Annotated in this window: 57 protein-coding genes and 3 pseudogenes (1 of these 60 running past the window's edge); 16 read left to right on the forward strand and 44 right to left on the reverse strand. The window is 54.7% G+C overall.

Features of this window, described 5'->3' with window-relative positions:
• The 5 genes and pseudogenes from M979_RS21690 to M979_RS21700 all read left to right on the forward strand — a co-directional run.
• Positions 1 to 1110: pseudogene (locus M979_RS21690) on the forward strand (IS3 family transposase); the annotation flags it as partial.
• 44 nt (positions 1111 to 1154) lie between these two features.
• A pseudogene (locus tag M979_RS23855) lies at positions 1155 to 1256 on the forward strand (DUF5431 family protein); the annotation flags it as partial.
• Positions 1213 to 1371, forward strand: coding sequence for a type I toxin-antitoxin system Hok/Gef family toxin (locus tag M979_RS23560; RefSeq protein ID WP_209439646.1), 159 nt, complete (start codon positions 1213 to 1215; stop codon positions 1369 to 1371). The pseudogene M979_RS23855 and the gene M979_RS23560, both read left to right, overlap by 44 nt.
• Positions 1372 to 1875: 504 nt before the next feature.
• Positions 1876 to 2382: an antirestriction protein gene (locus M979_RS21695; RefSeq protein ID WP_064556353.1), complete on the forward strand. Its 507-nt coding sequence runs from the start codon at positions 1876 to 1878 to the stop codon at positions 2380 to 2382.
• 124 nt (positions 2383 to 2506) lie between these two features.
• Complete coding sequence (locus M979_RS21700) at positions 2507 to 2767, forward strand: hypothetical protein (protein ID WP_157093289.1); 261 nt, start codon at positions 2507 to 2509, stop codon at positions 2765 to 2767.
• A 44-nt stretch (positions 2768 to 2811) separates the two neighbouring features.
• Here the strand turns inward: M979_RS21700 and M979_RS21705 are convergent, their stop codons facing one another.
• Complete coding sequence (locus M979_RS21705) at positions 2812 to 3081, reverse strand: helix-turn-helix domain-containing protein (RefSeq protein ID WP_064556355.1); 270 nt, start codon at positions 3079 to 3081, stop codon at positions 2812 to 2814.
• Positions 3082 to 3810: 729 nt separating this feature from the next.
• Between M979_RS21705 and M979_RS21710 the strand changes: the two genes are divergently transcribed.
• The 4 genes from M979_RS21710 to M979_RS21725 all read left to right on the forward strand — a co-directional run bounded on the left by M979_RS21710 (position 3811) and on the right by M979_RS21725 (position 6606).
• The gene (locus M979_RS21710) at positions 3811 to 4239 is read left to right on the forward strand and encodes a hypothetical protein (RefSeq protein WP_064556356.1); all 429 of its coding nucleotides are present in this window, start codon (positions 3811 to 3813) and stop codon (positions 4237 to 4239) included.
• Positions 4240 to 4323: 84 nt separating this feature from the next.
• Positions 4324 to 4656: a hypothetical protein gene (locus M979_RS23180; RefSeq protein WP_083963956.1), complete on the forward strand. Its 333-nt coding sequence runs from the start codon at positions 4324 to 4326 to the stop codon at positions 4654 to 4656.
• Between the two features lie 107 nt (positions 4657 to 4763).
• Entirely contained in the window at positions 4764 to 5327 is a 564-nt protein-coding gene (locus tag M979_RS23655; protein WP_209439647.1) for a DUF5983 family protein, read from the forward strand.
• A gap of 445 nt (positions 5328 to 5772) precedes the next feature.
• Entirely contained in the window at positions 5773 to 6606 is an 834-nt protein-coding gene (locus tag M979_RS21725) for a DUF932 domain-containing protein (RefSeq protein WP_064556357.1), read from the forward strand.
• 90 nt (positions 6607 to 6696) lie between these two features.
• Here the strand turns inward: M979_RS21725 and M979_RS21730 are convergent, their stop codons facing one another.
• Entirely contained in the window at positions 6697 to 7035 is a 339-nt protein-coding gene (locus M979_RS21730; RefSeq protein WP_245164804.1) for a molybdopterin-guanine dinucleotide biosynthesis protein MobC, read from the reverse strand.
• Between the two features lie 280 nt (positions 7036 to 7315).
• On the opposite strand from M979_RS21730, the gene mobA reads away from it, so the two are divergent.
• Both mobA and traI read left to right on the forward strand, forming a co-directional pair.
• Positions 7316 to 7660 (forward strand): plasmid mobilization protein MobA, encoded by a 345-nt coding sequence (gene mobA, locus M979_RS21735; protein ID WP_064556358.1) that lies wholly within the window; start codon positions 7316 to 7318, stop codon positions 7658 to 7660.
• A gap of 1 nt (position 7661) precedes the next feature.
• Positions 7662 to 9578 (forward strand): TraI/MobA(P) family conjugative relaxase, encoded by a 1917-nt coding sequence (gene traI, locus M979_RS21740; protein WP_064556359.1) that lies wholly within the window; start codon positions 7662 to 7664, stop codon positions 9576 to 9578.
• 133 nt (positions 9579 to 9711) lie between these two features.
• On the opposite strand, the gene M979_RS21745 is transcribed toward traI, so the two are convergent.
• The 35 genes from M979_RS21745 to M979_RS21915 form a co-directional block, all read right to left on the reverse strand.
• Complete coding sequence (locus tag M979_RS21745; protein ID WP_064556360.1) at positions 9712 to 9906, reverse strand: hypothetical protein; 195 nt, start codon at positions 9904 to 9906, stop codon at positions 9712 to 9714.
• Between the two features lie 209 nt (positions 9907 to 10115).
• On the reverse strand, positions 10116 to 10643 hold the full coding sequence (locus M979_RS21750; RefSeq protein ID WP_064556361.1) for a phospholipase D family nuclease: 528 nt from the start codon (positions 10641 to 10643) through the stop codon (positions 10116 to 10118).
• Positions 10576 to 12912 (reverse strand): F-type conjugative transfer protein TrbC, encoded by a 2337-nt coding sequence (gene trbC, locus M979_RS21755; RefSeq protein WP_064556362.1) that lies wholly within the window; start codon positions 12910 to 12912, stop codon positions 10576 to 10578. The genes M979_RS21750 and trbC overlap by 68 nt, the downstream gene beginning before the upstream one ends.
• Positions 12913 to 12924: 12 nt before the next feature.
• Entirely contained in the window at positions 12925 to 13923 is a 999-nt protein-coding gene (locus M979_RS21760) for a thioredoxin domain-containing protein (protein WP_064556363.1), read from the reverse strand.
• Between the two features lie 2 nt (positions 13924 to 13925).
• Entirely contained in the window at positions 13926 to 15182 is a 1257-nt protein-coding gene (locus tag M979_RS21765; RefSeq protein WP_064556364.1) for a secretion/conjugation apparatus DotM-related subunit, read from the reverse strand.
• A gap of 94 nt (positions 15183 to 15276) precedes the next feature.
• Positions 15277 to 15948 carry a hypothetical protein gene (locus tag M979_RS21770; protein WP_064556365.1) on the reverse strand — a complete coding sequence of 224 codons (672 nt, stop codon included), beginning with the start codon at positions 15946 to 15948 and terminating at the stop codon, positions 15277 to 15279.
• A 65-nt stretch (positions 15949 to 16013) separates the two neighbouring features.
• A complete protein-coding gene (locus M979_RS21775) occupies positions 16014 to 18158 on the reverse strand; it encodes a DotA/TraY family protein (protein ID WP_064556366.1) in 2145 nt (714 codons plus the stop codon).
• A 59-nt stretch (positions 18159 to 18217) separates the two neighbouring features.
• Complete coding sequence (gene traX / locus M979_RS21780; protein ID WP_064556367.1) at positions 18218 to 18724, reverse strand: conjugal transfer protein TraX; 507 nt, start codon at positions 18722 to 18724, stop codon at positions 18218 to 18220.
• Positions 18721 to 19917 (reverse strand): conjugal transfer protein TraW, encoded by a 1197-nt coding sequence (gene traW / locus M979_RS21785; RefSeq protein WP_064556368.1) that lies wholly within the window; start codon positions 19915 to 19917, stop codon positions 18721 to 18723. Before traW ends, traX begins: the two co-directional genes overlap by 4 nt.
• Positions 19918 to 19930: 13 nt before the next feature.
• Positions 19931 to 23008 (reverse strand): hypothetical protein, encoded by a 3078-nt coding sequence (locus tag M979_RS21790; RefSeq protein WP_064556369.1) that lies wholly within the window; start codon positions 23006 to 23008, stop codon positions 19931 to 19933.
• A gap of 13 nt (positions 23009 to 23021) precedes the next feature.
• Positions 23022 to 23969 (reverse strand): hypothetical protein, encoded by a 948-nt coding sequence (locus M979_RS21795; protein ID WP_064556370.1) that lies wholly within the window; start codon positions 23967 to 23969, stop codon positions 23022 to 23024.
• Positions 23969 to 24169: a hypothetical protein gene (locus M979_RS21800; RefSeq protein WP_064556371.1), complete on the reverse strand. Its 201-nt coding sequence runs from the start codon at positions 24167 to 24169 to the stop codon at positions 23969 to 23971. Before M979_RS21800 ends, M979_RS21795 begins: the two co-directional genes overlap by 1 nt.
• Positions 24170 to 24229: 60 nt before the next feature.
• Positions 24230 to 24622, reverse strand: coding sequence for a DUF6750 family protein (locus M979_RS21805; RefSeq protein WP_064556372.1), 393 nt, complete (start codon positions 24620 to 24622; stop codon positions 24230 to 24232).
• Between the two features lie 24 nt (positions 24623 to 24646).
• Positions 24647 to 25174 carry a conjugal transfer protein TraQ gene (gene traQ / locus M979_RS21810; RefSeq protein ID WP_064556373.1) on the reverse strand — a complete coding sequence of 176 codons (528 nt, stop codon included), beginning with the start codon at positions 25172 to 25174 and terminating at the stop codon, positions 24647 to 24649.
• The gene (locus tag M979_RS21815; protein WP_157093290.1) at positions 25174 to 25770 is read right to left on the reverse strand and encodes a hypothetical protein; all 597 of its coding nucleotides are present in this window, start codon (positions 25768 to 25770) and stop codon (positions 25174 to 25176) included. Before M979_RS21815 ends, traQ begins: the two co-directional genes overlap by 1 nt.
• Before the next feature lie 162 nt (positions 25771 to 25932).
• Positions 25933 to 27138, reverse strand: a complete 1206-nt coding sequence (gene traO / locus M979_RS21820; RefSeq protein WP_064556375.1) for a conjugal transfer protein TraO — start codon at positions 27136 to 27138, stop codon at positions 25933 to 25935.
• A gap of 2 nt (positions 27139 to 27140) precedes the next feature.
• Positions 27141 to 28154 (reverse strand): DotH/IcmK family type IV secretion protein, encoded by a 1014-nt coding sequence (locus M979_RS21825; protein WP_064556376.1) that lies wholly within the window; start codon positions 28152 to 28154, stop codon positions 27141 to 27143.
• 23 nt (positions 28155 to 28177) lie between these two features.
• Positions 28178 to 28870, reverse strand: a complete 693-nt coding sequence (locus M979_RS21830; RefSeq protein WP_064556377.1) for a DotI/IcmL/TraM family protein — start codon at positions 28868 to 28870, stop codon at positions 28178 to 28180.
• Positions 28871 to 28880: 10 nt separating this feature from the next.
• Positions 28881 to 29312: a hypothetical protein gene (locus tag M979_RS21835; protein ID WP_157093291.1), complete on the reverse strand. Its 432-nt coding sequence runs from the start codon at positions 29310 to 29312 to the stop codon at positions 28881 to 28883.
• 19 nt (positions 29313 to 29331) lie between these two features.
• Entirely contained in the window at positions 29332 to 32418 is a 3087-nt protein-coding gene (locus M979_RS21840) for an LPD7 domain-containing protein (RefSeq protein ID WP_064556379.1), read from the reverse strand.
• A gap of 11 nt (positions 32419 to 32429) precedes the next feature.
• A complete protein-coding gene (gene icmT, locus M979_RS21845; RefSeq protein WP_064556380.1) occupies positions 32430 to 32690 on the reverse strand; it encodes an IcmT/TraK family protein in 261 nt (86 codons plus the stop codon).
• Positions 32687 to 33847 carry a plasmid transfer ATPase TraJ gene (gene traJ, locus M979_RS21850; RefSeq protein ID WP_064556381.1) on the reverse strand — a complete coding sequence of 387 codons (1161 nt, stop codon included), beginning with the start codon at positions 33845 to 33847 and terminating at the stop codon, positions 32687 to 32689. The genes icmT and traJ overlap by 4 nt, the downstream gene beginning before the upstream one ends.
• Positions 33844 to 34626, reverse strand: coding sequence for a type IV secretory system conjugative DNA transfer family protein (locus tag M979_RS21855; protein ID WP_064556382.1), 783 nt, complete (start codon positions 34624 to 34626; stop codon positions 33844 to 33846). The genes traJ and M979_RS21855 overlap by 4 nt, the downstream gene beginning before the upstream one ends.
• Entirely contained in the window at positions 34623 to 35075 is a 453-nt protein-coding gene (locus M979_RS21860; protein WP_064556383.1) for a DotD/TraH family lipoprotein, read from the reverse strand. The genes M979_RS21855 and M979_RS21860 overlap by 4 nt, the downstream gene beginning before the upstream one ends.
• Positions 35076 to 35170: 95 nt before the next feature.
• Positions 35171 to 36565, reverse strand: a complete 1395-nt coding sequence (pilV, locus tag M979_RS21865; protein WP_064556384.1) for a shufflon system plasmid conjugative transfer pilus tip adhesin PilV — start codon at positions 36563 to 36565, stop codon at positions 35171 to 35173.
• Positions 36562 to 37200, reverse strand: coding sequence for a prepilin peptidase (locus tag M979_RS21870; RefSeq protein WP_064556385.1), 639 nt, complete (start codon positions 37198 to 37200; stop codon positions 36562 to 36564). The genes pilV and M979_RS21870 overlap by 4 nt, the downstream gene beginning before the upstream one ends.
• Before the next feature lie 2 nt (positions 37201 to 37202).
• Entirely contained in the window at positions 37203 to 37682 is a 480-nt protein-coding gene (locus tag M979_RS21875; protein ID WP_064556386.1) for a lytic transglycosylase domain-containing protein, read from the reverse strand.
• A gap of 48 nt (positions 37683 to 37730) precedes the next feature.
• Positions 37731 to 38312, reverse strand: coding sequence for a type 4 pilus major pilin (locus M979_RS21880; RefSeq protein ID WP_064556387.1), 582 nt, complete (start codon positions 38310 to 38312; stop codon positions 37731 to 37733).
• A gap of 92 nt (positions 38313 to 38404) precedes the next feature.
• Positions 38405 to 39520: a type II secretion system F family protein gene (locus M979_RS21885; protein WP_064556388.1), complete on the reverse strand. Its 1116-nt coding sequence runs from the start codon at positions 39518 to 39520 to the stop codon at positions 38405 to 38407.
• Positions 39513 to 41024 carry a GspE/PulE family protein gene (locus M979_RS21890; protein WP_064556389.1) on the reverse strand — a complete coding sequence of 504 codons (1512 nt, stop codon included), beginning with the start codon at positions 41022 to 41024 and terminating at the stop codon, positions 39513 to 39515. The genes M979_RS21885 and M979_RS21890 overlap by 8 nt, the downstream gene beginning before the upstream one ends.
• Before the next feature lie 5 nt (positions 41025 to 41029).
• On the reverse strand, positions 41030 to 41542 hold the full coding sequence (gene pilP, locus M979_RS21895) for a type IV pilus biogenesis protein PilP (protein ID WP_064556390.1): 513 nt from the start codon (positions 41540 to 41542) through the stop codon (positions 41030 to 41032).
• A complete protein-coding gene (gene pilO2, locus M979_RS21900) occupies positions 41532 to 42806 on the reverse strand; it encodes a type 4b pilus protein PilO2 (RefSeq protein WP_064556391.1) in 1275 nt (424 codons plus the stop codon). The genes pilP and pilO2 overlap by 11 nt, the downstream gene beginning before the upstream one ends.
• Positions 42807 to 42809: 3 nt before the next feature.
• Entirely contained in the window at positions 42810 to 44426 is a 1617-nt protein-coding gene (pilN, locus tag M979_RS21905; protein ID WP_064556392.1) for a PilN family type IVB pilus formation outer membrane protein, read from the reverse strand.
• Between the two features lie 29 nt (positions 44427 to 44455).
• Entirely contained in the window at positions 44456 to 44887 is a 432-nt protein-coding gene (gene pilM / locus M979_RS21910) for a type IV pilus biogenesis protein PilM (RefSeq protein ID WP_064556393.1), read from the reverse strand.
• A gap of 8 nt (positions 44888 to 44895) precedes the next feature.
• A complete protein-coding gene (locus tag M979_RS21915) occupies positions 44896 to 45624 on the reverse strand; it encodes a TcpQ domain-containing protein (protein ID WP_167350294.1) in 729 nt (242 codons plus the stop codon).
• A gap of 31 nt (positions 45625 to 45655) precedes the next feature.
• Here M979_RS21915 and M979_RS23565 point away from each other — a divergent pair, with 31 nt between their 5' ends.
• Positions 45656 to 45829 carry a hypothetical protein gene (locus M979_RS23565; protein WP_167350295.1) on the forward strand — a complete coding sequence of 58 codons (174 nt, stop codon included), beginning with the start codon at positions 45656 to 45658 and terminating at the stop codon, positions 45827 to 45829.
• Between the two features lie 76 nt (positions 45830 to 45905).
• Here M979_RS23565 and M979_RS21920 read toward each other — a convergent pair whose 3' ends face one another.
• The 3 genes and pseudogenes from M979_RS21920 to M979_RS23970 all read right to left on the reverse strand — a co-directional run bounded on the left by M979_RS21920 (position 45906) and on the right by M979_RS23970 (position 47867).
• Positions 45906 to 46130: a hypothetical protein gene (locus tag M979_RS21920; RefSeq protein WP_064556395.1), complete on the reverse strand. Its 225-nt coding sequence runs from the start codon at positions 46128 to 46130 to the stop codon at positions 45906 to 45908.
• 160 nt (positions 46131 to 46290) lie between these two features.
• A complete protein-coding gene (locus M979_RS21925; protein ID WP_064556396.1) occupies positions 46291 to 46848 on the reverse strand; it encodes a transcription termination/antitermination NusG family protein in 558 nt (185 codons plus the stop codon).
• Positions 46849 to 47740: 892 nt separating this feature from the next.
• Positions 47741 to 47867: pseudogene (locus tag M979_RS23970) on the reverse strand (replication protein RepA).
• A gap of 64 nt (positions 47868 to 47931) precedes the next feature.
• On the opposite strand from M979_RS23970, the gene tap reads away from it, so the two are divergent.
• The 4 genes from tap to M979_RS21940 all read left to right on the forward strand — a co-directional run bounded on the left by tap (position 47932) and on the right by M979_RS21940 (position 51553).
• The gene (gene tap, locus M979_RS23945) at positions 47932 to 48003 is read left to right on the forward strand and encodes a RepA leader peptide Tap (protein ID WP_074388703.1); all 72 of its coding nucleotides are present in this window, start codon (positions 47932 to 47934) and stop codon (positions 48001 to 48003) included.
• The gene (gene repA, locus M979_RS21930; RefSeq protein ID WP_064556397.1) at positions 47996 to 49015 is read left to right on the forward strand and encodes a plasmid replication initiator RepA; all 1020 of its coding nucleotides are present in this window, start codon (positions 47996 to 47998) and stop codon (positions 49013 to 49015) included. Before tap ends, repA begins: the two co-directional genes overlap by 8 nt.
• A 1297-nt stretch (positions 49016 to 50312) precedes the next feature.
• A complete protein-coding gene (locus M979_RS22910; RefSeq protein WP_425338137.1) occupies positions 50313 to 50462 on the forward strand; it encodes an MbeD/MobD family mobilization/exclusion family protein in 150 nt (49 codons plus the stop codon).
• A 185-nt stretch (positions 50463 to 50647) separates the two neighbouring features.
• Positions 50648 to 51553: an LptM family lipoprotein gene (locus M979_RS21940; protein ID WP_064556399.1), complete on the forward strand. Its 906-nt coding sequence runs from the start codon at positions 50648 to 50650 to the stop codon at positions 51551 to 51553.
• Between the two features lie 179 nt (positions 51554 to 51732).
• On the opposite strand, the gene M979_RS21945 is transcribed toward M979_RS21940, so the two are convergent.
• The 4 genes from M979_RS21945 to M979_RS21960 all read right to left on the reverse strand — a co-directional run.
• Entirely contained in the window at positions 51733 to 52041 is a 309-nt protein-coding gene (locus M979_RS21945; protein ID WP_245164806.1) for a transposase, read from the reverse strand.
• A 377-nt stretch (positions 52042 to 52418) separates the two neighbouring features.
• Positions 52419 to 53714: a J domain-containing protein gene (locus M979_RS21950; RefSeq protein WP_064556400.1), complete on the reverse strand. Its 1296-nt coding sequence runs from the start codon at positions 53712 to 53714 to the stop codon at positions 52419 to 52421.
• Positions 53714 to 55417 (reverse strand): Hsp70 family protein, encoded by a 1704-nt coding sequence (locus M979_RS21955; RefSeq protein WP_064556401.1) that lies wholly within the window; start codon positions 55415 to 55417, stop codon positions 53714 to 53716. The genes M979_RS21950 and M979_RS21955 overlap by 1 nt, the downstream gene beginning before the upstream one ends.
• A 538-nt stretch (positions 55418 to 55955) precedes the next feature.
• On the reverse strand, positions 55956 to 56849 hold the 3' portion of the coding sequence (locus M979_RS21960; RefSeq protein ID WP_064556402.1) for a hypothetical protein. Its footprint extends 27 nt past the window's final position; the window shows 894 of its 921 coding nt (coding positions 28–921); the start codon falls outside the window, past its right edge; its stop codon occupies positions 55956 to 55958.

Raw genomic sequence — 56849 nt, forward strand, 5'->3', positions numbered from 1 at the left:
TTCAGTGGTTCAGTGGTTCAGTGGTTCAGTGGCTAAATGGCTGAAAGTGTATGAAGAGCACGGAGAAGAAGGGTTACGCTCTCTCAAGATCGGTACAAAAAGAAATATAGCGATGAAGGATGATCCAGAAAAAGCAGCAATTGCACTGGAACGCTCGAAAGATCGACGCATTGAAGATCTTGAAAGACAAGTCCGGTTCCTTGAAATGCGGCTTACCTATCTAAAAAAGCTGAAAGCCTTAGCTCACCCCGTGAAAAAGTGAAAGTGATCAATGAGCTAAGGCAATTCTATCCTCTCGATGAGCTTCTCAAGGCAGCTCAGATGCCGCGTAGTACGTTTTATTACCATCTCAAAATGCTGAGTAAACCTGATAAGTATGCGGACGTTAAAAAGCGCATTGGTGAGATCTATCACGAGAATAGAGGTAGGTATGGGTATCGCAGGGTAACGCTGTCTCTCAGAAGATACGGAGAGAAAATCAACCATAAAGCAGTGCAGCGACTGATGGGTACCCTTTCGTTGAAAGCGGCAATAAAAATCAAACGCTACAGCTCCTACAGAGGAGAAACAGGGCAGACCGCTCCTAACGTTTTACAGAGGGACTTCAGGGCAACCCGGCCAAACGAAAAATGGGTTACTGATGTGACTGAATTTGCTGTGAAGGGGCGTAAGCTGTATCTGTCTCCTGTAATCGATCTCTTCAATAACGAAGTTATCTCTTACAGCATATCTGAAAGGCCAGTAATGAACATGGTCGAGAATATGCTTGTTCAGGCATTTGAAAAACTTAAGCCAAACGAACACCCAGTTCTGCACTCTGATCAGGGATGGCAGTATCGTATGAGAAGATATCACAATATACTTAAGGAACATGGAGTTATACAGAGCATGTCCAGAAAGGGTAATTGCCTGGATAATGCAGTTGTTGAATGTTTTTTCGGAACACTTAAGTCGGAATGTTTTTATCTTGATGAGTTCAGTAATATAAACGAACTAAAAGATGCTGTGACCGAATATATTGAATACTACAACAGCAGAAGAATTAGCCTGAAATTAAAAGGTCTGAGTCCAATTGAATATCGAACTCAGACCTATGAGCCTTGTGTTTAACTGTCCAACTAAATGGGGTCAGTACAACCCGAGGCTCAATCTGAATGCCTAGACACCATCAGATTAGCCGCTTATCCGCCGAAAGGCAAGGAGAAGTCAGCTATGAAACTGCCGCGAAACGCCCTGATCTGGTGCGTATTAATCGTGTGTTTAACGCTGTTAATATTCACATTCCTGACCCGGAAATCGCTGTGCGAAATCCGTTATAAGGACGGAACGCGGGAGGTGGCGGCTTTTATGGCTTACGAATCCGATAAGTAGCAACCTGTAGCGGGGGGAAACCCCCGCTTTTCAGGAGGCTGATAGTGTTGAAGGTCTGCCAGCAAGCGCCTTTATGAAGGGCTGTCCGGGTCACCGGGCGGCCCTTTTTCCGTTCTGATATCCCTTCTGCTCCGGCCCCGGAGTTGCGTGCGCTTGCAGCTGCCTGACGGCAGCGCCGCTTCCACTGGCCGCCGCTGGCGACCGCTAAGGAAAGCCGGTCAACCGGCTTTTTCCGGCGTCTCCTTTGCACTCTGTTCTGCGGTGTTCACTTTTGCTGTGACTGACGCTGCCCCGTTCCGGTTCATCAACAAGGGTGAAGGCTGACGCCCGCCGCCCTCACCCGTTCGCACTCTCTCCCTGTGGTCGTTCGCTTGCGCTGCGGCTTCCGGCTGCGCCCTTGTTTCTTCCCCTGATGGAACGGGGCGGCTGGGTGTCACAGCAACGTGCTCCCCGCCTCCTGAAAAATGGAAAAGGGGACACCAGAAAGAAGCCGAAGGAGAAAAAATGACTACCCCAGCTCAAACCACTCAGACTGACACCGCCCAGGTGACCCGTATTGAAATTACCGATCCCCGTCGCCGTCTGGCCTTTGTGCCCCGGTTGTTTGCGACAGCACTGGGGGAAAGCATGGCCGCGACCTTCCTGCGTAAACACAGCGATTACGACGGCGGGATGTGGCATTTCTATGAAGTCCCGCGCGGTATCAGTGGGCACGTTGCGGCGTGGACCGATATGGCCACCACCTGCCCAACCGGCTACATCGCCCCGCCAGACGGCACGTATCAGATGACGATCCCGGGAAACTATTTTGATGCAGAGGTTTCAGCCGATGCGGCCGGGATTATCGCGACGCTGTCTGTGCTTAACCAGCTGTGCTGGAAAGTGTTCGAGATGGGGAGCCAGTATGCGCAGACCTGTCAGGGGCTTATCGATCGTCAGGATGCGCTGAAGGATTATGTCAGCATCATTAATCACCCGGAAAGCAGTCTGATTTTCCGCGCAATCGACTGACCCGCCGCCGGACGCCACGCGCCCGGCTAAAAGAAAACCATGATAATGGCCACGCTGTGGCCATTTAACACAGGATGAGAACGTGATGACCCCTGAAAACACAATGGCTGGCATGGATGAACTGGTGAGAATTGCAAGTGAGGGAGGCTATCAGCCGGGGCGCGAACCGGACAATGCGGATCGTGCCGCCATTGCCGCGCAGGTACTCTGTCAGTTTGCGCACGCTAGCGGGCTGGATACGAGCGGCGAATCCGCCGAGACAATGTTAGTTGATTTACTGGCCAATCTGATGCATCTGAGTGACCGTCTGGAGACGCAGGGTGTTGCCTGTCTGCTGAATGTGGCCGCGATGCATCACGATGATGAGGTTCGGGATCCGGGTTGATTTGGCCGCCCTGCTGAAGACCCCGCGCATCGAGCGCGGGATCTTCAGTGCCCGGCCTGTGACCCCGGCGAACGACTGCCGTTGTGCATCGTCCGCAGGAGGTTGAGCAGCGGCTCCTGATGCTTCTTTTGCACCATGGTGGACAGTAAATTTTCACTACTCAGCGCGAGGGCGGCCAGCGCCACCATGCGTTTGACCTGATCACAGTTTTCATAATCTTTGTAGGTTCGCAGGCTCACGCCCAGCTCTTCCGCCGCTTTATCCCGGCTCCAGCCGAAACTTTTTCGCCATAATCGCAGATCATAACCGGTCATTTTGATATCCAGAAAAGTGCAGTAATTGCACTTAATTTAAAGGGTATATGCAAAGGATTCAATATAAAAAAGGGCAATAATTGCACTTAATTAGATGTGCTAACTGAGTGCTGAATATGATGAAAAAGGGCAGAAACTGCACTTTATTTTTACGGTGTTAATTCGCAAAACCTGGCTGAACGGACAGCAGTAAGGGCCTGAAAAAATGCATGCCACCCCGTGGCCCCTTCGGCTCCCCGTCCGGAGGCCGGGTCGTCGCCTGCACTCCAGTGGGCGGCGCGCAGCCCCGCCAACTTCCGCAGAGCCACCGGGGTGTCTCTGTCCTTGCGGATAGCAAGCGATGCCTGAACTGCCCGCTTGCAGCTGCCACAGGCAGCAGCCGCTCTCACTGGCCGCACGGCGGCCGCTCAGGATAACGGGCCTGTAGCCCGCTTCTGTCGTCCCTTTTGATTCCTGTGTTGCGGTGTACCTGTGGCCGTGACAGACGCTGCCCCGGCCCGTGCCATTCACAAGGGTAAAGGCTGACGCCCGTTTCCTCCCCCGTTCGCGCGCCTTCCCGATGGTCAGTCGCTTGCGCTGCGGCCTCGGACACGCCCTTGTGCCTGTCACTGATGGGACGGGGCGGTCTTGAGTCACGGCCCCAGGCTCCCCCGCTTCCGAAAAAGGAAAGAAAAGGGAAACGCCAGAAAGAAGCCGGGGAAAATTCAACACTCTGTCGGAGATAACGTTATGAGCGAACTGGTTTTTTATCCTGTAGACGGTTTTCACTATGAAGACGCGTACCTCGATGGCGACGTCTACAAAAACGGCTGGGGTCAGACGCTGGAGACACTGAACTCCTTTGGCGGGAATTACGTTCTGATCTCCCTGACTGAAGCACGTGAACGCATCCGTGCCGCTGCCGGCAAACCGGTTCGCGAAATTACCGAAGCAGAATTTACCGAAAAGCTCTACATGCTCCCGCCGATGAACTGGCGCGCCGGTGTCAGCTCGCAGTCATTCAAATTCATGGAAATGATTTGCCAGGACGTCACCGATATTTTTGCTGAAGTGGACGGGCGTTTTTTCACGCTGGCGGATAAAAGCAGCCTGAGCCATGAGCAGATCATCAACCGGATCACTGAGGAGGTGCTGAAAACCGAAGAGAAAGGGCAATAAAAAAGCAGAGCGAGCGCTCTGCTTATTCACTCCGGCCTGTTCGAGCAGGTCGGATAATTCAGATGTCAGTTATGAGGACAAATCATGAAAGACAAATTCATCGTCGCATGTCAGGAATATTTTGTAAAGCAGCAGGGAGAGAGAAGGACACAACAGCGGCAGGAAGAAATCAGGAAAGACAAATTCATCGCTGCATGCCAGGAATATTTTGTAAATCAGAAGGGAGTGAGAAGGGCGCAACAGCGGCAGATCCGCGAAACCCTGCCAGAGGATGCCATCACGCGACGTCTGCGCATACTGGCCAAAATTATTGCCCGCTGTGAGCGCCGTCATCAGCCGGTGCGTATACCGGCACTGAATGGGGCTGAATGGGGTCAGGTACTCCGGACGCTGGAACTGAAACGGGCGTATGCCTGACAGGTTGCCGCCCCCGCAGGGGGGCGGTTTTTTAAGTGCTGCTGTTTTCGACCGGCATTGAGCCGGACGGAAACAGAAAGTCGACGCTGACAGACCGGAGAACGATGATGAAATACACCTTAAATGCCCCTTATGGCGTCACCGCCATTCAACTGGACAACGGTGATGAAGCCCTGTATCTGCACGGCGAGTGCCTTGTCCTTGCCGATTTTCATCTGCGTGATGATTCCGTGATTGCCACAGGTGAACGCATGGCTGAGGTGCTGGGCGTGCCGTTCACGTTTCTTACGCTGCCTGAGCCGGAGAATGAAGAGTGGTGCTGGAATGAGGTGGTGGAGGCGCTGGGCTGGGGTAAATCCATGAAGCTGGGCCGTATGGTGATGCGTCCGGTTCTGGAGTGCTGTATCTCGCATATCACCGCTGATGACAACACGCTGCTGACGGAGCTGTGCCGCGAAAAATTTGAAGGGGAGTGGATCATGGATACCGGCGTCGGGTATCTCATTCGCCTGGATGCACGGATGCACCCGCTGATGCATCTGAAGCGCTTTGGTTTATCCCGCGACGCACGCTGGCTGATTGCCTGGTGTATGAAACACGCGGATATCAGCATGATCCACTTCTCACAGACAGGGGACGAGCTGGAGCCATTTACGACCTTTGACTGGTAATTCTGTCCCGGCACCTGCCGGGCGGTTTTGTTGTCCGATCACCGATCCGGTATTCGCCATCATCTCCGCCCGGGCTTGCAGCAGGCCACAGGCCTGCGCCGCCCCGGCACTGCCGCTACCACGTCAGTGTAAGGCCGGGGTGATGCCACCTCGATGATTTCCTTCCGGCGTGTTCCTTTTCATCTGTCGCTGTACTCACCTGCCTGCTTCGTGACAGAACGTATCCCGGACCGGTTATGCCACAAGGGTAAAAGGCTTGCGCCCGCTGTCTCCCCCGTTCGCACTTTCTCCCTCCGGTCGTGCGCTTGCGCTGCGGCCTCGTCATCGCCCCTGCGTCATTCCCTGAAGGCCCGGGATGTTCTTGTGTCACGGCAGGCGGCCACCGCGACAGATAATCTGAAGCAGCCCACGCCAGAAGAAACCCGACACCCCAAAGGAGAAAAAAATGACCCGTTTAGCATCCCGTTTCCGTGCCATGAATGTGATCCGCAAAGAACGCGCCCTGACCAATGAAGAGCTGATGAGACACGTTCCAAGTGTATTTTCAGAAGAAAAACATGAATCACGTAGCGACCGTTACACCTACATTCCGACGATCACCCTGCTGGATAATCTGCGCGCGGAAGGGTTCCAGCCGTTCTTTGCCTGCCAGACCCGCGTGCGTGACAGCGGAAAGCGTGAGCATACCAAACACATGCTGCGCCTGCGCCGTGAAGGTCAGATCATGGGAAAAGAAGTGCCGGAAATTATTTTGCTGAACAGTCATGACGGGAGCAGCAGCTATCAGATGATCCCTGGCATGTTCCGTTTCGTCTGTGCGAACGGCATGGTCTGTGGTCAGAGCTTCGGGGAAATTCGGGTGCCGCACAAAGGGGATGTAGTCGGGAAAGTCATTGAGGGCGCGTATGAGGTGCTGGGGATTTTTGACCGTGTCACTGAGTCGCGTGAAAAAATGCAGTCCATTACGCTCAAACCGGAAGAGCAGCGCATTTTTGCGGAGCTGGCGCTTGACTGGAAATATGACGGAAAAGGGGACGGTAAGCACATCCCAGTGACACCGGATGCGGTACTGAATGTGCGTCGTCATGAAGACAAATCAGATGATTTGTGGACCACCTATCAGCGTGTGCAGGAAAACATGATCAAAGGTGGTGTGACGGGACGTAGTGCGCAAGGGAAGCGTCAGAGAACACGCCCGGTGACCGGTATCGACGGGGATGTGAAACTGAACCGGGTGCTGTGGGAAATGGCGGAACGAATGAAACAACTGAAATCATGATGGGAAAGCGGCAGGGATAATCCCTGCCTTTTTTGATTGTGCAGGTGTGTGGCATACAGGTATTGAACCTGCATGTCACACATTAGCGTTTCAGTTAGTCTGCTGACCATTTACCGCCGGTTGGTCTGCCGGAGTGGTGACCGTTCTGGTCTGACGCACTTTCTTACCGGTTTTCTTTTTGCTGTTCAGGATGTCGCGAACGGCTTTAATACCGACAGTGATCTCCACCGATTCCAGTGCCGATTTGATATCTTCCGCGCTATATCCCTTCGATTCTGAAAGCAAAATAATTTGCGGCATGAGCTGTTCGAGCACGCTCGACTTTGTCAGTCGTTTTTCTGTCAGATCGGGTAAATCATCCAGCGCCGACTTTGCCAGTTCCACATCATCAGCGGTAAACCATTTCTTGTCTGTTTTTGTGTCCATCATTTTCCGTTTCCTGCTACTCAGAGGGTCATCATTTCAGCAGGATTATAAACCTAACTGGGGATGCAAGCCAAACCCCCGCTTTTCTGGCGTAAGCCGGTGACGGCGAAGAAAAAATCACATATACTTCTGAGCAAGAATCGAAATCATGTGTAAAACGTGGGACAGGGTATGTTTTGTTGAACCGCCTGCACGCAGACGGTCCCCCAAAACGGCCTGGTCAGGACTCCGTCCCGACACCCTATGAATCGTGCCCACCTCAGAAGTGGTGGTGGAGTGGATTATGAGTAAGAGTGAAAAACGCCAGCGTGGGGTGTTATTTCTGGGAATACGCTGGTATCCCGAAGAGAAAGAACAGGTAGTGGAAAGTGCGCGCTCAGCAGGTCTGAGTGCAGGAGAATATCTCCGGCGTTGTGCCCTCGGTCGTCGCATTGTGGCCAAAGGGGATTCACGCCAGATGAAAGAAATTATGAAACTCGGTGGCCTGCAAAAGCATCTGTATCTGGAGATGCAAAAGCAGGGGATGATGACCACCGAGCTGAGCAAGCAGTTTGCAGAAACACTGACCGCCCTGCAGATTGCCCTGATGAAGTTTGATGCGAAAAGCCTGAATAATACTGAGGACTGATATGCTTGCAGTGGTTCCACCTAAACGTCGTGACGGTAACTCCAGCTTTGTGAAGCTGGTGTCGTATACCGTTTGTCGTGAGGATGTGAACCTGAGCGAAACGCTGTCTCCGGATAACCCGACTTTCCGTCTCCCACGCTCTGAAGAAGCTATCTTTAACAACCTTGTCAGTTATGCCACCCGTAACGCATTGCCTGATTCTGATGATGTGATCGCGATGTTCCCTGATGGTCGCCAGCAAGTGAAATTCGACAAGGTCGTGTGTGAAACCAATTGTTTTTCTCTGGCGTCCGCCGCCTCAGAAATGAACATGGTCGCGATGCAGAACGCTCGCTGTAAGGACCCGGTTTACCACACTATTCTGTCGTGGCCAGAAGGTGAGCGTCCGACGCATGACCAGATTTTTGAGTCTGCCCGTCATTGTCTGAAAGGGCTAGGTATGGCTGACCATCAATATGTTTTTGCCATCCACGATGACACCGATAACCTGCATGTTCATCTGTCGGTTAACCGTGTGAACCCGGTGACCTATAAAGCGGCCTCGTTATATAACGACCACTTTGTGCTGGACCGTTGTTGTCGTGAAATGGAGCTGAAACACCAGTGGAAACATGACAACGGACCGTATCGTGTCAATGACCAGGATATGGTTGTTCGCAATAAAAACTTCTATAAACCGGCACCGGCTGCGGCCCGTCGTCTGGAGTTTTTCAGCGATAAAGAAAGCCTGCATACCTACGCTGTTGACCATTGTCGTGACAAAATTGAAACGCTGCTTATGTCTGATCAGCAGTATCAATGGGATGATATTCATGATGTGTTTCATGCGGCGGGGCTGGAGTTACGGCAGAAAGGGACAGGGCTTGCCATCTATGACATCAATGATGATTCACAGATCCCATTGCGTGCCAGTCGCCTGCATCCTGAGCTGACACTTGCCGATCAGCAGGAACACATTGGCGCTTTTGAGCTGGCACCGAAAAGGGATGATGCCCCCGGTCGACTGGTTCAGAACTGCGTCCCTGTTGAATCCCTGTATGACAGTCTTCTTCATTGTCGTGACCGTGGCGCGCGTGCAGAACGTCGCATTGCACGTGCTGAAGCGCGGGAAGATTTGATTGGCCGTTACAAGTCTTATAAGAATGGGTTTGTCCGTCCGGATCTCTCAAAAGATGACATGCGCACGCGTTTCCGTGAGGTTGCAGCAGAGTACCGTGTCAGGAAAAATCACGTTCGCCTGGTGCAGCGTGATCCGTTGCTGCGCAAGCTGATGTATCGTGCGCTGGAAGTCGATAAGATGAAGGCCATGTCCGCGCTGAAAATCCAAATCCGGACAGAGCGCGATGCCATCAAGGCTTCGCCTGATGCCCGACCATTATCGTACCGGGCATGGGTGGAAGTGCAGGCGAGCCAGCTGGATGCCGCAGCTGTTTCCCAGTTACGTGGCTGGGCTTACAGACAACAACGTCAGAACAGAACCGCGCCGATTTCAGGTAATGTTTTCCTTAATGCTGTCGCAGATGATGTGAAGCCTGCCACTATTCGTGGCTATGAAACGACGGTGAAACGTGACGGTGCAGTGGTCTATTCGTCCGGGGGGAAACCTGTACTGATGGACAGAGGTGTGCTGATTGAAGTGGCTGATGCTCCCGAAGAGCGTGGAAAAAATCTCGCCATGGCGATGCATATTACTGCGCAGAAGAGTGGTGAGCGGTCGGAAATTCGTGGGGACACTGCCTTTGTCCGGGATGCCATTGGGCGTATACCGCACTTTAATTCCTCGTCGGGTAAGACCGTGCCGTTGACCCATCCCGTACAACGTCAGTGGGCGGGCTATGATGCGCCTAAACCGGCTGAAGAGAAACAGGTCGTGCCGCAAAACGCTGCGCCGCGCTACACACCACCAAAACCGCAATGACGGGGTGGTGATAACAGGATCAGGGAGTACGGGGGCTTGCATACCTTCCGGATGCCAGGGCAGTGTGGCTTGATACTGACCCTGGCATTTCCCTGATACCCAGCAGGACTCGTTACATCATGAATCTTCCACCTTAGTGGATGTCATCATCTCCGCTAAACCTGCCTTCTTCAGCGGCCGCCATATCGGCCATAAAATCCAGAAGCAGCGTGACCGCCTGGGGTCGAGTGATAGCACCGGCTTTATAACGGTCGAGGATAGCGGCCAGATAGTCCGTCATATTAAACATCGGACTTTCCATTGGGATGAGTTCATCAGGATCTTTCATAAGATTTTATGCTTTCAGAGGGCGGATTAGCGGGATATTGCATCAAGCATATGCGAGTTAAAATTCCCTGCAAATATTTCTGTTACAAATTCCGCGTTACATCATGAAATTCGGGAAAATTCCTAATACTTTCCAGAAGAATATTCCGCCCACCTTTCTGGTTATCCACGTTATTGTCACACATGGTGATCATTACCGGAAACTTCTGGCTATTTCATGGGGTTATCTGGCTCAAATGATTCTCCCCAGAGGCGTTCAAATTCCTGCTGATAGGCTGTGGCGGTGGCCCGATGATCCCACACAACCAGGGTGTTTTCTGCATTTCTCCGGCTGGCGCTGGAGGTGTAATTAAACGAGCCGGTTTGCGTTGTCACACCATCCGCCACCATGAATTTGTTGTGCTGAATAGCATATTTCCCGTTAAGCCGGACGGGGACTCCCTGCCTCTGAAGCCAGGTCACGGCGGAATACTTTCCACCGTTGTCTTTCGCATCTGCCAGTACCCGGACTTTTACGCCCCGCCGTTGTGCCGCCAGCAGGGCTTCGGCAACCTGTCGGCTGGTAAAGCCATACGCTGCGACATCGAGCGAACTGCGCGCGCTATTTGCCACATTCAGGACGTTCAGTGTCGCGCTGTTGCCGGGTGAAAATCCGACGGTAATGCGTGTTTCAGTAGCGGTTGAAGTCAGGGGAGTGATTAAAATCGTCAGTAAAAGCGTGTTGCGCCAGATTTTCATAATAGCTGTCCTGAATTTGGTCATCGCCAGCCTGTGCCGGTGTGAACGAATGGGAAGAAGCAGGCGAGGGTTCGACGGTGTGGGGTAAGGTTTCCGCATTGCCTGCTGTGGTCTTTATGCTGTTGTTGTTCTTGTGTGCCTGTTCCACGCGTTTTTTCGAGATGCGCACGCGTGCCACTTCGCTGACACACCCATAACGACCCTGTGTTTTTTCCAGCACCTGAGTGGCTGTTTCAAAGAGCAGGGCCGCTCTTTCTTCCGGGGGGCAGGTAAAGTCATTACGGTTATCCAGATCGGTGGCCAGTGTGACCAGCGCGCTGAGGGTTTTATCTTTGATCCGTGCGCCTTGTTTACTGTTCCATGCCTCCGGTGACGTCATGAGGCAGACATCGAGGATGGCGCGGATATTTTGCTGGGATACCGGGCGACGTCGTTCAGCGGCCGGGACTTCCTTGCACAAATCATTAAAGTCAGGGCGGCGGAGCGGCACATAGCGGTTAATTCTGACCTTCAGCTTTGAGATTTTGTCTTCATCCGGAATGTGGATGGAGTTGCTACGCACCTGGCGGTCTTCAAAAACGATAATGCCTTCCCCTGCGGCCAGTGCCTTCAGCTCAGACAGCTGGATGTTGTCCCGTTCGCGAAACTCGACGGTACTTGCATCTTCATAACCGCCCATATTGTTCTTATCCATACGGACCTGTTCGGCGTAGTGACCGGTGCCGCCTACCGCACGGATCATCTTCAGGGTGTCTTCCGTATCTTCCGTCTTCATGAACTGTTTGGTGCCGAGGTTGGCATTGACGGAATAGACTTCCTTGCCGTGACGCAGCATCGCCTGAATATCCTGGGCGAGAATAACCAGCATGTATTTCAGGCTTCGCATCTGGGCCGCCAGTTTGGCGAGTCCGGGGGCAAAGTAGTACCCGACTTCATCACAGAGCACCATAAACGGGAACTTGCTGGCGAACTTCTTCACCGTCAGCGTGTGTTCCGGCGAGCCCTCGATATGGTTCCCCAGGTCTTTGGCGATGTTCATCTGGATATCTGAGATAAAGAGTTTACCGAGCGTGGACGCCTCGTTATCGGACAACTCCAGTGCGGGTATCAGAACCACCAGGGTACGGTCATTATGCAGAATATCCTGCATATCGATGTCGCCGCCGGTTTTGGGGAAGATATGGCCATAGGTGTCGTTAAACATGCCGAGCATTCGGGTGAACTGCTGGATAAGAAATCCGTGCTGATCCAGCGCACCCTGTGACCATTCTGCCGGGCGGTTGACCAGACGCATGTCAAAACCTGCCAGGTTCGACAGGTAGTTTTCCATCGGCTTGTAGCCTTCCTCATGCCAGTTCTGCTCCAGCGCCTCCCGGTACAGGCCCACGAACTTTACCAGGGGGAAGTAGGACTGAATGACGTCCTGAGTCAGAGAAATATTGTCCCGGGCTCGTTTGTAACACAGAGCATAAATCAGGGCGTTTCGCATGGCGCGGGCCTTATCCTTCCAGCCCTCGTCACTGCCGTTGCTGCTTGGCATCAGGGATTCCATCAGCTGCGTGATGAACGTCGGGCTGCCGTGGGCGAACGGGTTGGTGGAGTTGGTCTGCGGGCGGGATTTGTCCCCGGCCAGCAGTTTCCGGAATTTGTCATCGTTACCGGTGATGAAGTTGAGCACATGCCAGTCATCTTCCTGTCCGAACCGTCTGGCCATCGACCAGGTGGCAACCGCCAGGTCAATCTGCGCCTTGCCGTCCGATATGCAGCAACCCCGTGCCCAGCACAGGGAGTTCAGGTACAGCGAGTACAGGGTTTCCGTTTTACCGCCGCCGGTCGTGGCCATGATTTGCATATGACGCAGTGCATCATCTGACTCCAGCCACAATTCGCGGCCACGGTCGCGTCCGCGCCCGGTGCCGAGGCATAACACCCCGGACGCTTTCCGGCGTATCAGCTTTGGCAGGTTCAGGTTCAGCCACGGAATATTGCGGCTCAGTTCGCGCTCAGTGGATAAATCCAGACCGCCGACATCCATCGGTATGCGCAGGGGAAGGCGGAAGAGCTGATCGCTGAAGCCGACCAGGAGCACAATACACACCGGCAGGGATATCAGCAGCGTAGCGGGCCACAGCACACCCAGCGTTAAGGCAAAAACGAGGAAGAACTGGACGGTGAACGGGGCCAGCATAAGCTGTTCAACCATTTCTGTTCTCACCTGTCGGCTGATCAGGCTGTCTTTTACCTGCGTTTTACGTTTACGAGTTTCCATCTGGTGTCATCCTTATGGCTGGCTGTCGAGAAACGCCTTAATGGCTTCATCACTGGTCATGACCTGTAGTGGGATCATCCGGCCATCGTCACTGATAACCGTTGGTGTGCCGGGAAGCTGGAACATATCCAGTGCCATGTCATTGCGCGCCAGCGCATCGAAGCCCGCATCGCAGCTCACCGGGGCCACGTTCTGTGCCGGATTGAGCATCCCTGCACCGATATCAAACAGGTCGCGCCACAGGCCTGCGCGTTTTTCTGCCGGCGCGCACAAGACGGGCGCCACACGCTCAGCCGTTGTGGCTTTACCCACCATCGTGACCGGGAAAATGACCACGTTGTATTGCCCGGCTATGGCCTGGACAGTCGGTTCGAAAATACGGCAGTTTCCACACTCCGGATCGGAGAACAGATACAGTGTCCGGGGATGGCCGGTAGACAGTGAAACGGTGTAGCTGCCGTTCGCGGCTGCGGTGCTCAGACGCTGTGCCAGTAACTGACGGGCTTCTGCCATTTCCTGCTCAGACAGGCGGCCAGGCTCGTTTATGGACGACTCCGGTGCGGACGGTGCTGCTGGCGCCTGTGCGATAACCGGTGGTGTCGGCGTTTGTTGCATCAGTCGCCCGGTAGAAATGTTAGTCGGCATCAGCAGCTCAGCCGGGGAACTACGGGTGACGTGCCCGGCAATAAAGCCGGCCAGCAGGGTGAGGCTCAGTACCGCGGCGGGCACCAGTTTGCGGCGCAGCTGGCTGGGGGTATCCATCTTGCCAAAGGCATCAGCCGTGCTGGTCAGCGCCTGGCGGGCTTCAATTTCACTGGTGGCCAAAAAGAGACGGGTGTGGGCATATTCTTCCATCAACCACAGCCCGTATTTGCCTTCCTGCTCTTTAATGACCAGATGGTAAGGCGCTTTACGCCGGCGGGAGACAGTGAACAGTTCGTCAGTATTTTTCAGTACACGCACCTGGCGGCCAGATGAGTGGGTGGTCCAGGTATCAATTAAATTGGTCATGGTTATCTCATTTTTGGTTTGAAAGTGTGTACGTGGCGGTGAACGTGAGGCTCCTGCTCAGCAGCTGCGGAGGTGTCATCCTCGTCGTCATCATCCTCTTCACCGTCGTCTTGTGGGGTTGCCGGTGATGCCTTCATTTCTTCTGCGACGGCACCGAGATTGCGCAGATCGGCTTCCAGTCCTTCAATGGCCAGTCGCATGATGGGACGGTCCAGGTGGATGCCGTACTGTGCGGACACGGTTTCCCAGTGGGCCTGACTGACCACCGCAGTTCCTTCAATAAAGGGCCACGGGCGACCCGTCGACGCCAGGGCGTACCAGAGTGTCCGGTCGAGGCCCTTCAGCCAGCGATAACGCCGGATGGGCAGGTGCAGGTCGTTGTCGTGCAGCGCCTGTATTGCGGTTCTGGCATAGCGATAGCGCCGGATCCACTCGATAGCGTCTGGCGTGGAGATGACGCGCCGGAAGGCGGCATCTGCCAGAGAAAGGTTGGGGTATCCCGTTTTGTTACGGTATTTACGGTCGGTTTTCAGCGTGGAACGGTTGAGCGTATCGACGAGGGCTTCTGCCTCTTTGCGCTTGTCCAGGAAATGCTGCAGGCCAAAGATGGCGAACATGGCTCGTTCGTGATCGGAGAACTGTTCAAACCGTTGTGCCGGCGTGCTACCTGATGTAAAGGCCTTCCCCAGCTGGGCAAAAAAACAGGCTTCTGCCAGGTCGTGGCGCAGCTGGCGGTTCACAACCAGTCTGTTTTCTTTTGCAAACTCCTCCGGTGAGGCCGCGCTGCGGTGCTCTTCCGGATCTACATTGAGCAACTGGGTCTTTTTGTCGCCGTAATTCAGTGCAGGAATAATGGCGGGTGAAAAGACAGACATAATGCGCGGGAGTGTCCGGATGGAGATATCGCGCCGCGTTCTGCTGGCCTGGTGGCCACGCACGGCGAGTACACCAAACACGACTACCGGCACCAGGAACAACAAAAGAATACCGGCGGTCAGGTCCATCACGGAGAAGAACTCAGACCAGGAAACGTTCTGCGCATTATTGTGCGTGTTGACCAGAAGGTTGATACGCCAGGCGGCAAGGTGGTGAGTCTGCGGGATGTCAGCCAGACTCCAGAAAAAGTACAGAAACAAGGAGGTGTACTCGACCACGGTTTCCCGGAAGAAGATGGCGAGAACAATCAGTACAACAATCAGGCCGACAGCGGCCAGCGACCAGTCGTTAGAAGACTGGTCGTCACGGTTAGGAGGTGCCATAAGAGGTTCCAGTGATGTATTTAAGGCAAAAGAAAGGGCACCTGCGAAGAGGTGCCCTGTACTCAGGAGATTGTCGGTAAGGAGACGTCAGTCGTTAGTTGAAGCGTGACATGACCAGATTCAGGTTGTTTTCGTCCGCGATACGACGCGCATGGTGTTCAACGAAACCGGGAACACTATTTTCATAACGATAGTTTCGATTACGCATGGCTGATAATCGCTCAAACAATGCTGGAGCATGTTTATGTTCAACTATGACAAACGGAATATCGGGCTTTCCAGTGTAAATGGTTAAACGCCTACCTTGAAGCTCTGCAGATGTGAAGCTGTTCATATCGAACCCCATCACTAAGTAATCTTTGGGGACGAATAAAGTTCTCATACTTGTATTTGTGTGAGCTATGACCAACAAAATACCATTTTTAATATCAATGCCTGCATAATGCGAGCCGGTAATGGTTTTACATTCATCACATTTTAGCGGTTCAAAAAAACCAACCTTTTTGAAGTGGTTCAAAAAAAGGTTTCGCTGTTTTCTCTGTTTGATACAAATGATTAATATCGATAAAAGTATCGCAGTTAAAGCTGTGCAAGATATTAACAGGTAGTTGTAATCACCTGTGGACGAGTTTACATAGTGAAAATATGAAGCCCAGCAGTAAAATATCAAAACGGGTATACCACAAAACACACCCATCATGATGGTTGTGAATAGAAGTTTAAATGACAAGGTCGGTCTGTAAGGGTCGAGGTTTTTTACAATCATAATATTCTCCTTTTATTTTCTTCTATTTTATATTATGTGGAAGGTAAAACAAATATAAAATTTATTTATTTGAACCCGTTATCAGACCCACCACTATTTTTATCCTCTATTTTCTTGAACCCAGGTGTTGATCCCATTTTTCCACCGAATCCTGCGAACATATTTCGTGTCGACTCAACGGCACCTTTCATTATCTGTGCAGCTTCTCTCCCACCCAACCATGCAATTACATAGTCCGGCATATAAACTTGCAAACTGAAAGCTGAAGATACCAGCATGGTACACATCCTTGCATAGATCATGAGGATCCCAATCATACTTGCCAGACCTGTAACCGACTCGGCTTGCACGTTAGCCATGGCTGGCACAATCAGAAAATTCAAGAGTGTACCTATCGCAACCACTACCAGACTGGCAAAGAAAAAGCCGAATACCATAAGTCCTGGTCGAATAGCTGCATCGATGAGGAAGATGTATCCGTATGTCGCCCTGCTACCTTTGTCAGATTCTGTTCCGATATGTGTCCATGCCCATAACGTACCAGCTGTCGTTCCAATTAACACTGTAGCGAGCCAAGACGTACAAGCTGTTATCCAATATATAAATGGAATAAATGGTAAGAAAATAGATAGTGAGAAACCAACACTTACCAAGATAAATAAAATGAAGTAAATAACTGGAGCAATAGCTGATAGAACGCCATCTGCAACATTTCCCGCTCCAGATAGTCCGTTTATTATTACTGCGAGTCCATTACCTCCCGTTGCCACGCTGACTGCAACCTTTGCCGCTGTATAAGCCGCAAGCGTAGCCTCAGCTGCTCCTAATGTATAGTCCCCTATGGATTTCATACTTAGCAAGGGGTTTGACTGGTTGTTAAAGTCACCACTGCCACTCTTGCTGAGGATATTTATAATTCCATATGTTCCTTGTTGAGTTAAAGGCATTAACTCTAATAACGCTGAGTTAGCAGACGGTGTGTCGCTCGAAGAGTCTTTTAGTCTATGGTTGACTGAACCTAATGGTGTTGTATAAGTCGAGTTCTGTCGTTGGGTGGCAATAACCTGACTTATTTCTTTGTTCAAGCCGGTCACTCCTATTTCCCCAAGGTTAGTTGCGCTTGAGACAATTGGTACTTTTCTGGCTATGCTACTAACTTTATTATTTGCTGTGGCAAATGACTGATACCATGCGCCCAAAACTATCCAGCCATTCTTTTTAATATAGTCATTCATTTCACTGCGAATTTTATTTTCATCATTAATACCTGATATCGCCCGGTTAATGGTGTTTTCATATTCCTGTGCTGCCTGGTAAACGATTTTCTCGGAGTCGGGCAGCTTAGAGCCGTTACCTTCCTGGTAGCTCCGGTACGCGCTGACATAGTTTTGTGCCGCAGCTGACAGTGTGGCGTTCATGGTTCTGAAGGCATTTAACTGGGCAGCTTCCACCGGGGCTGTTGTCGCCGTGGTCTTAAAACCATACCAGGTTGTGTCATCTGAAGACTCGGGGATACGCACTGTGCCACACAGTGCGCTGCCGTTCGTGACACGAATTTCACGCCCGTTACCGGAGGTTTGCGTCCCCATTGGCGGGGTGCTGCTGCTGCCGTACTGGTGCATTTCTGCCTGTTCTGTATTGGTTGCAGCCTGGCAGAGGTACATGCCAAAGATCCCCCGGGATGCGTCCACCGTCTGACCTGCGACGGGTTGAACGATCATCGACTGACCGGCCATGATTGAGTCTGCTGCGCTGTCCACCAGGAGGTTTGCACTCCCCACGCCCATGATACTGGCCGTCCACAGAAACACCAGATTGGAAATGGACCAGCCCGACGGGGTAGGGATGAGGGACATAAAGCCGACAAGGGATGACACGGGCGCCATGACGGTGTTGCCATCACCGAATACGCGACCACGGTTACCTGACAGTACGGTTGCGCGCAGGGCGATGGCCACAAACCAGACAAAGGCCATGCCGGAGACGATGCCGTTAAACACGCCATACAGCACGCCAATAAAACTGGCCGTGGTGGGCTGAAGCGGGTTGTTTACCACATCACCAAAAACCATCACCATCATCTGTCGGGAGAGGTCTGTGGAACGGGTGGCGGCCGAGTTGATGGAGTCAAAACCAATATTGTCGGCCAGTGCAGGCCATGACAACGCCGCCAGTGCAATGACCGGCAGCAGTCTCAGAAGCAGTTTCATAGGGTGTTTCCTGACGTCAGATCCCCGGCAGACCGGGGCAGGGAAAAAGGAGTGGAGAATTACCAGCTCAGGATGGATGTCAGCCAGCGACCGGTTGCGCGCCATTCCTGGAAGGTGCCGAGATTGCCGGTCTGTAACTGCCACAGGCGCAGCTGGCATTTGAGGGCACCACTAAAGAGCAGGGCGCAGAAACCGGTCAGCGCAAACAACATGCTGCCCGCCCGCCACAGGATCAGGCTGTCCAGTGTGGTCGCGTTGACCAGCACGGCAAACAGTAACGCCAGGGTGAATATGGCTACCGGGATAAACAGCAGTAACCACAGGCGTTTTCCGAGCCTGAAACGTGCTGTCAGTTCCTCCCGGGTACGACCGCTTGCGCTCACCGCTTCATCAAATGTCAGCGCCAGATCCTTCTCTTCACGATACCGACGGCGGAGGTCTTTGACCTGTGCCATTTTTTTCGTTCCAGCATAGTTAAGGGTTCGCAGGACCCAACGGACTTCAGGTAAAGGCAGAAGGAGACTGGCTGCCCGCCAGGAGTATTTTTTTGCCGTTCCTGGTTTCATTCGCGTGCCGCTCCTGTTGATACCTGTTGTAGTTTCTGTGCCATGCGCGGTTCGTAATAATTTGCGCCGGCAATACTCAGTTGCTGGCCCGCCAGAATGGCGTTCTCCTGCAATTGCTGGCGAATACTGAGGAGCAGGGCATTCTGCAGACTCTGAATGCGGATGGATTCCCGTGCCAGGTTGTCGCCGTCCATTTCCTGCAGGTCCGTCAGATAATCGGTATTGGCATAACGTCGGTTGACTTCAAAGGCTTCAAATTCACGCTGGGACATCATTCCTGACCGTCTGGCTTCGGGTGAGGCATTTTCATCGAACCAGGCTTTACTGGAGGGGGACTGCAGGGCTTCTTCCAGCACGTCCTTTGTCGCTTCGCTGGGCTGACTGCCGGCAATCATGGCCAGTTGAGGTTGTTCGGCCGCACTCTGGATGGCTTCATGCTGCGTCGCCATGCCCAGATACTGTCGACCGGCATCGGTTTTGATTTCACCCTTTTTAAGAGTGCGCCCCACACTTTTACGTACCGAGTTTTTCATGTACATCATGGCGGCATCGGTCTGTTCTGGCGTAAACGTCAGTTCAGGTGCCTTGTCCTCTTTACCCGCCCCAGCCAGTACGGAGCGAAGTTGTTTGTCGCCCCCCGGCAGTTCGGATTCGCGTTTGCATATCTCTCCCCAGGCCTGAACATCCGACGCTGTGCAGTACTGGCTGTGAACATTGGCGGTGGCAAACAGGTCCTGTTCCGGTGCCGCTGCCTTGTTTTCCAGCACCTTTTTCACGGCCGTATTACTCACGGCTTTGCCGCTGGACAATTTTCCCTGTTTAGACCCGGACTGACGGTTTATCTGTGCGGCCTGACCGGAGCCCGACTCACTGCAGATAGAGGCCGGTACGGTGTAACTGCGGCGGGCGGTTTCCAGATTTTGCGCCTGCTGCGCATAGGTGGCGAACTGCTGCATATTCTCGTTCGACTGCTGGATCATGGCAGCAATCTTGTCGTTCCCGGAACTGACCGCCCCGCCCAGTTCTCGGGTGGTGGTCAGTATTCCGGACAGGGTGCCGTTCGCGGTGCTCAGCTGCGGCACGACCTGGGTAGTGATAGGGATACTGCTGTTGACGTTGACCGTGTAGGCCAGAGCCTGGACGGCAGGCAGCATCAGGCTGCCCACACAGGCCGCAAGTAACATTTTTCGCATAGGAATACCTGTATCAGATGTGGAGGCCACGCGAGGCAATCAGCTCGGTGGCCAGTCTGTTAATGATGTTGGTGTGGTCGGATTCACGGGCTTCTTTCTTGCGCAGCGCAATCAGCCGTGCGGCACTGCCTGACGGGAAGTGTTCGGCAAGAATGGCTCTCGCTGTGCGCCCGTCGAGTAGGTCATACAGCAGGTCACGCAGGGCGGCATCTTCCGGTGTTGAGTTCAGTGCCCAGAGTTCTTTTGGGCCGAGGGTGTTTTTCAGTATCTGTACCATCCTGCCCGTCTTCAGGCGGAAGCACGCCAGAAATGCGGTCCCGCTTCCGTCAGGTGCGGCACCACTTCCCATTCTGCGGAAGGCTTCAGCGGTATGACGGGGGACACCGAAATGCTCCGTCAACAACGGCAGGTCTTCATGAGATACCTGCATTAGGTACAGGGAGTTGGCCGATTTCAGAATGGACGCCGGGAAGTGGTTCAGATACTGCGAGCTCAGCACGGTACGGATAAAGAATTTCCTGTTCTCCAGGTCCTGCGTCTCCAGTTTTTCCATGATGAACGGAATGTCTTTAACATTGTGCAGCTCGTCATAGATTTTGGTTTTCACCTCCTGTGCCAGCTGGGTGAGCCGGTCATGATGAAATTCACGGTAGGCCGGTGCGAGCAGATCCATGAGTTCGTTACGGTACTGCGGCAGCTCAAAATGCCCGGCGGCAATCTGACCGGCAAACAGGTACATCAGCCCGGTGCGCAACTGACCGGCGCGGGTTTTGCCTCCCACCACGTTATTCAGGTCAATTGCAATCACGCGGGTATTCGGATTGAGCTCAAAAGCGGTGCGACCGGCGAGCATTTTGTAGGAGCGCAACGCATCGGACAGGCAGCGACCAATATAGGAGATGAGCGACTCATCGCTGCCCTTGCGGGTGATACTGCCGTACTCGGTGCGGATATCCTGGCTGTTTAGCTGTGCCTGCAGGTCACTGAGCTCCGGCATCGCCTGGTAGTGTGCGCGGGTGGCCGCCTGAATTTCGCCGCGAGTAAACAGCAGGTCACGGACTTCATACCAGGACGCCATCGCCCACCATGACGCATCAAACTCGCTGTTGAGGCCGGTCTTCTCCAGTGCCTCATCCACCCCCGGCTCCACCGACGGGGCATAGCGTATCGGGGTCACCTCGGCATTATTTTTAAAGGCGATATCGATAACCTTGCTCAGAATTTGCCGGCAGTCCTGGGCATTGGGCGGCATCCCCGTTTCCGGATCGATACACAGTGTTTCGCAGATATTGAGCTGGTATTCCTTCTCCGGAGTCAGCGGATAACGGGCACCGAGCTGGACATCAAACGGGTTCTTACAGAACTCACGGCTGTTCTCCAGGACCACGCCCACCACTTCGTCCTGGCGTTCAGGGGACAGGGCGTCACGGATAAGCCGGATAAGCCCCTGCGCAGAAAACCCCTTGTCCACATACGACAGGTAGGGCAACTGGTTCTGGCCAGAAAACAAAATAGCCTCACTCAGTGCACCCAGCATCACGGACTTCCCGGTTCCGGGCTCGCCGGCGACCACTTCGGTGAATTTGGTTTGCAGACTGCTGGCCAGTCGGACCGGAATGGGTTTGCCGTCGGTGCTGCTGAACACAATGCTCGCATCATCGTCCCACGGCGTGGCCGGACGCTGCAGCGGCAGCAGGGCCAGTGCGGCGGACAGCGGCGGAAAGAGCAGGGACGGAATGCTGAGCGCATTCGAGCCGGCCAGTGTGGCCACCCAGGCACGCAGCGGATCCCCGAACGTGCTGGTCACCTCACATACCCCCCAGGACTCCAGCCCTTTTTTGAGCAGGGTGCGGTTACGCTTCACCTCTTCCGTGGTTCGCCCCCATGTACTGGCGCTGATGGCCATGGCACAGACCGGATCGCTCTGGTGTGTGCCTTCCAGCCACTGTACTGATTCATACACTCTGCGTAGCGGCGGGGCGAGAGCTGCCAGGCTCAGGACCATGCGCTTGCCGCCGAGGACATCCAGACCGCCCGGCATGATGTCCATACGGACCCGCCAGGGCAGTTTCGGACTGATTTTGGCAAACAGCTGGCTGAAAGTTTCCGGTTTCTGTGGTCCGAGGGATAACGCCAGGGTGGCGTGCCAGTATCCGTCGAGGTGCATCAGGTTGCCGGCAGGCTCCGGTTCACTGTTAAACAGCTGGTAGTTCAGGTGCGAGGCCAGCAGACAGGAGTGATCCTCTCCTTTGGGCAGGCCGTGTGGCCAGCGGACATCCCCGGGCAGGAACGGACGCCAGTCGGGTGAGGTACTTTCACGTTCAACCTGCTGGCGCAGATGGCCACCAAACTCATGCGCTGTCATCAGGCGGATGCGGGTGCTGAAATCCCCGCGCGCCAGCTGGTTTTCCAGCGTGGTGATAAAGGCATCATGACGAATTTTGAGTCCTTCGAGTGCCTGGAACTCCGGGTTCTGGCCAAAACGTGCGCCCGGAGCCTTATTGAGCAGGGCCTCGCGGCGTTTCTCTTCATCACGAATTTCAGTGGTGCTCAGGGCGTTTTTGGCAGTGTAAACAACCAGAAACGCACGCTCACGGGCGACAAAAGGTGCCAGCTTCTCGATGCGCTCATCCAGAATATCGGCCAGATCGAGGCCCATACGCTTCAGGCCCCGGTACTGGTGTGCCAGCAGACGGCGCAGCTCTTCGCGTCCCTTTTCCGGATCGCGCTCAAAGATGAAGCTGGTTTTGTGGCCCACCTCCTGAAACTCGCTGCTCAGGACGGTGTGCAGGCGTGCAATGTAGGCGGAAAACAGCGCCGGATCACGGCGTTCTTCCTCGGTCACGGCTTCCTGCTCGTTAAACTGGCAGTAAGTCCCCTCTATTTCAAACACGCTGGCGTAATGGCCATCGTGAGTGACGAAAATATACGGGGAGGCTATGTCCGGTCGGCGTTTGCGGTCATCGTCTGTCAGGCCGATGGTGGTGCGTAAATCACAGTAGCGGGCGAAGTCCTGGCCCAGTGCGTAACGTGACGCCCAGGCAATGGCACTCTCCACCCCTTCCAGGGCGGTGATTAATGGGTTTTTCATGGCGTAGTTCTCGTCAGTTCTGGCTGTGGTACTTCTTCAGACGGTCAGACCAGGTTTCCGGGGAAGGTCCCGTGAGTGCCGGATGGTTCAGCAGCGTGGGATTCACGATCAGCACCATGTGGCGCAGACGTTGCTGGAGATCTTCACGAATAAGCAGACTGGCCTGCATCAGTGCCTGACCAAATTCCCCGGGGTGACTGGTTCCCCAGAAGGCTTCCGTTTCTTTGCGATGGCCGGTAAGCCAGTTCAGGATTTGCGTGGCACCTTCTTTCTGGCGTGCATTTCCCTGTGTACGGGCAAGGATGACCGCCCGCAGCAGCAGGCTGACATCAGCGGCCGCAAGCTCGGGCAGGTATACCATCACGCCATCATTCGCCCCCAGCGTGTTCAACCGGTGGCTGAAATGACAGACCGGGCAACTCACCCCCAGATTTTCATCGGCATGGTTTTCCGGATTGTCATCGCGAAAAATTAACGCGTTCGCATCATGCACACACCCGCAGGCATCACAGCGGCCCGCCGTCAGTTCGCGGGCTCGCTGGCACAACGCCGGTGGATGGGCCTCGCTTTCATGCCCCCAGACCTGCTGTTCGGTGCTGAAGGTCTGGTATCGGTGCGGGACGGTCAGTCGAACCATTTCCGTGCTGTTTTGTCGCCAGCGGCGCAGGGATTTTTGCAGTGTTACCCGGACCGCTTCCCTGACATCCGACGGCGGCAACGTCAGGCGTTCGAGATGGTCACACAGGCTGTCGACGGGGATGAGATACACGTCGCAGTCATAGCCATTTTCGTGGGCCACCTTCCCGCAGTGATAAAACAGTGATTCCAGTGGCGCCAGCAGTGCGGCACAGGCGGCATTCTGAGGTTCGTCCCAGCTCAGTAGCGGGTCATCGAAGTCTTCCGTGCAGGGGGCCAGTGTGAGGGGCCAGCGCAGCAGAATGTGACGTAAGAATACGCTCATTACTTATCCTGCCCCGGTGTAAAGACACCGATTTCCGCCACGACGCGCCCCTGCTCCTCGAGCGGAACCTTGAAGCCCATTCCGATATGGTCAGCGACCGCGCGCAGTACCTGGTTTGTGACATCCGTTTCCCGACGCGAGCCCTTTTCGGCCGCGAAGATCAGGTCATGTTTTTCTGAATGGTAAATGACAATTTCCATGGGCACTCCCGGAATAATGAGGAATAACCGGCGGCAAAGCCGCCGGGACTGCAGGGGATATCAGAGGTCAACCGGGTTGAGTTGCAGGGTGGACTGACCTTTTTTAATGAACTGGTCGATGGCGATCAGGATGCAGCCGGCACCCAGTGGTGTGAGGATCCAGCCCCAGGTGATTTGTGGGTTTTTCTTTTTGGCCACCCACAATACGATGCCGATAATCACCAGGCCGACCCCGCCAAATTTGGCAAATTTCAGCAGGCTGTTGGTCGAGCTTTCGGCACCGTCCGCGACGTTATCGAGCATCCCGAAAATACCGTCATCAGCATGAGCCGGTAAGGTAACCGAGCCGAGCATCGCGGTGAGCGCCAGCGTGATGCGGGTATGCAGGGTGCTCATGGCCAGCCAGACACGAACCCACAGACGAACAGAAACGGACAGAATGAAATTACGCATTTTTACTACTCCATTGTTTAAAGGTTAATTCCAGGTCAGACCCAGAGTTTTTTGCAGTGCATCAAGCAATTGGGGATTGCAGAGCAGCAGGATGCCGGTGATACCCATCACCATGCCCGTGCCGATATCCTGCCTGGCGGTCAGGCCGGTGTGGCCATCCACCAGAGCGCGACGGGCTCTGACAACGCCCATGTAAAAGAACAGCGCGCCGACCGCGCGCAGCAGGGTGAGAACGGCATCGACTGACAGCTTCGCGTAGCCAAGCGAGTCCGGGGCGTAGGCGATAGCATCAAACGACACATCTCCGAACCCCAGCGTCTGGGCGGCCTTGTTCATCATTTGCTGAAGAGCAATCAGGGCCGACCCGGTAACGACGGCGACAACCACTTTCATGCCGCTGACTGGTTTACCGGACCGACTGCGGATAACCGTGGAGACGAGGGCGATGATGCAGCCCCCCAGACCGACAAACACACCCAGTGCGAGGATCAGGTTGATCCCGCTGGTTTTCAGTTCGCCGGCCACATTGACGAGTATCTGTACGACGTCCATCAGCCCCCCTGACGTATCACGCCACGACTGGTCCTGACTTCGCGACGGATGGCATCAATGGCATCAATCCTCATCCCGTTCAGGGTGTCGCCCGGATAGACGGCCCAGGTGCTTTTGCCGTCAGACAGCCAGGCCATACCCGGATAAACCGAGTTGATTCGCCAGCCGGTGACGCCAGAACGGTGTGCTGTTGTGGTGCGAGCCGGGGTGCTTCTGGCCACCGGTTTGTGGGACGTGGCTTTACGCACGGGGGCGGCCGGGCTGACTGGCGGACGCGGCATCTGCTCCAGCGCTTTGATACGGGCTTCCAGTGCGTCAATGCGCTTATCGCTGTTGTCCTGGCGACCAGACAGGCTGGTCACTGACGCTTCTAGATCCTTGTTGCTCTCCGCTTCCTGCTCCGGCGATACCGGGACCGGTTCGGCGGCAGGAGGGGCGACATCCGGTATCACGGACGGGGGGGGTGTCAGAGGTTCTACCGGCGCGATGCTTTCCTGATGTTGTACCGGCTCGTCCACTAAATGGCTCTGAGGTGTCGGTTCAGGCCATAAGGCATAAACCAGCAGGGCGACGATCGCCGCTGCTCCGCCCAGCACGGCGGGCAGGTCGTAGCCGAGGATCTGACGTTTCGGCTTTTCCGTTCGTGCGGGTGAGACGCGTTCCTCCGCACTGACGGCGGGCTCCGGAATATCTTCAGACAAAGGGGTGACCGCCGGCTCAGGGCCGGGATCAAAAAATTCCTTACTCATGGGAAGTCCTTAGCGTTGAATGGGTGCCGTGGCGGCAGCCCGGGTCACGTTGTCACTGGTTTTCACTGCGGTCATAAAGAGCAGGGCCACCGTCTGGCCCCGGTAGACCAGCACCTGTTTCACCGGCAGGCGCTGTGCATCGCTGGCGATCACCTGACCGGCCTGTTGTGCGGCACCGCCCACGATGGTCCCGGCCACGGCTTTGGCATCCGGCATCCCCGTGCGGGCTTCGATGTTGTCATAGCCATTGCTCAGGATCTGCGTGTTGGCGCTGGCATACAGCTGACCCGCCAGTCCGAGCCCTGACGCGATGGCCGGCAGGATAATGCGGGTGGCGTAACGGTTGTTAACGTCGCTGGCGACCGAGGACTGCAGGGTGTCGGGCATGGCGGCCCACACATCGACATTCCAGGTGTCACCCTGCCATTCCATGCGGTTGAAGTTGATGGCCACACCGTCGCCGGCCAGCTGCACGCCGTTGGCCAGTAACGTGGCCCCGGCATACGGTCCGGACGGAATACGCGCCAGCACCTGTGAGCGGGTGTTGTCCGAGTCGACGGCGGTTTCTATCACTCCCCCGGGGCGACTACCGGCAGGGATAAGGACCTGCACCGCGACGGTGGCCGGCGCACCGGGGGGGCCTGCTGCTGTCTGCGGTGACAGGCTGTCGGTCCACGCGGACCACACGTTGCCTTTCGTTTCCGTTCCGCCCGCCTGTCCCGGTTGGCCGGTCGCATTTCCCCCTGCAACACTGGCCAGCTGACCGGTGGCCGGCTTGCGCTGCTCCATCAGTTCCGTCAGCAGATTCTCCAGCGCCTTCTTCTTATCCGGATCCATGCCAGGTTGTTGCACATAGTTCACCTGCTGGACGGTCTGTGCCGGCTCAGGCGGAGGTGGAGGAGGTGGCGTCATGACGGGCTCCTCGCGCGCGCCGCCGGTGCCGACTGAAGCAATAAAACTGGCGTTTTCTTCATGTGCCTGTTTTGCGCCATCCTCATTGTTCGCCCGCAGCACCTTGCTGTACTGCGGACTTTCCGGGGTGACGGTGCCGGTGCCGTTGGCCGCTTTATCGACCGATATTTTCGATGCCTGCTCAGGCGGAGCACTCAGCCAGGTCGCCAGCAGGAATCCGCCGGCGATCACTGCAAAGGCCACACCACCGATGACCAGTCCGGTTTTTTTCACGTCCCGGCCGACGTCTTTTTCAGCGTCCATAGTTACTCCAGAGAAATGCCCAGCCAGACGGTTTTACCGGCCACAGAAAAGGCCAGTTCCGGTGCCAGAGGCAGTTTGTATAAAATCGTGCCGTCGCCGGACGCCTGGGTGAGTTCAAACTGATCGCGCAGTTCACTGCGGGTGCGGACATACAAATCGTCGCCCATCTGCCAGACCTGCGTGGAAGGCACATCCCCCTGCGTCTTCAGACGCTTTGCACTGGCAGGGGGTACGCCATCGAGAAAGGCCTGCAGTGTCGGGTTGTTCAGGTCAATTTTCGCCTGACCGGATGGCATGACGCGGGCCGCCGGGCCACGCTGTGGAATACGCAGATCCAGGCGACTGTCGATGATGCGCGAGGCGGAACCATTGTCAGGCTCACCGCTCATGGCATTGATGATCACCGGCACCGCCAGCCCTTTCAGATACACCGTGATGTTGCCCTTGTCGTACTGGCGCAGGGCCTGCACGGTCATCAGGCTGCTCTCAGGGATAAAGGTGACACTGAAACCTTTCTCATTACTGTTATAAGGCGGGACGGATATCGGCCACGGGGCGCCGGTATTGTCAGTAAACATCACCGTGCTGCCCTGATTGATGGCTGTCCGAACGACCGGAAGTGAGCCGCCCGGGGACAGATTCACCGTCTGGGTTGAGATGCGCGGGACGACGTCGGCCGCCTCCCAGGCACGCCCCCGAGCCCCTTCATCAATGGCCTCGTGTACGCTCTCCAGCTCGGTACGACTGAGGGGCGCAACCTGACCTTTTGCCCAGGCTTCTGCTTCAGACGGTGAAGGCGGCGGCGGGGACTGGCGCAGCGGGGCGGTGATATCGTTGCCCGCCTGTGGTGCCCGTGCCGTAGGTTGTGTTGCGGGTTGTGCCGGGGCGGGCGCTGCCGGCAGGGCCGCCGTGGGGTTCTGGCCAGAGCTGGCGGTTCGGGCCGGTTCCCATTCTGCTGAGCAAACAGTAAAGGCAGGCAGCAGCAGGGCCACCGCCATCAGGGAGTGTCTGAACATAATGTTTATCCTGTGAAAACGAACTAACGGGCGTCGCGGGTGACGATAGAGGAGACTTCAATGCCTTCCGGCTTCTGGCTTACGTCGGCACGCTGGACACGGACCGTAAAGATAAAGTTCTGCGCCGGCAGACTGCGGTTCTGTCCATCCAGACTTAACGTGACCGGATACTGGATTTCCCATATATAGGGCCCGTCCCCCAGTCGCCCGCGCCGTTGTATGACCCCTTTACGAGTGACGTTGGCCGACATCAGCATTTTCTGGTCTTTCACGGCCGTAAACAGGTTAGAACTGGTCAGGGCGGTGTAGTAACTGGCAAAACCGGCTTCTGAAAACTTCTGCTGAAGACTGCTTATCTGCGTGCGGTAATTGCGGAAGTCGAGCTGGAAGGCATCCCGTATCAACTTGTCGCCAAAGGCAACGACGTCATCATCCCGGTAGGCCGGCTCTGAGGTCGGCACCTGGCGCAGGATGCTGCCGTTATACGTGGCAAAGTATTTCACCGGTGGGTGCGCGACCTGCCAGGCGAGCCAGCCCGTCAGTGGCATCTGCAGCAGGCAGAGTGCGCTCGCGACCAATGCTACGGACAGTGAGCGCCGGGCAAATCCGGCATTTAACTGATTCTTTTGTTGCAGTTCCAGTGCAGCCAGAAAGGGGTTCGGTGTGGTTTCGTTCGTGGAAGAAGCCTCCACAGGGGAGGCTTTGTTTTTGTCCATGTCAGTCTCTTCAGTTCAGGGAAATAAACGAGCTGCCGTTGCCGCCGGAAGTCTGACTGACCGGCGCGGTTCGTGCCGGCGCTGCGGGTGATGTCTGCACGCGGTATGACGAGAGTTTGGCCGTGGGCAGGTTGCCCCAAGGGTCAATCGTTGACGGGACATAGTCGTTAATTTTATCGCGCGCGGTCTTACAGATTTTCTGACCAATCTGGTTGAGCACGTTCGTTAAATTCGGGAACGTCGGGGCCGTAATGGTGGTCGAGATGTTCCCGAGACAATCACTCAGTGACGTCGAGACAGTCTGCTGGCGCTTTGCCCAGGCATCGGCTGCCGCTTTTGCCCGGTTGTATCCGGCTTCACTCCCCACCTGTGCGGCGGTCGCTGCACGACAGGAGGCGGCATCCGCAGCCGGACTTAACGCCAGAACGAGAGTCGTTATCAATAATTTGTTCATGGAGTCCTCACATTGGCTGATGTTGCATGGCCGGCTTAGCCTGCTGACGCGGTTGTGGGGCAGCCTCTTCCGCTTTAGGTGGCGTGTATGCCTGCGTGAACCCCAGTTTGCTGTGCAGTGCCGGCGGGATCTTTTCCGGGCTGACCAGTGGCACGGCAAATTTCGGTGCGTCCTTTCCGGTGAGCTGGAACGCAAAGGTGTCGTAATTCACCTCCGCACCTTTGAGCTTATTAACAGGTGACGCGTGTCCTATTGCGTGCAGTGAGCCGTCGTCGCGCACGGTATTGAGCGCCAGAAAACGGTTCCCGTCTGATGTCGTACATAAACGGCCCAGGACATGACGCAGTTCATTTTCATGACGGACAACACCCTGCAGGTAGTCGCCGTGGCCTTTCACCAGGTGGGCCAGCACCTGTCCGTCTGCATCGAACGCCTGCATAACGAGTGAGCCGGCGGCTTTAGATTGCACGGGAACCGGCGTATTGGCTGGCGCCTGCTCCGGGGCGGGCTGTCCTTTACCGTCAGGGCCGGTATAGAGCAGGCTGTGTCCCTGAGCGGCCGGTGTGGCCAGTGTCAGGTTGGCCTGCTGCATGACCTGCGCCTGAATCTGCCAGAAAGCGTTACCGTCATAAGCGGCCAGCTGGGCCGGGGCGACCTTGTCCGGGTTGTCGGTCAGTAACTGGTTATTGACGGCCGGGGTGATGTTCCACTGATTCCGGTGGGTTTCGTGTGGCATAAATCCGGTCACCACGCCGTCCTCATTTTTGACCGGTACGTTAACGGTCACCGCTGTTTTTCCTTTGAACTGCAGCTTGACCAGATCGCCGGGCTGCTTCCCGCTGTCAATCAGTGCCTGCTCCAGCTCCACGCCCCAGTAGGTTTTCGCTCCCTGCTTAGTCCGCATTGTCACGTAATAACTCGGCGTGTTTTTCTCATTGAACTGGTAAGGCGCCGGACCGGCATCCATCAGTGTTCCGGTCAGGCCAGCACGGAGAGTCTCACGCTCGATGACGCTCATCGGCTGGGCAGGTTTCTGCGTTTCCGCTGCATCAGGTACGGCTGACGGGGCGGCAGTCGGTTGTGCAGGTGCGTTCTGTGCTGCCGGCGACGGAGATGGGGTCACGTCACTGACCGGTGCCTGCTCAGGCTGCGTCATGGTCATGCCATTATCTGGTACTTTTTGTTCATTCCGGCTGGCCATCAGGGCTTCAAACTGGGCTCGTTGCTCCGGACTCTTGAGGTGGACCTCAATGTTATGGTCGGCTATCAGCGTCAGTGTTTTGGTTATGAACTCCGGAGAGCCGGTGACTTCGATCGCGCCCCGGTTGTTTGCCCGGGCAGATAACAGGGCAGCAAGGATCATGCGGTCATTCTCGCTGGCTTCCGGGGAGGCCATGACAATGCGGTCCCCGTAATCCCTGAACGCGTCCTTACCCTCAAGCGCATACACCCAGGTGTTACCATCCTGCCGGCTGGTCAGTCCCTGCAGCAATTCATCCAGATCGATGCGGGCGACGGTGGGGGCTTCGGTGTCCGGTGAGACATCACCCGGCAGGCGACCAAACGTGAAGGCAAATCCATTTTCGGGGGCGGTCAGCTCATCTGCAGGTTGTGCGGTGGTGGCTTCCGGCATCGGCTGCTCAACCACAGGCTCTGCAGGGGTGGCTTCTGGCACCGGCTGCTCAACCGCAGGCTGTGCGGGGGTGGCTTCTGGCACCGGCTGTTCAATCACAGGCTGTGCGGGGGTGGCTTCCGGCACCGGCTGTTCAATCACAGACTGAGTAAGGGTGACTTCCGGGACAGGTGATGCTTTCAGTGCATCGTTTTGTGTCTCGGCCAGATACTCGCGGTAAATATCTTCTTCCACAATTGTGGTTTTATCTGAATCAGACATGGATAAGGTTTCCTGTACAAATGAGTCACGCCAGCCAGGGATGAGTGGGTCCAGAACAGGTGCCAGCTGGTCCCTGACGGCGTCCAGTCCCCGGGAAGCGTGAATATCGTTAAAGTCACTGAAGGAAGCGGTTTCGGCAAAAGCCTGCGCACGTTCACTGTCGGTAAAAGCCGGTATGACGTACACACCCCCGATATTGCGCGCGGCTTCTTCTGCCTTCAGCAGGCCTTTGTTGTCCTTACGGGTAAAGTCGTCTTCTCCCAGAATGATGTGCGGGACACTGGGATGTGTCTCTTTGAGTTTCTGTGACACTGTCACCATGTTTCCGGCATCCACCGTCATCACCACGGGCAGGCCGGTGGCCATATTCAGGCTGGCGGCCGTGGCATAACCTTCTGCGTAAAGCACCGGCATCCCCGGAACCAGCGCGCCACCTACCACAAAGAAGTTGCCGCTCTTCTCGGCGTCTTTCTTTAGATTCTTTTTGCCGTCCGGATCGATGTACTGCAGAGAGCGAATATTGCCGTGGGTGTTACTCAGGGGGATAACCAAATTGCCGTACTTATCCTGTCTGACGCCGTCGGTAGCCGGGACGCCTTTTCTGAGCAGATAGCGATGGTCATCGCCCGGGGCAGGCATTTTTTCCCACTGACGGGTCAGGTTTTTGCCCATCCTGTCGAAGTCTGCCAGCTCCTTTCGTTCCCGATCCCAGCGCTTTTGTGCCTGCAGTGCTTTCTGACGGATGGCGTCGTTCGGGTCCCAGGTGAAACTGCCGGTCGAGGTCCAGTTCACCTTACCTTCGCTGGCGCGGTGGTTCTGATACCAGCCCGCTGGCCGACCATCGAGATAGCCCCGATACACCCCTGACTGCTTACCGTCACTGTCCTCTTTAGTCGGAACCCGATGAAGTTTGCCATCCATGAGGGGAAGGTCATTGAGGACGAAATCGGCGTCTTCCAGGACTTTAGCGAACTCCTCCTGGGGAGACAGGTCTGTTCCCACGGTGACGGTATTACCGGCGACGGTGTTTTCCGGCAGCCACTCCTTTATGCGTTCCAGGTCAGCGCCATCTTTCGCAAACCAGAGTTTTTGTGAGCGATCATATTCAAGAGCGTTCTCACCGTTTGCCAGCTTCCCTGCAGCCCGGAGGGCGACAGTTCGGTTATCCGGCAGAATGGTGAGATACGTGCGTTTTTGCATGACGACCTCCGTTATTCAAAGAACTTGCGATACCACCACGGGCGACCGGACAGACGCTGGCCACGCAGGCGGTAGATAAGACGCTGCCAGAGCACCGTCAGGGTGAAACCAAAAATAGAGATGACTTTAAAGAAGGCGATAAGGGCAGTGACTATCCACAGCGTCATCGTTTCGGGCCACTGAAACCAGGCCAGATAGAGCGAAAACATCATCACCGGAATGCCGAAGACTTCCAGGCGCCTGCCTGCATCCCGCCAGGGGCAGATATTCATGTTGTGGCTTCCCTCCGTGCTATTTCCCGCGCGCTTATCACCGTCAGTAACTCCCGACGGTCAATCTGTGCCTCACGATACAAACGCCAGGCGATGTCACTCATGCGGCGTCCGAGTCCTGCCAGATGGTTATCAATCCAGTTTCGCCACTGGGTATAAGGCAGTTTCCCCAGTTCGTGACGGACGTGGTCGTCAAACACCAGATACTCACGTACCGCCTGACGTTTGCCGTTGGTGGTGCGTAGCAGCCGCTGGGCAATGACGTACTGCAGGTTGCTCAGCAGGTTGCCGGCCATGGCTTCACGTTGCCCTTCCGGAACCAGCATCAGGGCGCGGGGAATGGTTTCCCCGGGTGAGTTGGTGTGCATGGTGGATAAGCACAGGTGACCGGACTGACCATTCATCACGGCACCACTGAGTGTTTCCGGGTCCCTGATTTCGCCCACGCCGATAACGCCAGGCGCACGACGCAGGGTCAGGCGCAGGTGTTCGGCAAATGTCGGGATATCGCGGCCAATTTCTGACTGCTCCGGCATCAGTACCGCGCCGGGGAAATTGAGCAGGAACTCAATCGGATCTTCTGCGGTCACGATTTTGCGGTCCGGATCATTCAGGGCGCAGTACTGATAAATCGCCGCCAGCAGCGTCGATTTGCCGGAGCCGGTTTCACCGACCACCAGGCCGATACCTTTATGTGGCAGCAGGTAGGGAAACAAATCGGCTTCAAGGCCCAGCGATTCCAGTGCCGGTATCGCGGTTGGAATGGTTCGCAGGGTCAGGGCCGGCACCGTGTCGTAATCCCCGATAGTGGCCTGCACGAAGTTACAGCGAAAACGCAGACGTTCCCCGCGCGCCAGTCCGTGTCGCTGCGCCATATCGCCGGTCAGTTGCAGGGTGCGGTCGATACCCCGACCGGCCTTCAGCTCTCCTTTGATCTGCTCAGAAAACACTTCATCCATCAGGCGTTGTAACTGAGGAGGTTCGACACGGAAGACACTGGCTCTGACTTTGCGGCCATACACATCCACAACCAGCGGTCCGCCGCCCTGAATAAAGATGTCTGACACATTGTGTCGGGCGCAATGGACCAGGAACTGACAGAATGTTTCGCTGTTCAGCCCGCCATGTGCATGAAAATCGAAGGATTCAAATGTCACTGGCTCTCCTTACGTACCGAAGGTTTCCAGGCTTTTTTATCCAGCACGAAACCACTGTGTTTCTGGATCTGTTTCACCTTGTCTCCGAGCATCAGTTCTTCTGGCGTGCCGGTCACGGTCTGCTGAGTTTCCTTCACATCTGGTGCGGTGATCATGCCCTGCTGGCGTAGCGTCGAATAACGCAGCATCCCGGTGTAATCACGTGTCAGGCGGTTAAAGTTGGACTCCAGTGTGCGGTCAGCACTTTGCCGTCCTTCATCCCAGCCGGTGCGGATAGCAGCTTGCCAGACGTCACGCTCTTTGCTGTTTTTCGGGATCACGCCTGGGTCCGGTCGTTCAGGTTGCACGGCAAGGCCGGTCAGCAACCAGGTGCGCCAGCCCGGCGGGTTACTGACAAAACGGGCCGGAGACAGAATGTTATAGGTGCGGTATGCCGTGCGTATCTGGTCAGGCGTGATGTGGGCGGTGTCTTTCGCGGTCACAATCACCGGGGGCAGATAACCCTGGCGGCTGATGAGTGGGCGAAAATCATAGGTCCGGCTCAGCACATCGTCGCGGTTCGTCAGCGCCTGACGAAGCTCGAATGCCCGCTGTGCTTTTCCTCCCTGGAAGCCGACGGTGTGTCCGGCATCATTAATCATCTGCCATTCTGTTTCGCTCAATCCGTTGAAATCATTCTTCTCAGGATTGAGATAGGCAGAGATATCCGGGGGCGCCTCTGCTGCCAGACCCGGCAGGGCAACGCCGAGCAGAAAGGCGACTAACAGATAACGCGTCATACGGTACGATCCCCTTTATCCGGCAGAGAAAAATGCAGGCGCAGCTCGATACCGCTCTGGCTGAGTGTGGCGCGCCAGCCCGTCTGTACCCGTATCAAATCCAGCACCTGGTTAAAGGTCATGTCCGTCACGTAAATATTGACGGGTAAGGGCAGGCGAGTGCCTGAATACACCAGGCGATATCCCCGCTGTCTGGCCAGCGTGTTAAGCAATTCCACGGCATCGCCATCCCACGACAATGTGATCCGTTGGCTGTTTGCCGTGATTTGGCCCGGTAAGGTGGGGGATATCTGATTAATCGCCCCAGCCTGATGCAACCGGTACATGTCAGACTGGCGTTCCTGGGTGGCTTGCTGAAGCGCGTCGGGAGTGGAGGGCAGGCTGCTGACGGGAGCCGACTGACAGCCAGCCAGCAGCGGCAACAGCGCCGCGAGTACGTGTCGTTTCATGGTGAAGTCCGTGAACTAGTGATAGATGCCGGCACGCAGGCCGGCGCTGTAATGGCAGAGGTGAAGTGAGGGTGGAGTGATAACTGACAGCCAGTTTATGAGCAGCTAATGATGAAACTGCACTTTCCACTCAGTTCTCCCCGGTTAGAGCCGGGGTAAAAATTGTATTCATCATAATGACCACACTTAACAACCCGATTTGAATCAGCTGCAGCAACTTGTCCTGCAAAATAATTAGGTTTCCAGCCGTGTGGGTTTTCACTGTTACTGACACTCCAGGAGCACTGGTTCTGGCTAAAACCACCCGGTAACGGGATCTGCTGCCCATTAGCGACAAGACCCGTGAGTACAGTGCTCCCCCCTGATTTTTTCCACACACCGGATTGGCAGGAAAGTACGCCTCCGGATGGATCACGGCCAAGCAGCCCGTTTGACGGACATGCCGTACCGGCCGTTCCCTGACCATTGATCTGAACATATTCACCCGCCGTAACCCTGCCGCTGGACTGAAGAGTGCCATTGGACTGGATTGAACCTGCCTGCATCTGGCCGCCGGTATAAATGCCTTTGTTGTTATAACTTCGGATCCACTGACTGTCAGACATATACAGGCCACCACCGTGTTTTTCACTGTACCAGCCCGTATCTCCCGTGGTTCTGTACCAGCCACCGGTATAGGTTTCCCCGGAGGTACGGGTTGTTTGTGCATTCAGATTATTGGTTGTGATGGTCGTGGCCGACAGGCTTCCTGAAAACGAACCATTCTGAGCGTTCACGTTTCCGGAGAAATTTCCCGTCTGCGCATTCAGGGTGCCGGTGTTGTTCAGGTTATTTCCGTTCATATCGATGGCCGCGTGCATCCGGTTCAGTTCCGGTCGGCTCGTAATGGCATAGCGATACAAGCGGTCACTTTCCTGATCATCTGTACCGAGGACATCCGAGGATAAGTAGCTGGTCAGTCGACCCGCTTCGCCAGTCAGGCCGTAACTGCCCAGGTTGAATTTCCAGGAGCCATTTGCGCCTACAGCCTGATTGGCGGTCGGGATATACCCGCCGGAGCCTTCCATGATCTGGGAGATAAAGCGCATACCTTTATAAGGGATCGCCGTGCCGCCCCGGGTCAAGACGAAGGCCGTCAGTTTTTGCGAGGCTTTCGGGTTACGGGTGACCGCCAGTTCAAAGGACTGGGAGGCAGAGTTTCTCAGCGAAAAGCCATCAGGCAGATAGCCCGCCTGTTGCAGCTGCGTTCCGGTGAGCTTCACGGTACCGCCACCCGAAACCTGACTGACCAGCGTATCCCGGTTATCGCGAATGTAGCTTTTGGCCGCTGTGGTGATGGCATTCATGTGTCTGGCCTGCAACGTCCACTCCAGTTCATCGACATACTGGCTGTAACGGTTGAGACCAAAGATACTGACAAACATCACCACAACCAGCGCAATGGCCACTTCAATACTCAGAATGCCACGGTGGATTTTTTTCGTTTTCATAAGACTTCCTGTAGCGAGATGAACGCCGGCAGTGCGGCGAACAGGCAGAGGAACGGACCAAACGGCAGATAGTGTTGTTTCCAGGCGGCCGGCAGGGCAATCAGTAACGCCAGGAGCGTGACCAGGAGGACATCCTGCAGCGGATACCACATCACCAGTGCCGTTATCAGCCAGATATCCCCGAGTCCAAACATTTCATGCCCGGCGAACCTGGCGGCAATCTGGCGTATCAACAGCAGCGGGAAAAACAGACACAAGCCTTCTGCCACTAACTGACTGGCTCCCCGGTCGGGTATGAGCAGCAGAGAAAACACGGCACCGGTAATGGCCATCGGTGCGGTGAACGCAAACGGCAACCAGAAGCGGGCCAGATCTAAAGACGCGAGCGCCAGACACCAGGCACCGACCAACAGCGCCCTGAATTGTTGTGAGGGAGCCAGTAATCCCGCCAGTCCTGCCCCGAGTACCGCCACACACAAGGTCAGCCACATTCCCTGCAGGAGCGCGCGTTGTGGTAACTCAGATAAGGTCCCGTTTTCTGCCCGCGCAATGTAGCGGGCAGTGAGCGACAGGACGCAGCGGCCTGCGCCATACAGCAACAGCAGACCAGTCATGAAAAACAGCAGGTCAATCATGGCTACCCCTGACCCAGTTCCCGGCGATACCGGTCATAGATTTTTCGGGCGTAGTTCATGCGGCGTGTTTCCTGTGTCTGCGTGGTGGCAAACCCGGCGTTATACGAGCCCAGACATGACCAGCTGATGCCACACACCTGAAGGTGATTGGCCAGCACCCAGGCGCCAATCTGCACATTCAGACAGGGATTGGTCAGCAGTTCTTCTTTTGACTTCAGCACACCCATCCGGATGAGTCTGGGGACGTGGGTGTCATTGACCTGCATGATGCCGTAATCCCGGCTCACCACCTTGCCTGCTTTATTACGGTTAATGTTGACGGCCTTTGGGTTCAGGCTGCTTTCCTGTCGGGCAATCGCCTGCAGGAGCCGGGGGTCAATCTGGTAACGGGCGCCGGCCTCGTTAAAACAAAATGCCTGGGCGGGTAACGACATGACAGCGGTCAGGAGCAGCGTTGTCAGCGCCCCGAAAATGATGTTCATGGCAGAGTCTCCGGCGGACAGAATGGCGTCTGTCCGCGTGGTGAGTTATCAGGTCATGCTGGTAAAGCGGAGGGTGTTGGTGCCGGCAGAGCCGTTATCTTTTGTACACTGGGCCCCTGCGGTGGCCGAGTTAACAATACCGACGGTCTTGCTGCCGTTAATGGCGGTTTCACCAAAGGACTGTGACAACTTGGACGCCAGCGTAGTACAGGCCGTCATCGGCACCAGGTTGGTGGTGACGGTGAAGCCTGTTTTGCCCCCGGCCGCTGTCGCAGGTTCAACGGTCACGGCGCCGCTCCAGATGTTCTGCAGGGTGGCCGTGCCGCTGTCTCTCGCTCCAATGACGGACATTGACCCCGGCGCACCGCCGAATTTGATCAGTGTTCCGGTCATATCGGTGGCGTTGTTAAACGTATACAGACCGTTATCTTTCAGAAGGCGGCGGGTATTGACCGCAATCTCCTGGGTATTCGACATTTCGGCATTAATGTCGTTTTTCCCGAACAGTCCTCCTGCATTCAGGAAAATAGTGATAGCAGCAATGGCGATGACGGCCAGCACAATCACCATCTCAAGGGAGAGCACACCTCGGTGTACTCTTACGGCGGGTTGAGTAGAAAAGTCACTCATGATGTTTTCCTTGTATTTACGGTGCGGCATTGGCCGCGAAGAAGCCCGGAGCGGTCTTTGCAGACCACCCTGCGGCGGGGTGAAGAAGAGAGTTACTGACCGATCTGGTCGGCCAGGGTATTGAGGTCCTGAATAACAAGAAGAAGCAGGATCATGTAAATCCCGCACAGTGCAAAACACAGCATCGAGAGCCGCATGATGCGGCGTTTCATTGCTTTCACGGTATTTTTGAGCATGTACTGAGCATAACGGTCGATGATCAGCTGGCTGTTATCACTGTTCTGACCGGCCGTCAGCAGAACCAGTTTGTTAATGGATTCCCGTGACGGAAAGTGATAACCCGCGTTATACAGCGCCTGTCCGAGGTGGTCGCCGGCATTGACCTGACGCCGGATGGCGTTGAGTCTTTCCAGTAGCCAGGGTGATGCATGGGAGGCAAGTTTGTTCAGGGCTTCCAGTGTTTTCACGTTCGCCCCAAGCAGGGCGGCCACATTGAGCAGGAAGACCACCCCCTGAAAATCCCGGTAAAGGGACCAGGGCATCATATGATCCAGGACACGCCGTACCTTCCCGGTGACATTGGGCAGTGACCAGATAGCCCATGCCAGCACCAGAAAGGAGACAATCGCAAGATACAGCCCCTGTTCTGCGACAAGGCTGGCACTGGCACCCAGCCACCACATCCCTCCGGTCCAGAGTTCACGGGCAAACATGCGTTCAAGTGGAGGAAGAAAATGATCGTTTATCATGACGAGAAGACCGGCGACGACACTCAACAGGGTGAACGGATAAGCCAGCTGGCTGAAGACGCTGGATTTCATCTCGTCGATGCCGCGCACGACCAGCGAGGCACGCTCCAGCGCTTCCACCATTTTTCCGTCCTGCACACCGGAGCTGATGATGGCGCATTCCCCACGGGGAACCCAACCAGCCAGTGCCCGGTCGAGCGACTGGCCGTTTTTAATCCCGTCCAGAATATCTTCAAGCCAGACTGCTGCCCGGGCCGCCGATGCCCCGCCGTTACGCGCCGTCGTCAGCATATTTTCCAGTGCGATATTCAGACGTAATTTATTCCCCAGTAAAAAGCCGAGCTCTTCATAGAGTTTCAGCCGGTCACCGGTGGAAAACGTTTTTCGGTAGATCCAGCGATTGGCCAGTCTGAGTGAGATGCGGATCTCGTCGGGCAGGCCCGCGTACTTTTTATTCATTGACGACCTCCGCGATGTTCATCCGGCTGTCTTCATCCAGTGAGCAGATTGACTGTGCGGCCCGTGGGTCGACGCGCCCTGCGTTGATGAGCTTCAGCACATGGCTATTACGGGAAATGCTTCCCGGTTGCTGTAGCCAGTAACGTCGGGCGGCCAGTTTTCCCTCATGGCGATAACGCTGCATAAACCGCGCATCCGGACGGATAATTTCCGCGACCACCTGCCGGCCTGCCACCCCGCCTTCGCAATGGTCGCAACCCTCTGCGTGACGAAAGCGGACGTTGTCGGTATCGCAGTGCGCTTTTATCATGGCGTTCTCTTTCTGGGGCAGCATGTTCTGCACCGTCTCCCAGTCCTGACAACAGTGCGGGCACAGCACCTGCACCAGTCGCTGGCTGATAAGACCGATAAACAGCTGTGGATCGGAAAGCAGTTCCGGGCGCACATCCAGTGTCAGCAAGCGCTCCAGGATATTGATCGGGTCATTGGCGTGCAGAGTGGATAACACCAGGTGGCCGGTCATGGCATTGGTGACGCAAACGTTAGCCGAGAAGACATCACGCATTTCCCCGACCATAATGGCATCCGGGTCAATGCGCAGGGTGTTGGACAGAAGCTGACGCCAGACACGCAGCACTTCATCAGGGTTGTTTTTGTCCGCCACAATCGGGCACTGGACGGCACCGATGATCCGGCCTTCCGGGGGATCTTCATAGGTCACCAGGTTTTTGTGGTAGTCATGCTGGATCATGTACATGGACGCCAGCGTGCGCAGGGTGGCACTTTTACCCGAGCCGGTCGGGCCGCTCAGGATCACCACCCCTTCAGGCACGTTGAGAATGTCCTGTAATGTCTCCTGTTGCTCCGGCAGGAAACCCAGTTCAGCCAGGCCCGGTGGATTTTCACTGTCATCTTTAATGAGGCGCATCACCGCATGGATACCGTATACCGTGGGGGTATGGGAGTAACGGGCGCCAAACAGTTTCATGCCCTGCAGGTAAGACGCCTTGATACGCCCATCCTGTGGCCGGCTGCTGTTAAACTGCGCCTCAGTGACGTCACACATGGAAAGTATGATTGTCGACGCCATGTTTTCAGCTTCCTCCTCAGACATGGAATCCACCTTGAAGAGTTCACCGTGGATACGAAACTTCACAATGGCCAGCCCGTCTTCCCCGATAGCCAGATGAATATCTGACGCTTTTCGCTCAACCGCCTGCCGGAATAACGCCACCACCTTACGTTGTGGTGATGTCAGTTCCATCCTGACGTCGGTCGGGAGTCCCTTATTCATGGCGTGAATTTCATCAAGCGGGACAGTAGAGAGCGGGATGTCCGGCAGCCGGCGGGTAATTTCCCGGACCAGCGCCTGAATATGTGCCGTGTTGCGGTAATTATCGGCAATGTACAATGCGGGTTCAGTCCGGCGAAGATGGACCTGTGTGGAGACAGACGCTGGAATGGTAATGTCCGCCAGCACATCCGGTGTTGTGTGTAGGATCATGGTTGTTACTCGCTGAAACTCGGGGAATGGAGAGTGCCGTCGTCTGATTTAAGGCGAACGCCGCTGGCGGTGATCTGCTGGACGGTATACGTCGTGCCGGGCAGGCGTTGTCCGGGCGCGACTTCCACGACGGTGCCATCGGCCATCTGCATTCGGCTTTTCAGCCGGTTACCGCTGCCGGCGATTTCCAGGATCCGGGGCAGCGTGTCTTTACGCGTAACCTGTACCACCTGCGTGTCATTCTTCTTACCGTCGGTTGCCTCACGGATAACCGGCACCGGTGCATCCAGACCGTTACCGTTTTGCTGCCAGCTGATGATGGCTTTTGCCCGGGCGGCCCGGGCTTCATACAACACCGTTTCGGCCTGAATACGTTCCAGTTCGTGAATGGTCCAGGTGCGGGTGGCGGTGGATGACGGCGTCACCACGGTGCCGGTCTTCTCCGGCTCCTGTGCCCGGGCGACGTCACTGATAAAGAACAGTCCCGCCAGCACAGCCAGAATGGGTTTAATGTGCATACAGTTTTCCTTCCAGGCTGTAGTGCAGCCGGGCGTTGATTAACGTCATTTTGATCCCGTTCAGACGAATGCCGGCGCTGTTAAAATCCGGGCCAAAGAGGTGACTGGGTGGGATGTCGGTCTGAAGCTCAAAGCTGAACGTACGCCAGGGTAAATCCACCAGGTTACCGTCAACTATCACACTTTTGGTGTTGTCTTCCTTTAACGTCAGCCCGGCGGCCAGCTGCTGGGCGTAGTTGGTCAGGCGCTGTGTAATTTCGTCGGCGTCTCCCGGGCCATCCTGCCGCTCTTGCAGGTTGACGACCGTCAGGGGGATACGTACACCACCGGAGTCGGCCGCGCCGGGAATATTGAAGAAGGGTTTCAGGCCTGGATAAGTGTCTTCCAGACGGGTCCTGAAGGGGTTCAGTGTGCCGCCTTCCGGACGGCGCCATGCCAGCCGAAGGTGCAATCCGTCATCATCCAGACTGCACATGGCCGTCTGGAACAGCCAGCCTGCGAGGCTTATCGGTGCATCCCACTTATCACTGCAGGCCCGAATAAAGACATCGGGTAAGGGCTGCTGCTTCCAGGGGGTAGGCGGATCCTTTTTCACCAGTTTCCTGGCTTCAGCCAGTGCCCGGGCGCGGGCCGTGTTCTCCTGCGCCAGGCGATAGTCCTGCCAGAGATTGATGCCATACCAGCTGGAGAAGGCGGCCAGCAATACGACCGTCCACAGCACAACCGGTCGACGGGAAGACACCGGTGAAAGACGTGATGACTTACGTACCGTGCAGGCGGTCAGGATGTCATTCAGATTGCCTTCCACAGACTCGATGCCCGGCAGGAACCCGGAAGGGCTGTACACCGCCCGGACACTGTCGTGACCGTAGTACGCCTGATAACGCTCCACGGCCTGAAGGATTTCGTCACGCGTACCGGTCATATCCGACAGCAGTGACAGCTCTCCGGCGGACGTGGCCACAAAATAGAACACGTCGACGCCCACAGAGAAAACCGCCCAGCCATCCGGCCCCAGTAGCTCAGTCAGCTGCGGAGCCAGCGCCATTGCCCGGCGCTTTTCCCGGGGGCTAAGCGTGGTCAGGTTAAGACTGGCGGCACCCACCAGTTTTTCTCCCTGACCGTTGTGGACCAGATAGTGGTCAGCGCCGACTGCACGGGCCTGATGGCGGTGATCCCGCCGGCTCAGACCTTCTGCGGCCAGCCAGTGCAGGCCTGCCACCCAGATCTGTTCGCCCACATTAAGGAGAAATTGTTGTTTCATGACTCACCCCAGGAGGGTTGGTGTGATGAGAATGACCAGAATGGCATCGTTATTTTCCCCGTTAACGCCCCCGCCTAACCCAAAGAAGCCCGGCGAGCCGACCCCCTGACGGTTGACACTGTTGCTCTCCTGGTTATGTCCGCTGAGCAGGAGCGTCTGCCCGGAACGCAGGATGGTGCTTTGCGCAAAGTTGTGCATTTTGGTTTTGGGCAGCTTCAGGGTCACTTCCCCGACTTTTTCCGGCTGCATATCCGGGTCATCGCTCATGGAAATGGAGTACTGCAGCTCCATCTGGTCGCTTGCCGGCTGGATATAAGGCAGCAGGGTCATATTGAAGCCGGTGGAGATAGTGGCTTTCTCGACCGAGGTGCTGGAGCCGACGTTTGCCGTGTTTTCCGAGCTGACCTGGCTGATGTAGTCCTGCTGGGTGACAACCTGCACCCGAACCGGACTCATATTGGTGGTGGTGCTGGCACTCTGCGTCACCACGGAGACATTGGCCTGCTGTGCCAGTGCGTGGATAAAGGCGCTGGAGTTGGCGAACTTCCCGTCCAGGATGTTAATCCCGCCGGTCATCGCACTGCTGGCCGTTCCGGCCATGGTATTGCCCAGCGATAAGCCCACACTTCCGGACTTAAAGATGGCATCCAGGTCGATACCCATCTGGTCCTGACGCTTTTTGGTCACGGAATACACTTTGACGTTCAGGACAACCTGACGGGTCAGTTCGATATTGCGGCCCTCGATAAAGGTCTGCACAGCATTCAGCACACGGGATGTATCGGTCACCGTCAGTAACCCGGTGGAAATGGACATGCGGCCCGTGCCCGGTGTCAGCATCGACTTCACGGTGTCTTCAATCTCTTTGTAGCGATTGGTGTTCATATCCGTGATGGTGGTCTGGGAGCTGTTTCCTTCCGTGGAGGCACCGTCGCTGCTGCTGCCACCGGAAGAGGAGCCGTAAACTGATCGGGAGGTGAACTGGGTTTTTGAATCCTGGAACCGGATGGGGAAGCTTCGTGTATCCAGATAGAAAATCGCCACACGGCCCTGTTCATAACGCCATGACAGACCCAGACGCGTGGTCACGTGGTCAAGTAAGCCTGACAGAGAGCCCTGCCAGTTAATGCCCCGTAGCGTATTGCCGCTGGTCACCATTTTGGGCGGTGCGACCGACCCGCCCATCTGGTTCAGCGGAACCATCCCGGAGCCGTCCGGCACCGGAACCGGCAAGGGGCCGTTGATTTTTTCAGTGGCCCCTGCCGTCATGCCTGACCCCTGAGCATCCGGGGTGATTACCACGGGGACACGACAGGTCTGGGTAATAAAAGCACTGACATCGGCCAGACTGATTTCACCCGGGCGGGTGAGGGTCACAGCACAACCGGGTAGCGCTTCTTTTGTCATGGCAGCCTGATTGAGGGGGACGGGATTTATCCACTGCGTGGTGATTTCCTGCACCGGTTTTCCCAGGCTTACGTTCTTCATTTTATTTCGGGCGGTCGTCTGGTCTGTATCGACGGTGTCCATTGACTGATTAATCCGGTCAAACGTGCCACAGCCGGCCAGCCCCAGGATGGCAACAAGCGTTGCGACCCGGGTGGTAAGGTGATGTGTCATGGGCGAGTCTCGAGGGGGCGGGCCCCGTCTCAGTTGAGGTAAACGAGATAACCCTCCGGAATAAGGTCCGGCAAGGTTATCTGCATATCGGTGCCGCTCAGATCGATGAGCCGGCGGGACTTAACACTGCCCAGCAGGGCTGAGTGTCGGGAAACGGTGACCAGCGCGTCTTTCAGCCCGGGTTGGGAAGGCTGATAGACGAATACGCGGCCCTGACGAATGACATGCCGCACACCAGAAGGTGGCGCAGCCTCCAGGAGGCTGTCACTGAATGTGCCGTCGGCCATCGGGTGAGCGTAGAGATAACTGTTGATGGCATTCATATAACGCAACGTCGCGGCAGCCTGTTGTTGCTGCGTATCGGTCTGGTATTGACCGGCATCAGTGGCGTTATCGTGTTGCAGGACACCGGAGGAAAACAGGAGGAAGACCGAGAAGAATGACAGGATCAGGTAACTCATTCGCCACCTCAGTTCATGGGTTTATCATCGACTTTGAGGACACACTGCGCAGAGTTCGTGCCGGCATAAAGCGGTACTGCCGCATGCTGATACAGCGCAAAGACCTGATTGAGGGCATCACGCCATGGGCCACTGAACAGCAGCGGAGCATCGATGCGGTAGTTCGTTTCAGTCACCCAGGCAATGCTCCACTTTTTCCCGGGCAGTACTTCGCAGTCGGTCGTGGCAGCCCAGATAAACAGGGTGTCCTTGAGCGTGCTGCCTGTGTCTGCCCGCCAGACCCGGGGAGCAGGCCTGACCGGTTCAGGCGCTTTCACTGGCGTGAAGACTTTTGTTGCCCCCGCCTGTGTTGCTGGCGGGGTGGCGGTCGGGGCGACAGGGCCCGTTAACAGCTTGCTTTGCGTGGTTGTTGGCGACGTCGCTGTTGCAGGTACCCCGTTGACACCTGCCTTTTCGGCCCGATCCACAGTAACTTGTCGGGATGCCCAGTAAATATTGATTTGCAGCTGCTGCTCACGCGCCAGTTTCTCCAGTACATATGGCCACTGGTCACCGCTGTTCCAGGATACCCGGGACAAGGCGCCGGCTTTCAGGCGGGATGACAATACGGTATTCCAGCCAGCGGGTACGATGGCCACCAGAGCCTGATCCAGCCGTCTCTGCGCACCGGGCCTGGCGACAAGCGCAGGAAGAGTATCCGGTGTGCCGGTATAGCGCACGTGCTGAAGGCCCGGCATCAGGCGGGGCCCTGGGGGCAGGGGGAGCGACGTGTCGGCGACCGGTTCAGGTGCTTTTACCGCTGTTCCCCGCATCGTAACGGGTGGAGTGGATGATGGGGCCGGGCGCCTGACTGGAGAGAAGTTCAGCCCACTGGCCAGTGCCAGGCTTTCCTGCTCAACTTTGACCACCATGAGCTGGGCGGCCATCAGGTTGTCCACATAACTCTGCGCTTCCGGCAGTGTACTGACATGTCCCTGCTGGCAGCCGGTCAGCAAAAGTGGCAGCAGGACCGCGCGTTTCATGGCTCTCTCCGGTTTTTGGTTGCATTCATCTGGATCCTGTCAGCCAGAACGCGGATTTCGAACTGCCTGTCCAGCAGGCAGTCGGCCAGCGCATTCACCAGAGCGTGAACGGTAACCGGGCGAGATTGCTGATAACCGATATCCACGGCTAATTTTTCCAGGCCCTCCGTGCGTGCAGGGTTAAAGCGCACAGTGTGATGGCGTACATTTTTATTTGTCATGGGGACTCACGTATAAAAAGAGCTGCCCGTAGGCAGCTCAGGGTAAGAATATGTCAACACAACCCGGAGAGTGACCTGGGGGGGGGACGGTTGTTGGCAGTGAATGTCGGGGGCTGAAAACACGTTGTGGGGATGTCTGCCCCACAGCGGCAAACCCGGACTACCGGTTGCCGGGATGATCTGTATGGTCATGGAAGGATTTCGTCAATGCCAGGAACATGGCGGTGCGCTGCATTTCATTATCAGTACTGACTATCCTGCTGATTTTATCGTACAGCACACTCTGAAGCGGTGAAGGGTTACTCATCCGCTGTTTACGTTTGCGCGGGGGCCGGTAAGGGCGCTGAGCGGCTTTCTCCTGCTTTGCGGCTTTAGGGACGACATCACGCTCATCAGCGCAGGCCGGGAGCGCCATCAGTGTTTCCATAACAGACGCGGGTAACGGCTTAATTTCCTGACCATATCTGACAAACTTACTCACCCCGCTGCATTCTTCTTCGATGCGTGACGGGTGGATCACTTCCGGGTCAAGATAGGCAAACAGATATCCCCTGAAAAGGGGCTCAATGAAAGGTCTGACGCCGTTGCAGTCTGTCCGGGGGCGCCAGGTTCTAAGCATAGGGCAGAAAACGGTGATGTTTTTCAGGCTCAGGCTGAGCTGGGCCCTGTACAGTTTTTCTTTCCCGGGTTCATAACAAACGAGATACCACGCTTCCATGGCGATTGTCCTGCGATAAATAAAGTGAGAGGTAAATTGCGGGCGAGCCCAAGAATTTTTTGACCGTGGAGTGACTGGTCAAAAATCAAATGTTCATACTGAACTCGCCTCACTGAAGTTTGTACCCGGCGTTTGGTATGGACGAGGTGTACTCACTCGGTCCCCCCGGGCACAAAAATCAGTGAAGCCAGAATGGCCGGCGAGCCATTCCTTTTTTTGGCGACGGAGAAAGGGTTTCTCCGCTGTATCAATCCTGATTTTGCGATATTTCTTGTGGTTAAAAATCAACCTACATCTATTTGTGTTGGCAAGAATGGCGAATCCTTGGTAGTGAAATAGACCATTTTGATCATTTAACGCAGCACACAAAACTGGATGTGCATTTAATGGTCGTGTTTATATCCCGAAATGTATTTGTTTGTAAACAGTTGCATAGGCAACCAGAAATACCTGTCCTGTGGATAACTCCGTTTTAAACCAGCATAAATGATCGTCATGAGATCTATGAACGATCAATTATGCTGGCTGTGGAGGGTGGTACAGAATATCGATCTGTTTTGCTGCTCGTTTTTCATACAGAAAAGAAATTAAAAAAATGTGATTTTTGTTCCGGTTTTGTGGGGATAAACATGATTTTTTAAATTCATGATTATTCATATATTGGACTGTTTTCTATGAATATTTAGGTTAAGGAAAGAATAATTGCATCAATAAAGACGCAATTTAGTTTAGGGGTAAGGAAGACAGGTATTATCGATATTCACACAGGAGAAAAATCGGGTATCATACGAAAAATGTTAACAACGCTGACCAGCGCAACAACGGCGAACTGTTGTCGGTCAGATCCTTTTACGGAGTAGTTTTACTTGCCGTATCGGGAGTCATTAACAGATTACTGATCGTTTAACAGAATGTATGGTTGAGCCACGCCAGAAAGTGGCAGGGAACTGGTTCTGAGGATTTACTGGAGCCAGAAAAGCAAAAACCCCGATAATCTTCTTCAACTTTGGCGGGCTGATTAGATTAACGGGGTCCTACTAAAACTGCACAGAAGCTGTTGCTCTGTGCGGGGAGTATAAATTCATGCCCAGAGAAATTCAAGACCTCTTGTGCGTACTCCTTCCGTGCAACATAAGCGCGGAAAGGTGTGTCTGAACAACCTTTACATAATCATAAATTCCATCCTGATATCGATGACCCGGACCGTTTCTGGCAAGGGTTAAGCGAACGCTGTGAAGAAGCCTTTCTGGTTGAACCCGTCAGGAAAAAATCTCTGCGCCGGCGTGGCGAACACTCCACTAAAGCTAAATGTGACAGACCGGCCTGGTTCCGACCAGCTCATTATAAAGCCCTCGGCGGTCAGCTTGGCCATGCCTATCACCGCCTGGTGATGAAAGATCCGCAGACTGGTCAGCCCCGTTTGCGGATGCACATGTCCCGCCATCCACTTTATGTCCGTGAACGCGAACGGGCCGGCCGTAAATATGCCTTCCGCCCTGAGAAACAGTACCTGCTGGATGCACTCTGGCCAGCACTGGTGAGCTTCTGCGATGCCGGCAAACATTCTGTTGGGATGTGTGTGTCACGTCTGGCGTTTGAAATCAGTTCGAAGGACGAAAAAGGTCAGCTGATTGCAGGACAGGAGGTGACAGTGTCGCGCCTGTCCCGGCTTATTGATGAGCAGATCCGTTTTGGCGTACTGGCTATCTCCGAAGAAAAGACCTGGGACCGCGAGTCCCGCACCTGGTTTCCTAAATACGTCTGGATCACCGCTCTGGGATTCTCGATGCTGGGTGTGGACCTGGTAAAGCTCGAAGCACAGCAACAAAAGAAGTTGCGTGAGAGTGAAGAACGTCGCCGGCTGATTGCTGAAGGGGTGATGAGTGAGCATGACGAACTGTCACCTCATGCTGCGCGTCAGCGCTGGGCGGCACAGAAACGCGCAGAGGCGATGAAGTTCCGCCGTCAGCGTGGGGCCGACCGTAAACGGGCTAACCGTCTGGCCAGACTGCCCCGTGACAGCCAGGTGTATGAAATGTCACAATTCTTGCTGAAGACGATGGCGCCAGATGAGGCTTACTGGTGTACGCCACAACGCCTCGAGCAGCTGGCCATCCAGCGTCTTTATCAGCTCGAACTGGCACTGGCGTCACCGCCGCCACACTGACCCTCAGATTTACCTGCCTGAATGTAGCCAGCCCCGTCGGGGCGTTTTGTGCTGCCTGTCATCTGCCCGCTTCTCTATTTTGTCCCTTTCCTGAGCTGTTTACGGCAACATTAATACAAACCACCTCCTGCTACGTGCATTCTGATGATGTGCAACGTCTCTTATCCACAAAAATCCGCAAACGAATAACGGGAGAAACCGGCAAACAGATAAAATGAAAGCTGCAAAATAGTCTTACACCCCTTCTTTTTCCTTTGCCCTTAAACGACCAGGCAAACAACCTATTGTCTGTGAAAAATCGGTGAACAGTGGCCTTATGGCCACGTCGCTAGAAAGGGCAGATATAGCTCCCACCATAAATGGCGGGCCCCCCTATTCACAATGAACTTTAGTTACAACACACATAGATATACTCAACATCAAAACCCCGACATTTGTGACATCTCACACCAACCCACCACTGAAAAGCGCCGCCGCCCCGGGCGAAGCCCGGGATGATGTCGCTTTTAGTAATGAATGTTGTAACTAGCTTCTTCGTGGCTGTAAGTAGTATCGCTTTTGGTATTGCTTACATGCCCGTAAGCGCCTCACGGCGCTAACGCGGAGATACGCCCGGGCAAAGCCCGGACCACTCCGACGGCACAAACAAGATTCTTCTTCGCGGCCAGTGGGTCTGGCTGGGCAGGGCGAGGGGCTGGATTGGTGGAAACTATCAAAGCAGGGCGGCTACACCGCGCAACCGGCGCCGTTCAGCAACAGTGAAACAGGTGACTCCGGCTGGCGCCTCCATGCCGCGTCGCGGCATAAATCGTGTCCCTGTAATGCCTTATATAACATTTGGTTAGTGGTTATATTGCGGTATAATTCATCCGCCGAAACCGGCGGCGCTGCTGATATTTGCCGCCGGTGCGCAGTTTCCTGCTAATTTTGCGGATTATTCGCGGAAAATGTTTCATCTGTACCGGGACATGAACGTCCCGACATGGATCATCGGTGATTCACTGGGCGTGCCGGGGCTCAGTACCCCCTCCTGTGTGATGAAGGTGTGGCCGGAGCGGGAGAACATTCGTCAGGTCACGCCTGCGGATTTTAATGACGACCTGGACCGATTGCTGGCGGGTCATTGTCGCCTGTAAGGTTTTCACCCGCCGCCATACAGGACTGAAGGGTGCCGGAAATACCGGCGGTTCCGGCACAGAACCCCTGGATGATACTGGCGGGGAAATAGCACATGACGGAGCTGGAAAAACAGTTGCTGAGCGCATTAGAGTAGCTACAGCAGGACTACTCAAAAAGGCTGAACGAGTGGGAGAACGCCTTCGTGGAATGGCGGACGATGTCTGGTCTTATGCAACGGGAAAACGCGGCGCTGAGCGAGCGCGTCACGGGCTTGAACAGGCAGGTGCAGAGTTTGAGTGAGCAGCTGAACCGGTTGTCGAGAGGCTGAACGCGATAGAAGCTCACCGGCAGCAAGAGCGCGCGGTGCAGCATCAGAAAGCGCTGGAGCAGGAACGATCACAGCGGCTGCGGAAGTATGACGGCCCGTCGCTATGATGCCCCTAATCCGGAGCAGGGGTGATAACAAATTTTTAATATAGTAACTTTCATATTTTTGATGAATGGAGTCATGCAGTGAAAAAGTTAATTAGAATTATTATTCTGTTATCTGTAGCTATCACCCTATCAGGATGCCTGTTAACAAATGACCTCGTTAATGGAAGTTTCAAATATGATCCATCCCACAGCTATGCTTGGAATGTGTTTGTTGCATCCAAACAGGATCCTTGGAAAGACAAGGATGTTTCCCCTGAAGACCTGAAGCTCTCTGGTAATAAACTTTATTACTGGGGAGCTCCTGATGATAGTTCCCCGTATAACCTGAGTAATATTGACCTGAGAAAGCTGATCGCCACGTATCCTAGTCCAGGTTTCGATTCAAACGATTGGGAGCGTTCTGGACTGATTGCTTGGCTTCCTCATGAGCTGGCCTCAGACAAAGAGTCAGCCATACGCCTGTACATTGATACGATGAGAAACGCTACAGAAGCAGCGTTCAGAAACGTAAATATGAAGAGCACTGACAATATCATGGATAGCGGATACAGCAGTGTTATCGGAACCTTTTTCAAAGGTAAAAGCTTAGGTAAAACCGTCTATGTTGGGGCGAGTTTTATTGATGAAGAACTAGGCTGTGTGGATGAATATAGGTCGACGGTGAATCGCCCTGACTGTGGTTATTTTATGACCCAACATGGCGTTTCGGGAATATATGAAACGCCATCATTCCTAAAAAGAAACTCAGACGGAAAACGTTACCTGTTTAGTGGTGTTATGGGGGGGAGTATTTTGGATGTTAGTGCTCTTTCTCGTGGGGATACAGTTAATACCCCTGAGCTGGCCCGCAAAAGATTGCGTATTTTACAAAAGCTAAGTCAAGATCTACCAGAATGGGTGTTTATTTACCGGGCAGCAGAGCAAAAATACGGGTTGCCAGCACTAATGATGAATAAGGGAACAACATACTTTTACATCAGATAGTTTTTTAAGGCATCTGACTATCCGTGACGCCAGCAACCAGCCAGATACGAGTGCCTGACGGGAGGGATATCATTGGCTTCTCCCGGTCAGCTGGCGGAGCAGCACCGCCAGCAGTTCGGGTGACGGGTTATCCAGTGTCATTTTACCCTGACTGAACTCCACGTGGCAGGAGGTGGCGTTCAGCGAAGGAGAGTGACAGGTTGTGGTGCTTTGCTCATCGATAGTGTAGGGTCAGATATCACCTCAACAGGCAGTAGCATCGGTGATGAAGTGGGTGCGTTCGTTGCGGGGAGACGGCGTGATATGCGGCCTTCTTTCTGCCAGAGGCTTAGCCATTTAAAGACCAGATTATGGGCAACTCCGGTCTCGCGGGCTATTTGAGTCACGTTGGCTCCGGGTTGGGATGCCAGCCCGACAATATGCAGTTTAAACTCGTTGGAGTAGATGTTGCGGGCTTCGGTACGCCAGTCGGTCATATTTTCCATCATTAGAGCCCCTTCTAAATTAGACGGAGCTCTAAGCTAACGATCCCGGAACCAGAATCATAGGCGGCAGTGGCTTGACGCTTACCATTGAGGTGCCGAAAGATCACTAAGAACCACTGGTCGGAAATTTCGGCGGTTCCGGCGTAGAACCCCATACTGAATAATAAATAAAGGTATCGGCATCCAGGAATAAGTTATTAGCTTGAGTTGATATGCACGTTACAGATTAACCTAGCGTGACAGCGGCACCAGGCACAAAACTGACTCCCAGTCTCAGATCTCACATCAACCAACAAAAAGCCGGATGGCGCTTACACATCAACTCACACAGCAACCCGCGCCGTGTTTTTTCCATTGCCGCTAACAAAAATCCCGTTTTTCTATTTGAACAATTTGAGTAACTCGGAGAGAACCGCGACACAGAGAGTGAAATAAAGTAACGTCCATATCGCTGAAAACCATGAGAAACTCATCCACTCAAGCAGTTTCCATGGGCTGGAAAAGATCCTGCTTATCGTGATACCGGGCTTGCGGATAAAAGGCACGTCTTTCGGCCATGCAGCCCAGAACACAATACCCAGTACCAGAATAGCCAGTAGCGAGACGAGTGCCATTGGGCCATGTCCGGAAGGAGGAATCGATACCACGGCGGCAAAAAAAATCCCACCGAAAAACAACTGAATGACCGCGAGTGAGAGCAGAAAATCCAGGAAAAAGAAGCCGCTAAGCCATCGGGGCCTGCCACTCAGTCCCATCATGAGAACATCGCTGAGATACAGGTAAAATATGACGATGACGATAGCCGTTATGCTGGCAGCATGATGAATATCTGGCTGCCGGGACAACGAGTTAAATGCCATTCCCCAGAACACGAGCAGAAAGATTCCCTGCCAGCTAAGCATCAGGCGTTTCAGGCGCAGAAATTCCAGCATCACGGGATTGAGCCGTTCAGCGATTTCGGGATAGTAAGAGGTAAAACGTTGAGCCTGATTAAGGAGCGCCTGTGGAAGCCCAGGCGTAAGACGAACCCAGAACGGTACCTGTTGATAATCGCTTTTCAGAAGCCGGATCGCTGTTTTCGAGAGCAGCGAACCATGAGCTTCCTCAGTAGCCATTTGCAGCCAGGCGCGATTGATTTCCGTCTCCCTCAGGCGCTGCTGGATAGCGTATTGTATCGGCCCGGGGATGATATAACTGTAGTCATATTCCTCTATCCCCCACCCCAGCAGTCCAGAAACACGGTCAAGCAGCCCTTCCGTGAGCCCTTGCTCTTCAGAGAGCGCCGCAGCTAAATGCTGATGAAATTGTTGCTGCTGTAGCAGGCTCCCTTGCGAAGCGATTTTTATGCATAATCCGTTCATCGCCACGATCCCAACCATTTCAGTGTTGACCAGCTTATGTGCCAGCGCCTGCATCTCTTCGGCGGTATAGAACGTTTTCGCCTCAGGAAGCGCCACTTCGACGGCAGGAGCCGAGGATGGGTGGCGAATGTCAAGATGTACTGGCGTCGCGCCACTCCCTGCCTGCTGTTTAGCCGCATCGAAGGCTTCGCGCAGTTGCTGATACCCTCCTGGATCTTTATCCGGGCGATGGGTTTTGAGCTGTTGAGCGTAGGCGCGACGGATCTCTGCTTCATCGCCTGTCGGAGGGATCCCCAGAACTTGCCAGATAGTCATCAGCGGAGTTCCTCATCGTATTGCCGGAGGAATTGTTCTACCCGCCCGCGCATCGTTGAAATACTGCGAATATCCTGACTTTCCAGAGACTGTTCAAACGCAGTCAGTAGCTCGTCAACCCACCTGCGCTCCTCGCCGAGTAGATGTTCATACAGACGTGAGCAGCGTGCCAATATTACCTGGTTTTCCTGGCGATCCCGAGGGTGTAGCTTGAGGTCGTTTAGCTTTTGCAGGCTGGCGGTAATCTGCTCTTCGCTCATTTGTCCGGGGATTTTTTCGATAACCATTCGCGACACCGTAGGATTGTCTTTGTTGTAGCACTCCACTTCCAACAGCCCATCCAGGGTGTAAGTGAAACGCACGTCGAGATCGACTTCACCGGCGGGACGGGGAGGAACCTCAACCCGCATTTCGCCAAGGAACACGTTATCCTGCACCCGCCGCCCCTCTCCCTGGTAAATTTTCAGCAGTATCACGGTCTGGTTATCTTCAACCGTGTTAACGGTCTCCATTTTACTGACCGGCAAAAAGGTATTGCGCTCAATCAGCGGCATAAAGAAACCGGGTTCTATCTGGCCCACGTGACGTTTTACCACTTCGACACCCAGCGAAAAAGGCATAACATCCGTAAGAATAATGTCTTCTACGGCGCTGTCATTCATCACCATCCCCGCCTGCACGCCGGCTCCTAGCACCACGGCTTCGTCGGGATTCAGGTCATAGCGGGGGAAGCGTCCGAAAAGCCGGGCGACGGTCTGACGTACGAGGCGCATCCGCGTCGCACCGCCGACAAGCAGAACATGATCGAGATCATGCAGGGAGAAGCGGGCATCATGCAACGCCTGTTGAACCGGACGCTGTAGCCGTGTCAGCAGCATCTGGCAACAGTCCGCCAGTGCGCTTTCCGTCAGCGTCCAACGCCACTGGCGCCCCTTCCATTCCATGGTCGCCGCCGCACTCTCTTCGAGGCTTAACGTCTGCTTCATCGCATCCGCTTTTGCCAGTAATTCCGCTCTCAGCATCGGTGATGGCTGTTTAAGTTCAGGGTGCTGGCGCAGCATCCACTGTACAATAGCTTCTGAAAAATCATCCCCGCCCAGCTGCACGTCGCCGCTGCTGGCGCGTACCTCAACCACACCTTCAAACATATCAATGATAGAGACGTCGAAGGTGCCACCACCGAGGTCAAAAGTGAGGTATTTTTGTTCGCGGTTTTCAAGTAAGCCGAAAGCGAGGGAAGCGGCCGTTGGCTCATTGAGCAGACGCGCGACCTCTAATCCGGCCAGACGAGCGGCATTTTTGACAGCCCGTCGCTGGACATCATTAAAATAGGCCGGGACCGTGATGATCGCTCTTGTTAACGTCTGTCCCAGCCAGGTTTCTGCATCCTGTTTGAGCTGGCGTAACAGCAATGCAGACAACTCTTCGGCGCGAAACTGCCGTGTCCCCAACGAAAGTGTGGCGTCGGTTCCCATATAGCGTTTAAAGCTTGCTTGCGTCAGCTGTGGGAAACGTTGTAAGCGGTCACGAGCCGGACGACCAATCAAAATATTACCCTGTCCATCGAGCCCGACGACTGAGGGGGTGAGTACCTCTCCCCACTGATTGGGGATCAGCACAGCTTTACCGTTCTGCCAGAGACTTACCGCGCTGTTGGTTGTCCCAAGATCAATCCCCATCACCTGCATTGTTGCCACACTCATTCCCTCTGCAAAAAATCAATAGCAAATGCTACGCAGTACATCACCAAATAAACGTCTTCTTAGGGGGCCGTTTGGAAAACGTAAAACAAACCACGCTAAGACTATTTTTTAACCAGTGCGCTTTTGCCTGTCCCTTTAAGGGGTTTGAAGCCCAATCGTACGAGATCATACGTTAAGTACATTATTTGAGCAGATCTGCCGGGTAAAGAAAACGAGGGTTTTGTTTATTCTTTCCATTGATACCAGTACCCATGCGGTTTTCTGCACTTTCGGCGTTAATAAACCCAGTAATCAAATCAACGTAAACCTGACCGACATCTCCACGACTTTATAGACTTAAAATCCTATAGTTACGTTCTTAACGTACGTTTCCGTTCCATTGGGCTTCAAACCCCGAAGACCAGAACCCGCTACGACGAAGCGAAATATTTGCTGGCTCCCGAAGCGCGACACTCGCCCTTACTGAAGCCATAAAAAGCTTGTCGAATGTCTCAGGGCGTGAAGCGGACATTAAGATCACCTGTTGATGTGATCTACTTTATTTTTCGCGAAAGAAAAAATGCACTTTCCCTTGCTGAAATGCAACGGCAGGCAAGCCCTCATGTTCATGAGGCGATAGGTAAAGAATTACCCACGCAGGAAGATGGCTACTGACTTGTTGCATGAAGGCATAATTCATACGCTCATTTTCTGCATCGGAATGATCAGCACTGTTTCTAAATACCGGGCTGAGGGAACTTCCATTTAAACCATCGTGTCTTATGAAATAACTTTTTCCGGTCGCATTTGAACCTATTAAGTCAGGAGTGCGGACAATTTTTTCTGCGTCGTGGAAGCTTGTATAAAAGGTGCAGATCGGACTATTCTTGCGAGCAGGGTCGAAATAATCATCTTTTGGAAGCTCACATCCCGCATCTTTATCTGCAAATTTAACGACCAGAAAGCGTGAAGCATTGGTTTGAAAAACGTATTTTCCTAACCAGTCATTGTATCCCGCTCCCTTACGAACCCTAAATTCGCGTTTAGATTCATTTAAGGTAGCCATAACAGCAGCTTCTATTTTATTTGAGAGCACAAGTGAAGCCGCCTGGGGTGTGGTTGCCAGTTCGGTGGGGATCCATGCCAGGATCCCATTTGATTGCCAATCTTCCACACTCATACCCGTGGCACGATGTTGCAGCAACGGGGTTAAAGACAATGTCGCTTCATTTAATTTATCATTTCCCACTGTAGGGAAAACAAAATCGTAATCCGCGCGGCTGAACATCTTGCTTTGAGACTGGCTAACCAAGGCGTCGCTATAAAGGTCCATGCCGGATGCATTGATGATATTCCAAGCGACGCTATGTTCGGTGCGATAGGCGTACGGTTTTTCAGATTGGTCACGAATGCCAGAGCAGGCCGTCATTAGCAGTGTGGTACACACAATTGA

The sequence above is a fragment of the Buttiauxella noackiae ATCC 51607 genome (genome assembly GCF_001654865.1).
Taxonomy (GTDB): Bacteria; Pseudomonadota; Gammaproteobacteria; order Enterobacterales; family Enterobacteriaceae; genus Buttiauxella; species Buttiauxella noackiae.

Excerpts from the sequence above, each read along its gene's own strand:
- M979_RS23560 (WP_209439646.1), top strand. The coding sequence starts at position 1,213 with ATGAAACTGCCGCGAAACGCCCTGATCTGGTGCGTATTAATCGTGTGT.
- M979_RS21695 (WP_064556353.1), top strand. The coding sequence starts at position 1,876 with ATGACTACCCCAGCTCAAACCACTCAGACTGACACCGCCCAGGTGACC.
- M979_RS21705 (WP_064556355.1), bottom strand. The coding sequence starts at position 3,081 with ATGACCGGTTATGATCTGCGATTATGGCGAAAAAGTTTCGGCTGGAGC.
- M979_RS21710 (WP_064556356.1), top strand. The coding sequence starts at position 3,811 with ATGAGCGAACTGGTTTTTTATCCTGTAGACGGTTTTCACTATGAAGAC.
- M979_RS23180 (WP_083963956.1), top strand. The coding sequence starts at position 4,324 with ATGAAAGACAAATTCATCGTCGCATGTCAGGAATATTTTGTAAAGCAG.
- M979_RS23655 (WP_209439647.1), top strand. The coding sequence starts at position 4,764 with ATGAAATACACCTTAAATGCCCCTTATGGCGTCACCGCCATTCAACTG.
- M979_RS21725 (WP_064556357.1), top strand. The coding sequence starts at position 5,773 with ATGACCCGTTTAGCATCCCGTTTCCGTGCCATGAATGTGATCCGCAAA.
- M979_RS21730 (WP_245164804.1), bottom strand. The coding sequence starts at position 7,035 with ATGATGGACACAAAAACAGACAAGAAATGGTTTACCGCTGATGATGTG.
- mobA (WP_064556358.1), top strand. The coding sequence starts at position 7,316 with ATGAGTAAGAGTGAAAAACGCCAGCGTGGGGTGTTATTTCTGGGAATA.
- traI (WP_064556359.1), top strand. The coding sequence starts at position 7,662 with ATGCTTGCAGTGGTTCCACCTAAACGTCGTGACGGTAACTCCAGCTTT.
- M979_RS21745 (WP_064556360.1), bottom strand. The coding sequence starts at position 9,906 with ATGAAAGATCCTGATGAACTCATCCCAATGGAAAGTCCGATGTTTAAT.
- M979_RS21750 (WP_064556361.1), bottom strand. The coding sequence starts at position 10,643 with ATGAAAATCTGGCGCAACACGCTTTTACTGACGATTTTAATCACTCCC.
- trbC (WP_064556362.1), bottom strand. The coding sequence starts at position 12,912 with ATGGAAACTCGTAAACGTAAAACGCAGGTAAAAGACAGCCTGATCAGC.
- M979_RS21760 (WP_064556363.1), bottom strand. The coding sequence starts at position 13,923 with ATGACCAATTTAATTGATACCTGGACCACCCACTCATCTGGCCGCCAG.
- M979_RS21765 (WP_064556364.1), bottom strand. The coding sequence starts at position 15,182 with ATGGCACCTCCTAACCGTGACGACCAGTCTTCTAACGACTGGTCGCTG.
- M979_RS21770 (WP_064556365.1), bottom strand. The coding sequence starts at position 15,948 with ATGATTGTAAAAAACCTCGACCCTTACAGACCGACCTTGTCATTTAAA.
- M979_RS21775 (WP_064556366.1), bottom strand. The coding sequence starts at position 18,158 with ATGAAACTGCTTCTGAGACTGCTGCCGGTCATTGCACTGGCGGCGTTG.
- traX (WP_064556367.1), bottom strand. The coding sequence starts at position 18,724 with ATGAAACCAGGAACGGCAAAAAAATACTCCTGGCGGGCAGCCAGTCTC.
- traW (WP_064556368.1), bottom strand. The coding sequence starts at position 19,917 with ATGCGAAAAATGTTACTTGCGGCCTGTGTGGGCAGCCTGATGCTGCCT.
- M979_RS21790 (WP_064556369.1), bottom strand. The coding sequence starts at position 23,008 with ATGAAAAACCCATTAATCACCGCCCTGGAAGGGGTGGAGAGTGCCATT.
- M979_RS21795 (WP_064556370.1), bottom strand. The coding sequence starts at position 23,969 with ATGAGCGTATTCTTACGTCACATTCTGCTGCGCTGGCCCCTCACACTG.
- M979_RS21800 (WP_064556371.1), bottom strand. The coding sequence starts at position 24,169 with ATGGAAATTGTCATTTACCATTCAGAAAAACATGACCTGATCTTCGCG.
- M979_RS21805 (WP_064556372.1), bottom strand. The coding sequence starts at position 24,622 with ATGCGTAATTTCATTCTGTCCGTTTCTGTTCGTCTGTGGGTTCGTGTC.
- traQ (WP_064556373.1), bottom strand. The coding sequence starts at position 25,174 with ATGGACGTCGTACAGATACTCGTCAATGTGGCCGGCGAACTGAAAACC.
- traO (WP_064556375.1), bottom strand. The coding sequence starts at position 27,138 with ATGGACGCTGAAAAAGACGTCGGCCGGGACGTGAAAAAAACCGGACTG.
- M979_RS21825 (WP_064556376.1), bottom strand. The coding sequence starts at position 28,154 with ATGTTCAGACACTCCCTGATGGCGGTGGCCCTGCTGCTGCCTGCCTTT.
- M979_RS21830 (WP_064556377.1), bottom strand. The coding sequence starts at position 28,870 with ATGGACAAAAACAAAGCCTCCCCTGTGGAGGCTTCTTCCACGAACGAA.
- M979_RS21840 (WP_064556379.1), bottom strand. The coding sequence starts at position 32,418 with ATGCAAAAACGCACGTATCTCACCATTCTGCCGGATAACCGAACTGTC.
- icmT (WP_064556380.1), bottom strand. The coding sequence starts at position 32,690 with ATGAATATCTGCCCCTGGCGGGATGCAGGCAGGCGCCTGGAAGTCTTC.
- M979_RS21855 (WP_064556382.1), bottom strand. The coding sequence starts at position 34,626 with ATGACGCGTTATCTGTTAGTCGCCTTTCTGCTCGGCGTTGCCCTGCCG.
- M979_RS21860 (WP_064556383.1), bottom strand. The coding sequence starts at position 35,075 with ATGAAACGACACGTACTCGCGGCGCTGTTGCCGCTGCTGGCTGGCTGT.
- pilV (WP_064556384.1), bottom strand. The coding sequence starts at position 36,565 with ATGAAAACGAAAAAAATCCACCGTGGCATTCTGAGTATTGAAGTGGCC.
- M979_RS21870 (WP_064556385.1), bottom strand. The coding sequence starts at position 37,200 with ATGATTGACCTGCTGTTTTTCATGACTGGTCTGCTGTTGCTGTATGGC.
- M979_RS21875 (WP_064556386.1), bottom strand. The coding sequence starts at position 37,682 with ATGAACATCATTTTCGGGGCGCTGACAACGCTGCTCCTGACCGCTGTC.
- M979_RS21880 (WP_064556387.1), bottom strand. The coding sequence starts at position 38,312 with ATGAGTGACTTTTCTACTCAACCCGCCGTAAGAGTACACCGAGGTGTG.
- M979_RS21885 (WP_064556388.1), bottom strand. The coding sequence starts at position 39,520 with ATGAATAAAAAGTACGCGGGCCTGCCCGACGAGATCCGCATCTCACTC.
- M979_RS21890 (WP_064556389.1), bottom strand. The coding sequence starts at position 41,024 with ATGATCCTACACACAACACCGGATGTGCTGGCGGACATTACCATTCCA.
- pilP (WP_064556390.1), bottom strand. The coding sequence starts at position 41,542 with ATGCACATTAAACCCATTCTGGCTGTGCTGGCGGGACTGTTCTTTATC.
- pilO2 (WP_064556391.1), bottom strand. The coding sequence starts at position 42,806 with ATGAAACAACAATTTCTCCTTAATGTGGGCGAACAGATCTGGGTGGCA.
- pilN (WP_064556392.1), bottom strand. The coding sequence starts at position 44,426 with ATGACACATCACCTTACCACCCGGGTCGCAACGCTTGTTGCCATCCTG.
- pilM (WP_064556393.1), bottom strand. The coding sequence starts at position 44,887 with ATGAGTTACCTGATCCTGTCATTCTTCTCGGTCTTCCTCCTGTTTTCC.
- M979_RS21915 (WP_167350294.1), bottom strand. The coding sequence starts at position 45,624 with ATGCCGGGCCTTCAGCACGTGCGCTATACCGGCACACCGGATACTCTT.
- M979_RS21920 (WP_064556395.1), bottom strand. The coding sequence starts at position 46,130 with ATGACAAATAAAAATGTACGCCATCACACTGTGCGCTTTAACCCTGCA.
- M979_RS21925 (WP_064556396.1), bottom strand. The coding sequence starts at position 46,848 with ATGGAAGCGTGGTATCTCGTTTGTTATGAACCCGGGAAAGAAAAACTG.
- M979_RS21945 (WP_245164806.1), bottom strand. The coding sequence starts at position 52,041 with ATGATGGAAAATATGACCGACTGGCGTACCGAAGCCCGCAACATCTAC.
- M979_RS21950 (WP_064556400.1), bottom strand. The coding sequence starts at position 53,714 with ATGACTATCTGGCAAGTTCTGGGGATCCCTCCGACAGGCGATGAAGCA.
- M979_RS21955 (WP_064556401.1), bottom strand. The coding sequence starts at position 55,417 with ATGAGTGTGGCAACAATGCAGGTGATGGGGATTGATCTTGGGACAACC.